This window comes from Kribbella lupini, assembly GCF_039529595.1.
Classification (GTDB): Bacteria; Actinomycetota; Actinomycetes; order Propionibacteriales; family Kribbellaceae; genus Kribbella; species Kribbella lupini.
On the sequence record NZ_BAAANC010000001.1, the window covers coordinates 284,357 to 340,651 of the forward strand.

Below are 56,295 nucleotides of genomic sequence, written 5' to 3' on the forward strand. Positions count from 1 at the left end.
GACGTCGTGGCCCTGGCTGCGGTAGATGTGCACCAGTCCGCTGGTACTGATCGCGAGCCCGCTCATGACAGCTCCTCCTTGATCCGGCTGTAGCCGGCCCGGCGGTTCACACCGGAGCCGAGCAGCACTGTGGTCACGGTCAGGACGACGGTCCCGATCAGCCACAGCACGCCCGCGACGGCCCAGTTGGTGCCCAGGTCCAGCGGGATCGGCGACGGTTCGGCGGTCTCGGCGAACAGCGGGATCAGCGGCAGCGCCACCTTCGCACCGACCACTCCACAGATCGAACCGAGCAGCACCGCCAGTGCGACGGGTCCGGTCTGCTCCCACCGAGCGGCCCGCCCGGTCGTCGAGGCCGGTACGCCGGTGATCCTGAGGCTCGCGTAGTCCTGGGCCCGCGAGCGCCACGAGGTGACGACCATCAGCAGCAGCACGATGATCGCCAGCGACCAGCCGGCCACCCCGATCACCGGCGTCAGCTGCAGCGCGAGCGCACTGGCCGAACGCCCGTACGCCGCCTCGCGGTCGGCGCTGCGGTCGATCAGCTGCGCCTGGAACCCGGCCTTCCGCAGCGCCGCGATCGCGTCGTCGGCCCGGGCCACGCCCTCCTCGTTCAGCCAGACCTCGAACGACATGCTGGGCAGGGCAACGGTCCCGCCCAGCCGGCGCATCGTCTCGAGATCGACCACCGCGGACCGCTCGGGGTAGCGGTTGATCGGTGCCGTGAGCCGATCGACCGGTTTGATCCGGAACGCGATCCCGTCCAGGCCGGGCACCGTCAGGTTGTCCGACCGCGGGTAGCCGCGGGTCACCAACGAGGGCACCAGCGGCGGGACGGAGCCGTGCTGGAGCACGGTCTCCAGCGCGATGCTGGTGACGTGCAGGGTGAGCCCGCCGGCCGGCCCGTCCTTCGCGATGATCGCGCCGGTGTTCTCACTGAGCTGCGGGATCTCCTCCCAGTCGGAAGCCTTGCCGAGTGGGAGGGCCGGCTTCTCGGCGGTGCCGAGCTTGCTGATCGTGACGTCGCCCTCGATGCCGGACTGGTCGTCGAGGCCGCGGGCGATGCCGATCCGCAGCAACTGGCAGCCGCCCCCGCAGGGGATGTCGGTGGTGAGGTCGAGCGTGCGCCCGGGGACCAGCGGCAGCGGCGGGAAGCTGGCGACGTACCGGCCGCCGTCGCGGAGGCTGACCACCGTGGCCTGGAGGATCACCGACTTCGCGGGGTCCTGGTCCGGCGGCGGGGTGCCGTCGATCGTCTCGGGGACGACCGGCTTCATCGGGCCGGTACCGGCCGTGACGCGCAGTTCGTCGCCGCGCAGCTCGACCGGAGCCGGCTCCCGCGGCGCGGTGAGCTGGGCGAAACCCTCCGGGTCCGTCAGCTCGTCACCGCGGAACGCGACCCGGCGGAAGCTGTCCGGCTCGATCATCATGGTGCGCAACGAGTCCGGAGCGGTCGTCGTACCGATGACGACGGGGGAGAGCCACTGCCGGTCGCGGTCCAGGCTGTCGAGGACCTTGGTCAGGTCGCCGAGGCTGCCAGGGCTGACATCCAGTACGCCGGCAGCGCCGGCCTCGTACCCGGCGCGGGTGTCTCGGTTGCCGGCGGCAACGGAGGCGGCCTGACCCGCGAACGACACCAGGGCAGTCGCGACGGCGACGACCGCCACGATGCGGGTCACCGCGGGCCGGCGTGAGACCTGGAGGGCGCCGAGCGCGAGTCCGAGACGCCCGGCACGCAGGGCCTGTCGGCTGATCATGGCGGCGGCCGGGAGCAGCAGGTGAGCGAAGGTCAGGCCGACAGCCAGTGCGAGCAGGGTCGGGGTGAGAACCGGCAGCGGACCGCGGCCGCCTCCGGTCAGCGCACCGACCAGTCCGGCGGTCGCGAGAACGATGATCGCGACGTCCACGGCCGCCACTGTCCTGCCGCGGCGGCGCGGCACCACGCGACGCAGCAGCGTGGAGATCGGCTGGTTGGCGATCGACCGTACGGTCCAGGCCACGACAGCCAGGCCGATCAGCAGGGCCAGTCCCAGGGCGGCCGGGACCGTCCAGTGGAACTCGAGCGGAGACCCGCCGTTGAGCCAGGTCGCCCGGACGGCCAGCAGCAGTCCGAAGCCGGACACCAGGCCCAGCAGCATCCCGATCGCCACTGGTGCGCCGAGCTCTACTGCGAGTGCGCGGCCGGCCCTGCGCGCGCTGGAGCCTCGCAGCCTGGCCACCGCGAGCTCGGGTCGGCGCTGGTCGACCACCGCGGCCAGCGCGAGGGCCAGGACCACCACACCGAACAGCGCGACCTGCACCATCACCAGCGGGATGATCGTCGCCGCCTGCTTGCGTTCGGCATCGATCGAGTCGATCAAGCTGGCCAACGCCGAGGTGTTGGAGGCGTTGGTCTGGAGTTCGCCGGCTGTCGCCTGGATGTCCACGGTGGCGGCCTTGAGCCGGTCCAGGTCGTCCAGACGGGTCAGGCCGGGCAGCGGGCGGGTGTCGACGGTGTTGCGGTGTCCCCACGCGTTCTCATCGAACGTCGCCCGGGCCGTCAGCAGGTAGTCCAGCTTGCCGGGGTCTTCGCCGGTCTGCGGGTACGAGTGCCCGGTCGGCGGGCGGCCGAACCAGTAGATGTCCTTCGCGTCCGTCGGCCGGTACAGACCGACGACGGTGAGTTTGCCGCTGCCGACGTACTGGTCCGGGATGATGTCGAGGCGCTGACCGACCCTGATGTCGTGGTTGTCGACGTCAGCCGACGAGGCCACCACCTCGTTGGCCGCGGTCGCGCAGCGCCCGGCGGTCAGCGTGAGCCGCTCGCAGTACCCGTCGCGCCACACGATCCGGGCGCCCGGCTTCGGGTCGGTGACGTTCGGGCCGGTGATCCACGTGATGTCGACGTGCGAGCCGTAGACCGGCGCGCTGAACAGCGGCCGGACGTCGGCCGGTACGAGGTCCTTCAGCTTCTCCGGCGCGGTCGGCTTGCTGTTGATCCGGCTCGTCGGTGGTGGCAGCGCCTCCAGTTGCCACGCGGCGGCCAGCGGCCGGTTGGTCAGCATCTCGGTCGTCACGGTCTGCTCGACCGACCGCGAGAACCACGGCGCGAAGGTGGCGCACGTGCCGATCAGCAGGCTGACCCCGGCCAGGACGACCGCCTGGGACCACCGGTACCGCAGTGCCCGGCCCAGAAACATCTTTCAGAACCCCCCAGCGCCGCGTGAAACCCTGACGAGAACTTACGGACTGACCGGTGTCACGTCAGGAAGTCGGCGACGACCGATGCGGTTTCGTTGCGCACCCTGTCGACTGCGCGCAACAGTTGTCACCCAGCGATACCTGTCCGTCACCGTGGGTCGATGCGGCTGGGGATTCGACGAGTCAGGGATGCTTGTCCCATGACGGATCCGAAGGTCACGCTGGAGCTGGACAGGCCGCAGGGTGGATCACTCGACGCACTGATGGCGCTGCCCACCGGCGAGGTCCGCGCGTACGCCGTACTGGCGCACCGCTCGCCGGAGTCCGTGGACGTGATCGCCGACGTCCTGACCCGGGCCGGCATCGCCGTGCTCGCCTTCGAGATCGGCGCGGCCGGGGCGGTCGCGGACGTCGTCCTGGCGGCGTACCACCTGCGCGCGAACTTCGAGCCGCCGGAGATCCTGATCGGCCACTCGCTCGGCGGCGTCGCCGTGCTGTCGGCCTCGCACCTGGTCCCGGAGATCCGCGCCGTCGTGACGATCAACGCGCCGGCCGGCGAGATCCCGCCGCCGCGGACCGCGCTGCTGGTGATGCACGCGCCGAACGACCAGCAGGTCGGCATCCAGAACGCCGGCCACCTGTTCGTCGCGGCCCGGCACCCGAAGTCGTTCATCGCGCTCGACGGCGCCGACCACGCGCTGTCCGCGACCGCCGACGCCCTCTACGCCGCGACGATGATCGGCGCCTGGGTCTCGCGGTACCTGACCACACCCGCGCCGCCGGTCCCGTCCGGGCTGACGGCGGGCCACCACGTGCTCGTCCGCGAGAACGGCACGCCGTACGCCCAGACGATCGTCGCCGGCCGCCATAAGTTGACCGCCGACGAACCCGTGCCGCTGGGCCGCGACACCGGGCCCACGCCGTACGACCTGCTGCTCGCGTCGCTCGGCTCCTGCACGTCGATGACGATCCGGATGTACGCCGACCACAAGCAGATCCCGCTCCGCGACGTCTCCGTCGAGCTCCGCCACGCCCGCATCCACGCCAAGGACTGCGAGGACTGCGAAACCACCAACGGCATGCTCGACCGCATCGACCTGCGCATCACCCTCGACGGCGACCTCACCCCGGAACAACGCGAGAAGCTCCTGGCCATCGCCGGCAAGTGCCCGGTCCACCGCACCCTGCACTCCGACATCCAGATCCGCACCGCGATGGCGGACTGAGAACGGGCTGGCGTCGTACCGGCAGGTGGACGGGGTAAGTTCGGACGTATGCGTGAATCCCAGCTCGGAGATCTGACCGTTTCCGCCCTCGGCCTCGGCTGCATGGGGATGTCCCAGTCGTACGGGACCAGCGACGACGCCGAGTCGATCGCGACCGTGCACGCGGCGATCGATGCCGGCTGCACCTTCCTGGACACCGCCGACGTGTACGGCGACGGCGCCAACGAGGAGCTCGTCGGCCGCGCGCTGGCCGGACGCCGCGACCAGGTGGTGCTGGCGACCAAGTTCGGCTTCAGCCGCGCGAACGCCGCCGACCAGATCCCGAACGTCGTCAACGGCACCCCGGCGTACGCCCGGGAAGCCATCGACGCCTCGCTGCGCCGCCTCGGCGTCGACCACGTCGACCTGTGGTACCTGCACCGCCGCGACCCCAACGTCCCGATCGAGGAGACCGTCGGCGCGATGGCCGAGGCCGTCACCGCCGGCAAGGTCCGCTACCTCGGCCTCTCGGAGGTCAACGGCGAGACCGTCCGCGCCGCGCACGCCGTGCACCCGATCAGCGCCGTCCAGAGCGAGTGGTCGCTGTGGACCCGCGACCCCGAGACCGTCGTCCTGCCCACGCTGCGCGAGCTCGGCATCGGGTTCGTCCCGTTCAGCCCGCTCGGCCGCGGCTTCCTGACCGGCCAGATCCAGTCGCCCGCCGACTTCGGCCCCGACGACATGCGCGCCTCGATGCCCCGCTTCACCGGCGACAACTTCCAGAAGAACCTCGACCTGGTCGAGGAGGTCAAGTCCCTCGCCGCCGCCCGCAACGTCACCGCCGGCCAGCTCGCCCTCGCCTGGCTCCTTGCCCAGGGCAACGACATCGCCCCCATCCCCGGCACCAAGCGCCGCAAGTACCTCACCGAGAACCTCGCCGCCGCCGACCTCACCCTCACCGCCGAAGAGCTCACCACCCTCAACAACGCCTTCCCGCCGGACGCCGCCGCCGGCACCCGCTACAACGAAGCCGCCCTGAAGATGGTCGGCAAGTGAGCCCGACGGGCGACGCGGGGTTGATCGCTGTCACGGGCTCCACCGGCAAGCTCGGCTCGAAGGTCGCCCGCCAACTGGCCGACGCCGGCGTCCGCCAGCGCCTGGTGGTGAGAGACCCTGCCCGCGCCCCCGAGCTAGCAGGCGCCGAGGTCGCTCAAGCGGCGTACGGGCAGCACGACGCCCTCATCGACGCCCTCGACGGCGTCCACACCCTCCTCCTGCTCAGCGCCACCGAGTCCGCCGACCGCGTCTCCTTGCACAAGGCAACCATCGACTCGGCCGTCGCCGCCGGCGTCCAGCACATCGTCTACACCTCGTTCGTCGGCGCGGCTCCGAACGCGACGTTCACCTTCGCCCGCGACCACTGGCACACCGAGCAGCACCTCCGCGCGACCGGCATCGGCTTCACCTTCCTGCGCGACAACCTGTACCTCGACTTCGTCCCCGGATTCGTCGGCGAGGACGACGCCATCCGCGGCCCGGCCGGCGACGGCCGCGTCGCCGCCGTACTGCGCGACGATGTCGCCGCGGCCGCCACGCAGGTCCTCCTCGACCCCGCGGCCCACGCCGGTACGACGTACGACCTCACCGGCCCGACGGCGTTCACTCTCACCGCGGCCGCCGCCGTCCTCAGCGAGAAGTACGACCGCAAGATCCGCTACGAGCCGGAGACCCTCGACGAGGCCTACCGTTCCCGCGAACGCTTCGGCGCCCCCGCCTGGGAGGTCGCCGGCTGGGTCACGTCGTACGCCGCGATCGCCAGCGGCGAACTCAGCACCGTCACCGACGCCGTCGAACAGCTCACCGGCCGCAAGCCCACCGGCCTGGCCGAGTACGTCGCGACGCTCTGACTGTCGGACCCGTTTGAGACACTGTCCCCGTGCCGCTCTACCGTGACGAAGCCATCGTGCTCCGAACCCAGAAACTGGGCGAAGCCGACCGCATCGCCACCCTCCTGACCCGCCAGCACGGCAAGATCCGCGCCGTCGCCAAGGGCGTACGCCGTACGACGTCCCGCTGGGGCGCCCGCCTGGAGCCGTTCAGCCACGTCGACCTCCAGCTCGCCACCGGCCGCACCCTGGACGTCGTCACGCAGGCCGTCTCCATCGCGGCGTACGGCGAGGGCATCGTCTCGGACTACGCCCGCTACACCACCGGCACCGTCCTCCTCGAAACAGTCGACCGCCTGGTCGTAGAGGAAAAGGAACCAGCAACCCAACAACACCTCCTCCTCGCCGGAGCCCTCAGAGTCCTCTCCTCAGGAGAACGAGAACCCCGCCTCATCCTCGACTCGTTCCTCCTGCGCTCCCTGGCCATCTCCGGCTACGCCCCCTCCTTCGGCGACTGCGCCAAGTGCGGCGAAGAAGGCCCCCACCGAGCCTTCAACCCCTCCGCCGGCGGCATGGTCTGCACCGCCTGCCGCCCACCCGCCTCCGCCATGCCGGCCCCCGCCACCATCACCCTGCTGGCCGCCCTCCTCACCGGCGACTGGCCCACCGCCGAACGCACCGACCCCAAAACCCGCCGAGAAGCCGACACCCTGGTAGCCGCCTTCGTAGCCTGGCACCTGGACCGCCTCCGCTCCCTCCGCCACCTGGACCTCTCGGCCACCCCCGCCACCCCGCTCCCAGGCACCGAAGCGGTCAACTAACCCAGCAAATCCGCAACAACCTGCAACCCCCGCCACCCCTGTGGACAACCCCAATCCCAGGAACTGGCCGTATGGCAGAGTTATACGGTCAGTAGTCAGCATCGTGTGGAGGCGGTATGCGCAGGCAGGTCATGGCGGTAACGGCTGCGGTGGTGGTCGCCCTGTCGCTCACTGCCTGCAACGGCGGTTCGTCGGGGAGCGCGACGCCGCCCCCGTTCACGCCGTCGTCAGTCCCGCCGGCGTCGAGCACCACTCCGTCGGAGCATCCCGGATCAGACGGAGCGGTCGAGGCCTACCGGCAATTCATCGCTGCGACGGATGCGATGGGACGCAGCGGCGGTGCGGACGTCACCGGGCTGAGGAAGTACTCGAGCGGCACGATGTTGGCCGCCGAGCTGAACCAGGCCGCGACCTTCAAAGGACGCAAGTGGCGGAGCGTCGGCCAGCAGAAGGTCGTCCGAGCGAAAGTTCTGACGACCGGTACGCCGGGGCCGGACGGCGCCGTGAACGAGGTTGTCGTCGAGGCATGTGTCGACTCGTCGCAAGCGATAACTACCGGGCCCGACGGGAAGCCGGTCAGGCCTGCGAACGCCCCGACGCAGCTCGTCGACCAGATGAAGATGGTGCGTGTCGCGGGCGCATGGACGGCGAACTATCCGCACAGCAGGAAGCCCGGCAAATGCTGAGGGGTCGGTTGATCGGCGCTCTGCTCCTGGTGGGAGCGGTCGCCGCGCCGACTCGCGCCTTCGCTACGACAGCAACGGATCCGCTACCGGAGGCGGAACAACCTGGTTGTATCGTCAGTCAGCTCAGCGGCCTGTGCGAGCTGGTAGTGAACGACGAGGTTCATCAACCGGGCGACGAAGGCAAGCCTGGAAAGACGACCAAGGCCAGCAAGACAGGCTGCCGGTTCGAAGGGCAGGAGATTCCCTGCAAGACCGCGGACGGGTTCTGGGACCCGGGTTCAAGGTGCTACCTGACACCACAGCCGCAACAGATGTCGCTGACCGACAACACCAAGTATCCGCCGGGTACCAAGTTCTACCGGTGCTGGTACCTCCTGGGCGTCATCGACGGAAAGCTTGACGGGCTTGCTCGGTTCGAGTCGGAGGTCAGGGAGCCGGGCGAGCAGCAGACCATAGATCCACGGGTGGCGGCTCAGCAGGTGGTGGCGACGATGAACTTCGTTGCACCGCAGCTCGGGTTGTCGCCGTTCGTGCAGAGTGCTCGGCGGGAGGGCGTGGTGAACTCGCCGGTCTGGATGTGGGTGACCGACCCCGGCGAGAGCACCACCGGGCCGTTGTCTGCGCGGGTGACGCTCGGCGGCGTGACGATCGAGGCCACAGGAACGCTGGACCGGATCGAGTGGTCGATGGGCGACGGCGAGACGGTCAGTTGTAAAGGCGCCGGTACGCCGTTCGATCGCTCTGCGATGGAAGGCAAGTCTTTGAAGGAGGTGCCCGCGTCGCCGACCTGCGGGCACAAGTATGTGAAGACCTCCCGCTGCGAGAAGGGCGGCCAGTTCCCGGTCGGTGCCACAGCGTACTGGAACGTCCACTGGACCGGTGGCGGGATGGAGGGCGACATCCCTTTGCAGTTCACTCGCTCAACCACGCTGTCGGTCGTCGACCTCCGCCCGGTCCTCGTGGCACCGGACAGTGCCGGTCATCCCCAGGTCACCTCGCCTGCGCGGTCTTGTTCCTGAACCGTCCGTCCGTGGACTCGTTCGGCGAAACTCCGGTTGAGCTGCGCCGAGAAGGGGGTCATGCTTGCGGGCGGTCCTCGGTGGAGTCCTCCCAGGGGTCCTCCTCGAGGAGTTCCTGGATCCCCTCCGCCCGGGCTGCCCGGCGGTCGTTGTCCCAGGCGATGACCGTGGCGAGATCCACCCAGTCGACCGAGTCCGTTGACCGGAAAGGTACGGCGCCTTCTGCGACGTACGCGCGCAGGTCGTCGCGCGCCATGCCGATCGCGTCTGCTGCCTCGTCGATCGGCAGTTCGGGTCGCAGCGGCGAAACCTTCACCGCCATGCCGGCGCGCATCGCATCGAGCACGTGCTGGACCGCTGCGAACACCAGGGGCGGTAGGTCTTCCCGTACGCCGTCCGGCCGACGACGTACGGACCATCGGAGGAGATCCGTGGTTCGTCGGCGTCCAGGAGATAGATCCGTGCGCTGCTCGTGGGGCCAGGCATGAGCGGAGTTTAGTCAGTGGTGAGTCTTGTCCTGGTTCATCGAGGGCCAGGGATCCGTTGCACTTGGTGCTCTTCGGAAGCAGCCGCGCAGGCTCAGCAACCCGCTGTGCTGGGCGCGGCAGGAGCGTGAGCGTTGCTGTCGGGATCTACCAGTACTGGCACTGCTTCGCCGATCCGGATCTGAGTTCCTGCTGACTGGGTCATGGGGATCTGGCCGGTGTCGCCCAAGGTGCTTTGCCAGGTGATGTCCCAGTGGGTGGTTGCCGTGACGTCGTACTGGCAGGTCGGTTGGCCTTGGGACGTCTTCAAGTAGCGGTGGCCGCAGTCGGGGGAGTCCTTGATGCCGAACGTCGTCTTGTACGGCGTGCCGGCGGTCTCGCAGCGGAGGGTCTTGCCGTCGCCGAGGGACCAGTTGACGGCTTTGACCTGGGCTTTCACGTCTACGGTGAGGCCGGGGACGCTGGCTGAGCGGGTGATCGGGCCCCAGGTGTTCTCGGACTTGGTGACCCAGAGCCAGACGGGCATGTTGACGAGACCGATCTGCCCGGGGCCTGGGGTGGTTTGGAGTTGGGGTTTGGCGAGCTTCATCTCGGCGATGGCGCGGTATACGAGGGTCAGCGGGTCGACGATGACGGTGTCTGGTTCGCCCTGGATCCAGATGAAGCGGGTGACCAGATGGCGCCCCTCGTCGTAGCCCTGTTCGCGCACGCAGGCCCAGACTCCGCCCTTGGTCAGATCCTTTCCCGTCCAGATCGGGCTGTTGTACGGCGGGGGAGGATCCATGCGCTGCAGGTAGCACTGGTGGGTGTTGGACCAGTTGCCGAGCTCGGAGGTACAGGCCTGCGCTGCTCCGCCGAAGTTGCAGAGGCGCTTCTTGATCTGTTGAGCCTTTCCTGGCTTTTGCTCCGATTCCTTCTTCCCGTCATCGGCAACCTCCGACTTCAGTTGGAAGTAGCAGGTGTGCATGGCCTGCACGCAGACCTCTTCGTAGCCGGGAGGAGGGTTGCCTTTGGCCACTGCGCTCGGCGTTGCCCAGAAGCTCGACAGCAGGCCGAGCGACAGGGCGAAGGCTGCGGCGGCTCTCAACAATTGGTCGCACCTTCCTCCTCGACCAGGTACCAGGCCTTCGACTGGCTGGCGGATGTCGGCGCGAACACGAGCTTCGCCTGAGCCTTCTTCCGCTTACCGTCGTCGCCGGCGGAGGTCACCGGTTTGCCGGTCTTCCTGATGATGGTGGTCGTCTTCGAGCTGTCGATGCAGGAGGTCAGGCGCACCTCCGGCCGCTCGCCGCCGAGTTTGACCGACTGGACGACCACCGAGCTCACGACCACGTCGCCTTTCTGGTACCACCCCTGGTCTTCGAAGAACTTCAGATCGCCGATGACCGAGATCAGCCAGGGATCGCCGTTGCCGGCCTTCAGGAGCTTGTCGCGGGTGGCCGCGCGGGGGTCTTGGAATGCCTGGTTGATCGCGGTCCGCGCGGACAGGTAGCGGGCTTGGGCGGCGCTGATCGCCTGCTGCTCCTCCGCAGTCCACGCCGGAGTCGACGGGTGCGACGGTGAAGGTGTCGAGGAGGTCGATGGCGACGTGTCCGGGCGGCCCGCTTCTGGGGAGGCGTTGGTGCAGGACGCCATGAGCACGGCCAGGCACACGGCGGCTGCGGGGGTGAGGCGGCGGGTCATGCGGGGACGGCTCCTGGGGCAGCGGGGTTGCGGACGGTGCAAGAGTTTCATACAGGGCGTGGTCGACGCGTCGGGTTGTCCACAGGCTGCAGGTTGTTGCAGGACCAGGAACTGGCGGGAAGTTGCCTGTTCAAGTACGAGGGCAAGGGTTGGTGAGCGGCGGCGCGCAGGCATGAGGGAAAATCGTCGGCATGTCGCCACTGGGTCGTCGTCGGGTTGTCGAGAGCGGGCGTCGGGGAGAGGTGGTGGCCCCGGAGCCGCATCCTTCGGGGGCTCGGCCGCCGGCGGTGCCGGGGGACCTGGTGCCCAGGCACGTCGCGATCGTGATGGACGGGAACGGGCGGTGGGCCAAGCAGCGGGGGCTGGCGCGGACCGAGGGGCACAAGGCGGGGGAGGCCTCGCTGCTGGACGTGATCAAGGGCGGGATCGAGATCGGGGTGAAGTACATCTCGGCGTACGCGTTCTCGACCGAGAACTGGGCCCGGTCGCCCGAAGAGGTGCGGTTCCTGATGGGGTTCAACCGCGACGTGATCCACCGGCGGCGTGACGAGCTGGACGCGATGGGCGTGCGGGTGGTGTGGTCGGGGCGCCGGCCGCGGTTGTGGAAGAGCGTGATCGACGAGCTCGAGTACGCGCAGGAGCGGACCAAGCACAACGACACGATCACGCTGCAGTTCTGCGTGAACTACGGCGGGCAGGCCGAGATCGCCGACGCGATGAAGTCGATCGCGCACGAGGTTGCCTCGGGCAAGCTTCGACCGGACCGGATCACCGAGAAGACGATCGCCCGGCACCTCTACCACCCGGAGGTTCCGGAGGTCGACCTGTTCGTGCGGTCGTCGGGGGAGCAGCGGACGTCGAACTTCCTGGTCTGGCAGCTGGCGTACGCCGAGATGGTGTTCCTGGACACGCTCTGGCCCGACTTCGACCGGCGCGACCTGTGGCGGGCGATCGAGCTCTACGCCCAGCGGGACCGCCGGTACGGCGGCGCGGTGCCCAACGAGGTCACCCGGTAGATCTCGCCCGACAGCTCGTCGGCCCGGCAATCACCGGTTCCGGGGCGAAGGCAACAACCCGCGCTCGATCGCGACCGTGACCGCGTGGGTCCGGTCGTCGACGTCCAGCTTCGTGAAGAGCCGCTGCAGATGTGTCTTCACCGTCGCCTCGCCGATGAACAGCTCGCGCCCGATCTCCGCGTTGCTCAACCCCCGGGCCACCGCGGCCAGCACCTGCAACTCCCGCGGCGAAGGCTGGACGGCGGCCGTCGGCGCCGGCGTACGGAGTCTCGACATCAACCGCGCCGCGACCGGCGGCGCCAGCACGGTTTCGCCGCGCGAAGCCGCCCGGATCCCGTCCAGCAGCTCGGCATGCGGGGTGTCCTTCAGCAGGTACCCCGCGGCGCCGGCCTCGACGGCGTGCAGGATGTCGCTGTCCGTGTCGTACGTCGTCAGCACCAGCACCTTCGTCGCCGGATAGCCCGACACGATCGCGCCCGTCGCCGACACCCCGTCGCGTCGCGGCATCCGCAGGTCCATCAGTACGACGTCCGGCCGGGTCGCCTCGACGAGCGCGAGGGCCTCCTCGCCGTCGCCGGCTTCGCCGACCACCTCGATGTCGTCGGTGACGGCGAGCATGCCGCTCAGCCCGGAGCGCACGATGGGGTGGTCGTCGACCACGAGGACCCGCACGGTCACGATGTCTCCTCCCGACCGGTCGAAGGAAGAACGCGAGCTCTCCCGACCCATCGACGAACGACCTGCACGGTCACGAGTTCTCCTGACTGGTCGAAGGAATGAGGACCTGGATCCGGGTTCCGCGCCCCGGCGCGCTCTCCACCTGCACGCTTCCGCCGGACTCCTCGACCCGCCCGCGCATCGCGGCCAGGCCGTAGCCAGAGCCAGCCGCCGACGGCTCGAACCCGGTCCCGTCGTCCGACACCGAGATCCCGACCCCGTCGGCCGACATCGTCAGCGTGATCAGGACCGTCGTCGCGCCGGCGTGCTTCCGTACGTTCGCCAACGCTTCCTGCGCCGCCCGCAGCAGCACCACCTGCTGACCCTGCGGCAGCCCGGCAACCTCTTCGTCGGGCATGTCCAGCGACACCTGTACGTCGACGCCCGTCTCCGCCGCGAACCGTTCCGCCTGCCGCCGCAGTACTTCGGTCAACGTTGCCTCCGACAACGCGACCGGCGTGAACGCGGCCACCAGCGCCCGCGCCTCGGCGAGGTTCTCCCGTGCCGTGTCCTCGATCGCGCTCAGGCGGCCGGCGACCGCATCGGCACCGCCGCGCGAAAGCTCCGTCGACCCGGTCTGCGCGCGTGAGAGCTCGGCCGACGCGGTCTGCGCGAGCATCACGATGCTGGTCATCCCCTGCGCGAGCGTGTCGTGGATCTCCCGCGCCATCCGCTCCCGCTCGGCCATCACGCCCGCCGAGTGGTGCGCCGCGGCGAGCTCGTCGCGCGTCGACTCCAGCTCCTCGATCAGGTCGGCCCGTTGCTGGCTCTGTGCGATCACCCGGTCGATCCAGATCCCCATCACCGAGCTCACGACCAGGCTGATGAGCATCCACGGGAGGATCGACCAGAAGGCGTCCGTGGTCCACCCGGCGGCCCACAACTGGGCAGTGCCGACGGCAGTCAGCAGGACCAGCGTCAGCACGATCGCGTCGACCGTGCGCCGGCTCAGCAGCCAGATCTGCGGCGAGACGATGAACAGGACGAACACCGACTGCGTGTAGATCGCAATCGCGCCGGCGATGCAGGCGATCATCAGCAGCCGGTACACGTTCGACAGCACGACGTTCCGCGAGACCATCGCCGGCATCGCGACGAACCAGTACGCCAGCGCCACCACCGCCAGCAGGACCAGGTAGGCGAGCTTCTTGCCGGAACCGAGGTCGGACGACGTCGCCGCGGCGATCGCGACCACGACCAGCAGCGCGTAGAACACGACGTGCCAGCCGATCAGCGTCCGGATCCAGACCGGTTGCTCGACCCGAGAAGAAGCCTTCATGGCCCCTATCTTCCGCCACAGCCGGCGCGGGCGATCCTCGGCCACGCGACGTACGGAAGGGCGGCCGACCATCAGCCGGCGTCCCGGCGGGTCCAGCGGAAGGACCGCTGAGCGACGAGCAGGCCGGCGACGAGCCAGATCGAGAGCACGATCGCGCCGGTGCCGAGCTGCCAGGAACCGCCGGGCTCGGACGCCTCGAACCCGTCCGGCAGGAACACCGACCGCATGCCCTGGGCCAGCCACTTCAGCGGGAAGATCTCCGACACCGTCCGCATCCAGGCCGGCAGGCTGCTGTAGACGAAGTACACGCCGGAGATGAACTGCAGCAGCAGGACGACGGGCGTCACCACGGCCGAGGCGGCCTTGCCGGACTTCGGTACGACGCTGAACGCGATCCCCAGCACCGAGCCCGACGCCGTACCGAGCACGAAGATCCACATGAAGTGCAGCCACTTCGACGGCTCCGACGGGATGTCGACGCCGAGCAGCAGCCCAGCGATCGCCAGCAGCAGCCCGAACTGGGCGATCGAGGTGAACAGGACCAGCCCGATCTTGCCGATGAAGTACGACTGCGGCGACATCGGCGTACCGCGCAGGCGTTTGAGCAGGTCCTCGTCGCGTTCCATCGCGATCGTCATCGCCAGCGACTGGAAGCTGGTCAGGAAGATGCCCGAGGCGATCATCCCCGGCGTGAAGTACGTCGCGGCGTCGACGCCATCGGCGAAGGAGGTACCGCTGAAGACGGCCGAGAAGATGCCGAGGAAGATGATCGGGAAGAAGAACGTGAACAGCAGTTGCTCCTTCTCGCGGAAGAACTGCTTCACCTCCAGCGCGATCCGGGACAGTCCGACCTGTACGGCGGACGGCAGCGGGCGGGTCGGGGCGGTCGTGCTCATCGGGTTGCTCCTTCGAGGGCGGCCGGCTGAACGGCGCCGATCAGGTCCAGGTAGATGTCTTCGAGGCTCGGCCGGCGCACCTGCAGCTCGGGCACCTCACCGCCGAACCGGGTCATCAGCCGCGCGACCTCCGCGGTCGGCTCGTCGGTCCGTACTTCGTGCGCGCCGTCGGCGTCCAGCCAGGACACCCGCGCGGTCCGGGCGCCGCGGCCGCCGAGCGTGTCCGGCGTCGCGACCTCGAGCATCCGCCCGTCGGCGATCACGCCGACCCGGTCGGCCAGGTGCTCGGCCTCGTCCAGGTAGTGGGTGGTGAGCAAGATCGTCGTACCGCCGGTGCGCAGGTTCTCGATCAGGGTCCAGAACTGGCGGCGCGCCTCCGGGTCGAAGCCGGTGGTCGGCTCGTCGAGGAACAGCAGCTCCGGGTTGCCGATCACGCCGAGTGCGACGTCGAGCCGGCGCCGCTGGCCGCCCGACAGCTTCCGGGTCCGGGTCCTGGCCTTCTCCTCCAGCCCGACCGACGCGATCACCTCGGCGGGGTCGCGCGGGTTGGGGTAGTAGCCGGCGAAGTGCTGGACCAGCTCGGCGACCGACAGCTCGGCCTCGTCACGGGACGACTGCGCCACGATGCCGACGCGAGCCCGCCAGTGCCGGTCGGCGCGCGCGGGATCGACACCGAGGACCTGTACGTCGCCCTCGTCGGCCCGGCGGTACCCCTCCAGGATCTCCGTGGTCGTGGTCTTGCCGGCGCCGTTCGGGCCGAGCAGTGCGAACACCTCACCGTGCCGGATGTCCAGGTCGACGCCGTCGACGGCGACCTTGTCCGGGTACCGCTTCACGAGTCCGCGGACCCGCACTGCCAAGTCGTTGTCGGTCATGGGTCAACCTTCGCGGCTGTACGCCGTACGCCGGGAGCACCGGACGGCGTACCGGCTGTCCCCCGACCGGGGGACACCGAGGCGTCCACCGGTCCGGCGTACCGGGGAAAATCCCCGGCCCGACGCGCGGACGGGGGCTGACGCGAGTGGGTCGCGTTGGCTAGCGTCGGGCGCATGAGTCAGACAGTGCGTGGAGTCGTAGCCCTGAGCAAAGGTGCCCCGGTCACGATCGAGCAGATCACGATCCCCGATCCCGGTCCGGGTGAGGCGGTGGTGCAGGTTCAGGCCTGCGGCGTCTGCCACACCGACCTGCACTACCGGGAGGGCGGGATCAACGACGAGTTCCCGTTCCTGCTGGGCCACGAGGCGGCCGGGATCGTGGAGAGCGTCGGCGAGGGTGTCACCGACGTCGCGCCGGGCGACTTCGTCGTACTGAACTGGCGTGCGGTCTGCGGCAACTGCCGGGCCTGCCTGCGCGGCCGCCCGTGGTACTGCTTCAACACCCACAACGCCAAGCAGAAGATGACGCTGGCCGACGGTACCGAGCTGTCGCCCGCGCTCGGCATCGGCGCGTTCGCCGAGAAGACGCTGGTCGCGGCCGGTCAGTGCACCAAGGTCGACCCGGCGGCCAAGCCCGAGGTCGCCGGCCTGCTCGGCTGCGGCGTGATGGCCGGCCTCGGCGCGGCCGTCAACACCGGCAACGTCGGCCGCGGCGACACGGTCGCCGTGATCGGCTGCGGCGGCGTCGGTACGGCGGCCGTCGTCGGCGCCCGGCTCGCCGGCGCGGCCCGGATCATTGCGCTCGACATCGACCAGCGCAAGCTCGACGTCGCCCAGGAGCTCGGTGCGACGCACACGATCAACTCGAAGGGGCTCGACCACGACGGCGTCGTCGAGGCGGTCCAGGAACTGACCGGCGGCTTCGGCGCGGACGTCGTGATCGACGCGGTCGGTCGTCCGGAGACCTGGAAGCAGGCGTTCTACGCCCGCGACCTGGCCGGGACGGTCGTGCTGGTCGGCGTACCGACGCCCGACATGCAGCTGGAGATGCCGCTGCTCGACTTCTTCGGCCGGGGCGGATCGCTCAAGTCCAGCTGGTACGGCGACTGCCTGCCGAGCCGCGACTTCCCGATGCTGATCGACCTGCACCTGCAGGGCCGGCTGCCGCTCGACCGGTTCGTGTCGGAGACGATCGCGCTCGACGAGGTCGAGGCGGCGTTCGCCAAGATGCACCACGGCGACGTGCTGCGCTCGGTGGTGGTCTTCTGATGGTCGCCCGGATCGAACGGCTCGTCACGTCCGGAACGTTCAGCCTGGACGGCGGGACCTGGGACGTCGACAACAACATCTGGCTGGTCGGCGACGACCACGAGGTGCTGGTGATCGACGCGGCCCACGACGCCGAGCGGATCGTGCAAGCTGTTGGGGACCGGCGCGTCGTCGGGCTGATCGCCACACACGGGCACAACGACCACATCAACGCCGTCGGCGGCGTCCAGGCGGTGCTCAAGCGCCCGGTCTGGATCAACTCGGCCGACCAGATGCTGTGGTCCGCCTTGTACGACGAACTGCCGGATCACGACCTCAAGGACGGGGCTGAGTTCACGGTCGCCGGGACGACGCTGAAGGCCGTCCACACCCCGGGCCACAGCCCGGGCTCGACCTGCCTGTACGCCGCCGAGCTGGATGCCGTCTTCACCGGTGACACGTTGTTCCACGGCGGTCCCGGCGCGACGGGCCGGTCGTACAGCGACAAGCCGACGATCCTGAAGTCGATCCGCGAGCGACTGCTCACGCTGCCCGAGGGCACGGTCGTGCACACGGGGCACGGCGACACCACGACGATCGCCGCGGAGCTGGGGAACATCGAGTAGCGCTGAGGTGTTCGGCGGGGTCGGCCGCAGACCGCACCGGCTCTCGCCGCCACCGACGACACGTCGTCGCACCGCTCCTGGAGGGCGCGGAATCCGGCTGGGCCCTGCAGGAGCCTCCGAGGGCACCCGCAACGCCCAGCGCCGCCCGAGCAGGGCGAACGCTGCCATGATCGGTCAGCGGGTCAGCCGGTCAGCCGGTCTGCCGGTCAGCGGGTCAGCCGGTCAGCCGGTCAGCGAACCGCGGACCGGTCGCCTCGGGACCGGCGTACCAGTCGCTGACCGCCGTGCTGACTTTCGCGTACGCCGTGGTCATGCTTGCTTCATTGCCTCGGCAACTGACTGCGGGACGTGAAGCGCTCGGCGTCTGCCTGTGGGTGCGTGGGCTGTCGCCTCGGCATTTGCTGGTGGCCCGTGAAGCGCGCTCGGGGTCCACCTGCGGGTGTGTGGGCTGTCTCCCCGGCACCTGCTCGTGGACGCTCGAAATCCGGTCGCACGCGTCGCGGGCCGGCTGGGATCATGACAGCTGAGCAGCTGAGCAGCTGAGCGGGCTGAGCGGCTGAGCGGGCTGAGCGGCTGAGCGGCCGAGGGATCGAGGGATCGAGGGATCGAGCGGCCGGGGATCGAGCGGCCGGGGACCGAGCGGCCGGGGACCGAGCGGCCGGGGATCGAGCGGCCGGGGATCGAGCGGCTGAGCGGCTGTGGTTCCGAGCGGCTGGGCGACGGCTTCGAGAGTTGGAGAGGCGAGCGTGGTGGGTGAGTTGATCGATCGGGTGCCGGAGCAGTTTCGCGGGGTGGCGGGCGGCGTGGTGGCTGCCGCTGCTCGTGACCGACGGTTTCTGGCCGTGCTCGTCAACGGTTCGGTCGCGAACGGGCAGCCGGACGAGTGGTCCGACCTCGACCTGGTGATCGTGTGCGCGGATTCGTACCGGCACGAGACAGTTGCCCAGGCCAAGGACTTCGCCGCGGCGGTCGGGCCGTTGCTGGTGGCTTTCACCGGCGAGCACGTGGGCGAACCGCGGTTGCTGATCGCTCTGTACGGCCCGCCGGTGATCCACGTCGACCTCAAGTTCATCGGCCTCAGCGATCTCGACGAGCGGGTCGAGGACGGGCTGGTGCTGTGGCAGCGCGACGACAGCGTCCAGCGGCGGCTCGACGCGACGCAGGCCGCCTGGCCGCAGCCGGACGCGCAGTGGGTCGAGGACCGGTTCTGGGTGTGGATCCACTACGTCGCGGCGAAGGTCGGCCGGGGCGAACTGTTCGAGGCGGTCGACGGGCTGGGATTGATCCGCAGCGCGGCGCTGGTTCCGTCGATCGTTGCCACCCGCACCGATCGGCCGGCCGGCGTACGGCGTGTTGAGCAGCTGGCACCTTCGCTGGTTCCCGCGCTGGCGCGGACTGTCGCCCTGCCCGATCGCGCCGACTGCCTGCGCGCGCTCCGAGCCGCGGTCGAGCTGTACCTCGAGGTCCGCGACAGCGGCGTCATACGGCGTAACGAGGCCAGGAAGGCCGTGGTCGCGTACCTCGACGGTCTGGCCTGAGCTGGGTCAGCCCGGCGAGCGCCGCGGGAGTGGCGCTGGCGGCGCTGTGGGGCAGCGTTGTGAGCGCGGCGGGCGTGGGGGCTGGCGGCGTCGTGGGTCAGCGTGGTGAACGCAGCGGGAGTCGGCGCTGCCGGCGACCTGGGTCAGCGGGTCGTGGTGGCGCTGGCCTGGTCCCAGGAGACCGGGGTGGTGTAGAGGACGAAGCGGTAGTCGCGGGTCTTGCTGTAGCGGTAGGACATGGTCGCGACGCCGGCCGAGTTGGTGGTGACCGCCTTGAGGCCCTTCCAGGTCGTCGTACCGCGCTCCTTGAACTGGAACGCGCCCTGGGCCGACCGCTTGAAGTAGCTGTCGCTCCCGGTCGAGTACAGCAATGAGGTGCCGGTGAGCGTCACCACGTCACTCGTCCGCTTGCTGGAGATCCAGGCCGCGGTCGCCAGGCGGATGTCGGACTGCGGGGCGTTCTGCGTCAGTGGGTTACTCGCGCCGTCGAAGGCACCCGAGGGCCGCCACGTGTGCAGACCGATGGTGTGGAAGTCGTAGACGTCCCAGCTTTCCTGGGCGCTCCCGCCGAAGAAGTACGCACCGCCCTGGCTGCCTTGGCTCGGGTGAATGAGATCCCAGCCGGACGAACCGCCGTTCAGCGAGCAGACGCTCGAGGCGTACAGCTTGAACTCCTTGTACGGCTGACCGATGACGACCCGGTACGGCGCGGTCAGGTTGCAAGTCGCGGTGGTCTCGGCGTTCGCCGACGGTGCGGCGAAGGCCGCCGCCGCAAGCATCAGCACGGCGGCGGTCACGGCTGCGGTGGTCTTCGTACGCAAGGTCAATCCCCAGGTTGTCGGTCTCCTGCCATGGATCCTTGACGGGATCAGGTGCGTTGGCAACCCCGCCCGCGTCGTCCCCAGGGCGGTGGGCTTCGACGACGTCGGCTGCTTGGTGCGCTGGGGTGCGCGCGTGAGCGGGGTGAGCGGTCGTACATGATCGCGAGAGTCAGGTTCTGGGGCTGCGCCGAAGCCTGTGCGGTTGCTCGTGCTGAGGTTGGCTCGTTCGCGGGCTGGGTGGTCAGGGTGCAGTCCTTGCCGGTAGACGTCGGGCACCGCCGCGGGCTCCGCCCACACCCGTCCACGCCTCGCACCACCGCGACCCCGTCCGTGCCTCGTACCGCCGCGGGCTCCGCGCACACCCCGTCCACGCCTCGCACCGCCGCGTGCCGCCGCGGGCTCCGCGCACACCCCCCGTCCACGCCTCGGCACCGTCTCGTGCCGCCGCGGGCTCCGGGCACATCGCGTCCACGTCTCGTGCCGCCGCGGGCTCCGGGCACACCCGGTCCACGTCGCGTGCCGCCGCGGGCTCCGTGCACACCCGGTCCACGTCGCGTGCCGCCGCGGGCTCCGTGCACACCCCTGACCACGCCTGGCACCGCCGCGCACACCCCGTCCCCCGCCTCGCACCGCCGGGGGCTCCGCGCACAGCCCGCTCACGCCTCTCGCAGCACCGCGCGCTCCGCGCATCGCTGGGCCACATCAGGTTGACCGGCAGCGCGGACTTCGTCCGGTGAAGCGCATCGAGGTGCCCAGGCGGCTCACCATCGCCGGTCCCTGGCCGACGCCGATGCACAGCGTCGCCAGGCCGTAGCCGCCGCCGCGCCGGTGCAGCTCGTGCGTGCTTGAAAGCAGCGCGTGCGGCATCGCCGGCGGGGGTGGTGTGGGTAGCCGTAGTCGACATCGATTCGAGGACGGCTACGGCCAGGCTCCGGCCGGTGTTGGCGCCCGCTCACACCTGCTAAGTGGCGGGCTGGGAACGGGGCGGCGGTGGGCGCGGTGGGGTTGACGACGTCCCGGATGGGCGGTGTGGGGCGGGGGTTGTTGAGAGTGGGCGGTGCGGCGCGGGGGTTGTCGAGAGTGAGCGGTGCGGTGCGGGGGTTGTCCAGGGTGGGAGGGTTGTCGTGGGGCGGCCGGTGTGGGTGGTCAGGGTCCAATGGCCTTGGTGGACGTCGATGTGGTGGCGTTTGCAGAGGAGGGCGAGGTTGGTGAGGCTGGTTTCGCCGCCATCGACCCAGTGGGTGAGGTGGTGGGCGTCGCACATGGCGGGTGGGGCGCTGCAGACGATGCAGCCCTGGTCGCGGACGTTCAGGGCGTGGCGGATTGCTGGGGTGACGAAGCGGTGTTCGGTGCCTACGTCGAGGGGTTCGGAGTTGGTGCCGAGGATCATCGGGATGACGCCGGCGTCGCAGGCGATGCGGCGGACGGTGGCTGCTGAGAGGGTGGCGCCGGAGGCCAGGGAACCCGTGCCGGTGCCGGTCGTGAGGGCGTCCAAACCGATGGTGACGGTGACATGGGGCTTGATGCCGCCGTGGGGTGGTGCGGCGGTGCCGGTTGCGGCGGCGGTGGTGAGTACGGCGACGAGGGCGTCGGCTTGGCGGCGGCCTCGGCTGCGGGGGTCTCGTCGGCCGTCGTGGGTCTTGTGGGGTTTGGCGCCGGCGAAGACCAGGGTCTGCACCAGTTCGGCGTGTTCGCCGGCCAGGTAGCCGCCGAACTCGACGCCGAGGTCGCCGCGCTTCAGCCAGAGGTTCTCGGACGCCAGGGCTCGGGCCTCGTTGGGCTCGATGCCGTCGGTGTCGAGGGTGTCGCGGACGCGCTTGCCCAGCAGGCGAAGCTCGGCCGGGCACAGTACTTCGGCGGCTGTGACGAGCGCCCGCTCGGCGACGACCAGGTCGTCGACTGGGACTTGGGCTGAGCTGGGGATCCGTTCCAGGGCGGTGACGATGGCGTCGGCCTGACCGGGATTGATGCGCGCACGAGGCACAGGCCCGCCCTGATGGCTGTGAACGCACGCAGGATCATCCGGCGTGCTCTGGTCGGGAGGGACGCACGCGGGATCGTCGGGCGTGCTGTCGGGATCAAGCTGTGCTGAGTCCTCCGGCTCGTTCAGAGCGGCGTGGACCTCCTTGTACTTGGGCAGGGCGAGGGCCAGGCGGAGGTCGCGGCGTACGGCGGTGTGGTCGAGGCGGTGGCGGGTTGAGATCAGCTGGACGGTGTCGCGGGCGCCTATCTCCGTGGCGTGGCCGTTGGAGTCGATCGCGGCGAGCAGTTCGAGGCGGTACGTGCGGAGGCGGTCGAGCTGGGCCTGCACGTCGTCGAGAGCGGTCAGCATTTCGCTGCCGCTCATCGACCACGCCGGTCGTTGCTCGAACTGTTCCATGCCGACCAGTCTGCCGTACGCCGCGGACAGTTTTCGGCCGAGAAGGCCTTGTACACAAGGGATCTGGGGATTGGCCGGAAGCGGTCACGATCGGGCGGCTGTGGATATCTCGATGCGGGGTGGCGGTTGTTCTCGTACGATCGCCGGCATGGAGAGCGCCGAAGTCGTTGCCCGGAATCGCCGGTACTGGGAGGCGTTGGCGCCGCACAGACTGGGGGAGTCCATCGAGTTCTTCGAAGCGGGCGGCAGTGCGCTCAACTCGGACGAGCTGGATGCGGTCGGCGATGTACGGGGACGGCGGGTGCTGCAGTTGGCTTGCTCGGTGGGCGATGAGGCGCTGACTTTCGCCCGCCTGGGCGCTGAGGTCGTGGCAGTCGATTTGGCGCCTGGTCACCTGGCGACCGGCCGTGCCAAGGCAGAAGCGCTCGGCCTCGCGGTCGACTTTCGCGAGCAGGACATGATGGCGCTGGCGCCCGAGCTGACTGGGTTCGACCTGATCTTCATCTCGTGGGGCGGTATCTGCTGGGTGCCTGACCTGACCCGCTGGGCCGCTGACCTCGCGTCGCGGCTCGCGCCAGGCGGCGTACTGGTGATCTCCGAGCACCACCCGCTGTGGGAGGTCCTCACCGTCACCGCACCGATGAGAGTCACCGGCAACTACTTCGCGCCCGCCCGCGACGGCTACTCCGATCCGCTCAAAGCACCACAGATCACCCGCGAGCTCGGCGACGACATCCCCAGCCGCAGCTACGTCTGGAGCCTTGGAGCCGTCGTCACCGCCGTACTGAACGCCGGCCTGACCCTGCGCTCACTGCAGGAGTTCGCCGAGCCGGACATGTACGCCGACCTCGGCGACCAGGCGGGGCACTTGCCCGCGACCTACCTGCTCACCGCGGTCCGCTGAGGTGCGCCGGTTCGTCGTACTGGATGCCATGGGCGTGCTCTACCGACACGGCAACGTCGTCGCCGGGTTGCTCATCCCGTACCTGCGCGCCCACGGCTGCACCGCCACCGAACCGGAGATCCGCGAGACCTACCGCAGATGCACCCTCGGCGAGATCTCGACTCACCAGCTGTGGAGCAGCCTCGGCGTCGCAGCCACCGCCAACGACGCCGGCTATTGCGCCCAGCACCAGCTCAACCCCGGCGCCCGAGAAGCCCTCGAGCAACTCCACCAAGCCGGCATCACTCCGCTGGTCCTCACCAACGATGCCGCCGCGTGGTCCCGGATTCTCCGCACGCGGTTCGACTTGTACGCCGAACGCTGGTACGTCAGCTCCGAGATCGGCGCGCGCAAACCATCCCCTGAAGCCTTCCGGGCCGTGCGGTCTCACCCCGGTCTGGACCCTGCTGAGACCGTCCTCGTCGACGACCGGCCGACCAACCTGATCGCGGCCAGGCGGCCGGTTTCCGTCCGCTGGTTTTCCCCAGCGAGGACACCGCCGTCAACCAGGTCGAGGGGTTCAGCCCGCCGTCAGTCCGCAGTATGCGGGAGCTGGCAGCTCAGCTCCTCTGACCAGGAAGCTCAGGTTTTCTGGCAGTCGGCGCAGGTGCCGAAGATCTCCAGGGTGTGGCTGATGTCGGCGTAGCCGTGCTCGGCGGCGACCTTGTCGGCCCAGCGTTCGACGGCGGGGCCTTCGACCTCGACGGTGCGGCCGCAGTTGCGGCAGACCAGGTGGTGGTGGTGGCCCTTCGAGCAGCGGCGGTAGGCGGTTTCGCCGTCGGCGGTGCGCAGGACGTCGACCTCGCGGGAGTCGGCCAGGGCCTGCAGGGTGCGGTAGACCGTGGTCAGGCCGACAGCCTCACCGGAGGTCCGGAGCTCCTGGTGGATCTCCTGGGCTGTCCGGAAGTCGTCCAGGTTGTCCAGCACCGACGCCACCGCCGCGCGCTGGCGGGTGGACCTCGTTCCGATCGCCACCGTTCCTCCTGTCATCAGACCACCGATTCTGCCCGGCAGCTCGCCATTCTCGCAGACGCTCCCAACTCGGTCCTCGCCAAGCCAGTCACCGCCAAGCCGGTCACCGCCGGCTCCGTCCCAGCCATGTCAGTGCTCGTCCCAGTGGTCACCGTGCGCCGCGTGCAGGTGCCCGTCGTGCACGTAGTCGACGTGGTCGCCGTGCTCGACCTTCGGGTGCCCGCACTTCTGGCCGTGAGCGTGCGCGTGCTCGTCGGTGACCACGTGCGGCTCGGGACCCGGTACCCCGACCTCGGGCTCTTCATCAGGCAGCGGCGCCTGGACGGCACGCCGCCGGCGAACCAACGCCCCGGCAGCAGCCGCAACGACGAAGCACGCGAGGGCCAGTACGACGATCGTCGCGCCCGGCGCCACGTTCGCGTTGTACGACGTGATGATGCCCGCGAGACACACCAGTACGCCGATCCCGCAGGCCGTCACGAACGTCGACCGGAACGACCGCGTGATCTGCTGAGCGGTCGCCACCGGCACCACCATCAGCGCACTGACCAGCAGCAGCCCGACGGTCCGCATCGCGACCGTCACGGTCACCGCGGCCATCACCGCGATCAGCAGGTTGAGCACCTGCACGCGCAGCCCGGTGACCCGCGCGAACTCCTCGTCCTGGCAGACCGCGAACAGCTGCGGCCCGAGGCCGATCGCGACGACCAGTACGACGACCGCCAGCCCGACCACGTAGTACAGGTCGGACGGGGAGACGGTCGTCAGCGAGCCGAACAGGTACGTGTTCAGCGTCGCGGCGCCCTGACCGGCCAGGCCGATCAGCAGCACACCACCCGCGATCCCGCCGTAGAAGAGCAACGACAGCGCGACGTCCCCGCTGGTCTTCCCGCGCGCCCGGATCAGCTCGATCGCGCTCGCGCCGACCACCGCGACCAGGATCGCGGTCAGCACCGGCGCGGTCCCGGTGAGCAGCCCGAGCGCGACGCCGGTGATCGCGATGTGCCCGATCCCGTCGCCCATCAGCGCCAGCCGGCGCTGCACCAGGTACGTCCCGATCGCCGGTGCGGACAGGCCGGTCAGCAGCCCGGCGATCAGCGCCCGCTGCATGAATTCCAGCTGGAAGAGGGTCACGACAACCATCCGGGCTCGGAGTCCACGACGTGCGGGTGGACGTGGGCGTGCGTTTGTGAGGCGTGCGGCGGGCCGTCGTACACGACGCGGCCGCGGCGGAGCACGATCGAGCGGTCGATCAGCGCGTCCATCGGGCCGAGCTCGTGGCTGACCATCACCACGGTCGTGCCGCGGGCGACGCGTTCGCGGATCGCCTCGGCGAAGATGTCCTGGCTGGCCAGGTCGACACCGGCGGTCGGCTCGTCGAGCACGAGCAGCTCCGGGTCGGTCACCAGCGCGCGGGCGATCAGCACTCGTTGCTGCTGGCCCCCGGACAGCTCGGCGACGGCGTCCTTGCGCCGGTCGGCCATGTCGACCAGCTCGAGCGACTCGTCCACGGCGGCCTTCTGCGCGGCCGACAACGGCCGGAAGAACCGCCGCTTCGACAGCAGCCCGGACGACACGACCTCGTGCACGGTCGCCGGTACGCCGCCGGCCGCGGTGATCCGCTGCGGCACGTACCCGATCCGGCTCCACTGGCGGAACCGCGGTACCGGCGTACCGAACAGCCGGACCTCGCCGCGGGCGGCCGGGAGCAGTCCGACCATCGTGCGGACCAGCGTGGACTTGCCGGAGCCGTTGGTGCCCAGTACGGCGACGACCTCGCCCGGGCGGACCTGCAGGTCGATCCCGCGCAGCACGAGACGACCGCCCAGGTCGACCGAGAGATCGGCGACCTGGACGGCCTTCGGGGTTTCAGGTGCGGAGGCTGTCACGCGCAGCTGTTCGCCTTCCGGAGCTCCTGCAGGTTCTCCCGCATCAGCGAGAGGTAGGTCTCCTGAGAGTTCGCGTCCGACAGCCCCTCGATCGGGCTGAGGACCGCGGTCTTGACGTGGACGTCGCGGGCGATCGACTCGGCCACCTTCGGGCTGACGAGCTCCTCGTAGAAGATCGTGGTGACGTGCCGGCTGCGCACGATGTCCTGGACCTCCCTGATCCGCTGGGGGGTCGGCTCGGCATCCGGGGTGAATCCGGCGATTCCGACCATCTGCAGACCGTACCGCTTCGCCAGGTACGCGAACGCCTCGTGGCTGGTCACGAACGTCTTGAGCTTGCAGGACTCCAGCCCCGTCTTGAAGTCGGAGTCGAGCTTGTTCACCTCGCCGAGCAGCGTCTTGGCGCGCTCCTGGTACCCGTCGGCGTGGGCCGCGTCGACCTCGACGAGCTTGTCGGTGACCGCCTGGACGACGCCCGCGTAGCGGACCGGGTCGAGCCAGAAGTGCGGGTCGAGCGCGTCCTCGGTGAACGCCGCCGGCTTGACGGTCCCGTTCGGGGTGGCGGCGCCGCCCTCCTCGTGCTCCTCGAAGTTCGCGCCGGTGGCCTCCAGCTGCGCGGCCGGGGCGACGTCGAAGCCGGAGCTCTTGGCGTTCTGCTCGACGGCCTCGTCGACGGCGGGCTGCAGGCCCTTCTCGTAGACGACCAGCTTCGCCTCGGCGATCGTGCCGACCTGCTTCGGCGTGAGCTCCAGGTCGTGCGGCTCGACGCCCGGCGCGGTCAGCGTGGTCACGTTCACCGCGTCGCCCCCCACCGACTTGGCGATGAACTCGAGCGGGTAGAACGATGTGACCACGTCGAGTTTGTCCCCGCTGCCGCCGGAGCCGTCGGCAGCGTTGCCGCCGCAGCCTGCGAGAGTGAGCAGGGTCAGGGCGGCGAGGCCGGCGATCACAGGACGACGACTAGATCTCATGACAATCATTTTCATTTAATCGGAACTGGTTGTCAAAACAGGGAGTGGACGGATGGCCAGGCGGACGGTCGGGCGCAGGCGGGCCGGCAACAAACCCAACCGGCGCCGCCGGATCGAAATTCCCCGTGGTTCCGGCCATGGGCACGGTCATGGGCACGGTCACGGCGGCGGGTGGGGCGACGAGCACGTGGTCGACACCACGGTCGTGGACCGGGATGCGGTGGTGGCCCGCCGGGTCCGCGTGGTGGTCGCGGCGCTGCTGATCCCGCTGATCGCGGCGGCGATCATCGCGATGGTGGTGATGTGGCCGGGCGGCGACGTGGTGGTCGAGTCGGCCAAGTCCAGCGGTGCCGGCGGCACGGTCGTCAAGCTCGTGCCGTGCCCGGAGAGCCCGGCCGACTGCGACCAGGCGACGGTCCGGATCGACTCGGGCAAGACCGACGTCGGCGCCGAGGCGCCGATCGAGGTCCCGAAGGGCGCGCAGACGACGATCCCGGTCAAGGTCGGCGACAAGGTCCTGCTCGGCGTCAACGGCAAAGCCCCGCTCGCCGAGCGGTACGAGTACGTCGACCACGACCGCGGCCGTCCGCTGCTGATCCTGGCGGTGATCTTCGCCGTCGCGGTCGTCGTCCTGTCGCGCTGGCGCGGCCTCGCGGCGCTCGGTGCGCTCGGCGTCACGGCGGTCACGCTGACCCAGTTCATCCTGCCCGCCATCCTCAAGGGGTCGAACCCGCTGCTCGTGGCGGTGGTCGGCGGCTCGGTGATCATGGTGATCGCCCTCTACCTGACGCACGGCATCAACGCGCAGTCGTCGGTCGCCCTGGCCGGCACGATCGCGGCGCTCGGCCTGACGGCGTTCCTGGGCTGGGCGTTCGTGAAGTTCTGCGACCTGTCGGGGATCGCGTCCGACGGCGCGTCGGCGCTCAAGGCGTACGTGCCGGACATCGACCTGGCCGGGTTGCTCGTGGCCGGGATCGTGATCGGCGCGCTCGGTGTGCTGGATGACGTGACGGTCACCCAGGCGAGCGCGGTCTGGGAGTTGTCGGCGGCCAATCCCGCGGCGGGTCGCGCCGCCTTGTTCGGCGCTGGGCTGCGGATCGGCCGGGCGCACGTCGCCTCGGTGGTGAACACGCTCGTCCTCGCGTATGCCGGGGCTGCGCTGCCGATCCTGATGGTGTTCGCGATCAGCGGGACGCAGTCGAACTACCTGATCTCGACCGAGCAGGTGGCGATCGAAGTCGTCCGAGGTCTGGTCGGCAGCCTGGGAATCATCGCGGCCGTCCCGTTGACCACCGCGCTGGCCGCGATGGCCGTTGCCGACCGGTCGCGGGATCTGGTCGCGACCGAGGTCGAGCACCTCGGGCCAGAGCCGGAGGGCGCTGGTTCTGAGCGTGACGGCGGGGGTTCCCGGGCCGGGTTCTGACGTCGGACATGCCGGTCGAGTGGCGGATCTGACGGAGTCGTGTTCTTGCTCTGATCGCGGCCTGATCTTTCGGAATTCCGTCCGGCAGTCTCTTCCGTCGCGCGCGATGCCGATCTAGAGTTCCGATCTGTCACGGACTGTCCGCCCAAGACTACCTTCCGTGGCAGCGAGCCTGAGGAGCCGCGGATGCATCGACGCGTGGGTGTGTGGTTGTTCGGGGCAAGGGGTTCGGTCGCGACCACGACCGTCGCCGGAGCGGCCGCACTGGCCCACGGCGCCCCGCCCGCCGGAGTCGTCACCGAGCAGCCGGCCTTCGCCGGCGCCGGGCTGACCCCGATCGATCGGCTGGTGTTCGGCGGGCACGACCCGTCCGAGACGCCGCTGAGCAAACAGGTGGAGCGGCTCGTTGCCGGAGGCGTCCTTCCACCCGGGCTGGACGGCCTGATCGCCGCGGAGCTGGCCGAGACCGAGCGGAACCTGGTGGTCCTCCCGGTCGCCGACACGCAGGACGAGCTGGTCCGCCGGATGGCCGAGGACATCCGCGCCTTCCGGCTGCGCAACGACCTGGAGCACGTCGTCGCGATCAACGTCGCGTCGACCGAGCCGCCTGCCAACGTCGGGTACGCCAACCTCGCGGAACTGCGGGAGGCGCTGAAAGCCAGCCGGGTCCGCAGCGGGCAGGCGAGCCGGGAGGTGAGCGGGCAGGCGGGACCGCAGGGGAGCGGCGGGGCGGGGCCGGAGGGGAGCGGCGGGGCGGGGCCGGAGGGGAGCGGCGGGGCACTGCCGGCGAGCTCGCTGGCGGCGCTGGCTGCGTTCGAGGCCGGCGCGGCGTACGTGGACTTCACGCCGTCGACGTCGATCCGGCCGCAGGTGGTGCGGGACTGGGCGGTCGAGCGGGGACTGCCGTACGGCGGGCAGGACGCGAAGACGGGGGAGACCCTGGTGAAGAGCGTGCTCGCGCCGATGTTCACCGCTCGCGCGCTGCCGGTGCACGCCTGGTCGGGCACGAACCTGCTCGGCGGCGGTGACGGCGCGACGCTGGCCGACCCGCGCGCGGCCGAGTCGAAGAGCGTGTCCAAGGAGCGCGTACTGACCGAGCTGCTCGGCGGTGAGGTGCCTGGCGAGGTGCACATCGACTACGTGGATCCGCTCGGCGACTGGAAGACCGCCTGGGACCACGTGATGTTCTCCGGGTTCCTCGGCGTACGGATGACGCTGCAGTTCACCTGGCAGGGCTGTGACTCGGCTCTGGCCGCTCCGCTCGTGCTCGACCTGGCCCGGCTTTCCGCACTGGCGCTGGAGCGTGGCCATGTCGGGGCGATGCCGTTCCTGGGCTTCTACTTCAAGGACCCGATCGAGTCGACCGAGCACGCGCTCACCAGGCAGTACGACGAGCTGGTGCGTTGGGTGCAGGAATGCTGAAGGACCTGGTGGAACTCGTCCGAGCTCCTGCCGCGCTGACCGTACCGGGCGACGTACTGGCTGGTGCTGTGGCTGCCGGGGACCTGAGGCCGGGCCGGATGGCCGGACTGTCAGCTGCGTCGGTGTGCATCTACTGGGCCGGCATGGCGCTCAACGACTGGGCCGACCGGGAGGTCGACGCTGTCGAGCGCCCTGAGCGACCCATCCCGTCCGGCCGGGTGCCCGCCGGTACGGCGCTCGGCCTGGCGGCAGGACTCACCGCGGCCGGGCTGGCGCTGGCCGGCCGAGCCGGAGGTCGCTCCGCCCTCGCGACCTCGGCTGTGCTGGCCGCTACCGCGTGGAGCTACGACCTGAAGGCCAAGAACACGCCGGCCGGTCCGGTGTTCATGGCAGCGGCCCGCGCGCTCGACGTACTGGTCGGTGCCGGAGACCAGCGCAGGCGTGCGTGGGCTCCGGCGCTGGCTGTCGGGACGCACATCCTCGGAGTGACGGCGATGTCGCGGGGCGAGGTGCACGGCAGTACGCCGTTGCCGGCCCGCGGTGCGCTGGCCGCGACCTCGGCAATCACCGCGGCGACGCTGGGCGGACCGGTACGTCGGGCTGCGGCCTCGCCGACGGGCGCGTGGGCGCCTGCCGGCCTCGCCGCGACGGCTGTGTTGACCGGACTGTTCGCGCAGGCCGTCGGCCCGGCGCAGGTAGCTGCTGCTCAGGAGCCGTCAGGGCCGAAGCTGCGGCAGGCGGTTGGGGCGGGTATCCACGGACTGGTCCCGCTGCAGGCAGCCTGGTGCGCCCGGGCCGGCGCACCCAAGCTCGGGGCCGCACTGGCCGTGGCATTGCCGCTCGCCAAGGCGCTCGCGCGGAAGGTGTCCCCGACATGAGGCTCGGCTACGGCACCAACGGGTTCGCCAACCATCGGCTGCCCGAGGCGCTCACGGTCATCGCCGACCTCGGGTACGAAGGCGTCGCGCTGACGCTCGACCACAACCACCTCGACCCGTTCGGCCCGGACCTGAAGGAGCGGACGGCCGAGGTCGGCCGGCTGCTGCAACGCGCCGGGCTCGCGGTGGTGATCGAGACCGGCGCCCGCTACGTGCTCGATCCGTACCGCAAGCACGAGCCGACGCTGCTGCACACCGACGGCGCCGAGTGGCGGTTGGCGCTGCTGGAACGCGCGGTGGACGTCGCGGCGGATCTCGGCGCGGAGGCGGTGTCGTTCTGGTCCGGCGTACTGCCTGCCGACGTGCCGGCCGAGGTGGGCTGGGAGCGGCTGGTCAACAGTTGCCGGCAGCTCGCCGCGTACGCCGCCGATCGAGGCGTCGCGCTCGGCATGGAGCCGGAACCCGGGATGCTGCTCGACGATCTCGCCGGGTTTCTCAAGCTGCGGGCGGAGGTCAGCACGCTCGGGCTGACGCTCGACATCGGCCACCTGGTCTGCAACGAGCCGAAACCACCGGACGAGTGCATCCGGCTCGGCGCGCCGTACCTGGTGAACGTGCAGATCGACGACATGCGCCGGGGCGTGCACGAGCACCTGGAGTTCGGTACCGGCGAGGTGGACTTTGCCCAGGTCTTCAAGGCGCTGAAGGAAGTCGAGTACGCCGGGCTGGTGGCCGTCGAGCTGCCGAGGCACTCGCACGCGGCCCCGAAGATTGCCGCCGAGTCGATCGCCTTCCTCCGGAAGGCGGCAAGGTGAAGCCCGGCGAGGTGCAGCGGCCGGGGACGACCGCGGCGCTGGGCGTCGACGTGTCGGCGTTCGCCGGCCGGCCGCTGGCCGAAGTCTTCCCCGCGATCACCCGGACCGTCGGTAAAGGGGCCCTGGGCAACGGGTGGTCGGCCGACGAGGCGGCCCGCGCAAAACTCCTCGCGCAGGCGTCGGCGGCCGAGATCGCGGAGCTTTATCGCTACGGCGACACGACCGAGAAGCTCGCAATCCTCAAGGCCCTCGAGCTGGAGGACGTCGAGCAGGCGGTCGGCGCGCAGGGAACAGCCCTGCTCGAGGACGCGATCCGGACCAACGACCAGCGGCTGCTCGCGACCGCGCTCGGACCGTACGCGACCCGGCACCTGAACACCGAGGCGTTCCGGCAGGCCGTCCTCAAGTGCGTGTTCGCCGGCGTACCGCTGGCGGCCGTGCACGGGCTGCCGGCGCGTGCCGACGACGAACTGCGACGGATGATGGCCGACTTCGCGGCCGAGCGGCGCGCGGCCGGCCGGTCCGTCCCGCTGGATCTTCAGCCCTATCTGGAGGGGTGACATGCGCATCTTCGACCCGCACATCCACATGACCTCGCGCACCACCGACGACTACGCGGCGATGGCCGCGCACGGCGTCCGGGCGCTGGTGGAACCGGCGTTCTGGCTCGGTCAGCCGCGGACCAGCGTCGGCTCGTTCGTCGACTACTTCGACGCGCTGATCGGCTGGGAGCCGTTCCGCGCGTCGCAGTTCGGCATCCGGCACCACTGCACGATCGCCCTGAACCCCAAGGAGGCCAACGATCCGCGCTGCCGCGAGGTCCTCGACGTGCTGCCGCGGTACCTGGCCAAGGACGGTGTCGTCGCGGTCGGCGAGGTCGGCTACGACTCGATGACGCCGGAGGAGGACGAGGTCTTCGCCGCCCAGCTCGAGCTGGCGAAACGATTCGAGCTCCCGGTCCTCGTGCACACCCCGCACCGCGACAAGGCCGCCGGTACGACGCGAACGCTCGACGTCGTCCGCGAGTCCGGCGTACCGGCCGAGCTGGTCGTCGTCGACCACCTGAACGAGGTGACGGTCAAGGAGGTCGCCGACTCGGGCTGCTGGATGGGTTTCTCGATCTACCCCGACACGAAGATGGACCCGGACCGGATGGTCGTCATCCTGCAGCAGTTCGGCACCGAGCGGATCCTGGTGAACTCCGCCGCCGACTGGGGCACGTCCGATCCGCTGCGCACGTACGCGACCGGGCAGGCGATGCTCGCGGCCGGCTTCACCGAGGACGACGTCGACCAGGTGCTCTGGCGCAACCCGGTCGCGTTCTACGGCCAGTCCGGGCGGCTCGACCTGAGCGACGCCGCGGCCGAGGACACGTTCGCCGGCAACTCGATCCTGAGGGGAGCCCGGTCATGAGGTTCCGGCACGCCGACGGCTCACTCGTCCACCTCGCGTACTGCACGAACGTCCACCCGGCCGAGGATCTGGAAGGCGTGATCGCCCAGCTCGACGGCTGCTCGTCGCTGGTCCGCAAGGAGCTCGACGTCCGGGTCCTCGGCGTCGGCCTCTGGCTCGCGCACTCGCTCGCCGACCGGCTCGCCAAGTCCACGGTCGCTCTCAACCGCCTCCGGCGTGCCCTCGACCGCAACGGGCTCGAAGTCGTGACGCTGAACGGCTTCCCGTACGCCGGGTTCCACGACCGCGTCGTCGGCAAGAAGGTCTACACGCCCGACTGGACCGAGCCCGAGCGGCTGCGCTACACCCTCGACCTGATCGACGTGCTGGCCAAGCTGATGCCGCGCGACGCGGCGTACGGGTCGATCTCGACGCTGCCGCTGGCCTGGCGCACCCCGTGGTCGAAGGAGCGGGACGCGGCCGCGCGCCAGGCGTTCGACCGGATCCAGGTCCGGCTCGCGCAGGTCGAGACGAACACCGGGCGGCGCATCCGCGTCGCCGTCGAACCCGAACCGGGCTGCATCCTCGAGATGGTCCCGCAGGCGACCCACTGGCTCACCCCGTACGCCGGTCCGGCGCGGATCGGGCTCTGCCTCGACACCTGCCACCTGGCGGTCCAGTTCGAGGACCCGGCTGATTCGTTCGCGACGATGGCCGCGGCGGGAGTCGAGGTGGTGAAGAGTCAGGTGTCGGCGGCGCTGCATGTTCCCGATCCCGGGGACGCGGAGGCGCGACGGTTGCTCGAGGAGTTCGCCGAGCCGAAGTTCCTGCACCAGACGCGCGAGTGGGGTGGTCCGGGAGTCGACAACCTCGACGAAGTCGACCAGCTGTCCGGACGTGCGGCGTGGCGGGTCCACTTCCACGTCCCGGTGCACGCCCAGCCACGGCCGCCCCTGACCAGTACGACCGGCGTACTGGAGGACTGTCTCCAGCATCTCGTCGGCGGTGAGCATCCGCTGACGCAGCACCTGGAGTCGGAGACGTACACCTGGTCGGTGCTGCCCGACGGACCGACGAACCAGCAGGAGCTGGCCGAAGGCATCGCCGCCGAGCTCGCCTGGTTGCGCGACCGCATCACCGGACTCGGGTTGGAGGAGGTCAAATGACCAAGCAGGTGGTCGTTCTGGACGTGGTCGGCCTGACACCTCGGCTGCTGCGCAAGATGCCGCGGCTGCGGTCGTTGCCGTTGGCCAAGACTCTGGAAACCGTCCTGCCGGCCGTGACGTGCTCCGCGCAGGCGACGTTCCTGACGGGGGAGATGCCTTCAGAACATGGTGTGGTCGGCAACGGTTGGTACTTCCGGGAGCTCGGCGAGGTGTTCCTCTGGCGGCAGCACAACCGGCTGGTGCAGGGGGACAAGGTCTGGGACGTGGCGCGGCGCAGCAACCCGGCGTACAAGGTCGCGAACGTCTGCTGGTGGTACGCGATGGGCGCGGAGACCGACCTGCTGGTCGCGCCGCGGCCGATCTACTACGCCGACGGGCGGAAGGCGCCGGACTGCTACACGCGGCCGGTCGAGCTGCACGACCGGCTGACGGCGAAGCTCGGTGACTTCCCGTTGTTCAACTACTGGGGCCCGACCGCCGGGATCAAGTCGAGCCGGTGGATCGTTGCCGCATCGCGGCAGATCCTTGCCGAGGACAACCCGGACCTGCTGCTGACCTACGTGCCGCACCTGGACTACGACTTGCAGCGGTACGGCGCGTCGTCGGTGCAGGCGACCCGGGCCGCGATCGAGCTGGACGCCGTCCTGGCGCCGCTGCTGGACGACGCCGAGGCGCGGGGTGCGACGGTGATCGTGCTGTCGGAGTACGGGATCACGGACGTCGCGCGACCGGTGGACGTCAACCGGGTCCTGCGGGCCGAGGGGCTGCTGGAGGTGCACACGCAAGACGGGATGGAGTACCTGGATCCGTGGACCTCGCGGGCGTTCGCGGTGGCGGATCACCAGGTGGCGCACGTGTACGTGAAGGACCCGGCCGACGTCGATGCTGTCGGCAAGCTGCTCGCCGGGGTGAACGGCGTCGCCGATGTGCTGGATGCCGAGGGCAAGAAGCGGTACGGGCTGGACCACGAGCGAGCTGGTGAACTGGTGATCGTCGCCGAGCCGGATGCGTGGTTCACGTACTACTACTGGCTGGACGACGCGCGGGCGCCGGACTTCGCGCGCGGGGTGGAGATCCATCGCAAACCCGGCTACGACCCGGCCGAGTTGTTCTTCGATCCGGCGGATCGGTTCGTGAAGCCGCGGGCGGCGTCGTACCTGGTGAAGAAGAAGCTCGGGTTCAGGTACGCGATGCAGGTGGTGCCGCTGGATCCGTCGATCGTGCGTGGTTCGCACGGGCGGCTGCCGGCGTCGCCCGAGGACGGGCCGGTGTTCCTGAGCAGCGATCCGACGCTGGTGGAAGGCGAGGGCCCGATCCCGGCGACCGCCGTACGCGACCTGCTGTTGAGGGCGGCAGCTCTAGGCTGACTCGCGGACCACGATCTCGGTCGGCAGGGTGACCGAGTCGGCGCTGCCGTGGGCGATCAGGTCGAGCAGGAGGCGCGTGGTCTGCGCCGCCTGCTCACCCATCGGGCTGCGCACGGTGGTCAGCGCTGGTGCGGTGTAGAGCGCGGCCTCGATGTCGTCGAAACCGATCACCGCGACGTCTTCGGGCACCCGCCGGCCGGCCTCGCGCAACGTGCGCAGGGCACCGATCGCCATCAGGTCGTTGGCCGCGAAGACCGCGTCCAGCTGCGGATCGTCGGCCAGCAGCTGCCGCATCGCGTCGGCTCCGGAGATCCGCGTGAAGTCGCCGAGGGCAACGATCGAGCGCCGCCCGGTGTCCTTCAAGGTCTCCCGGTACGCCGTCAAGCGATCCTGCGCCGCGGTCATGTCCAGCGGCCCGGAGATAGTCGCGATCCGCTGCCGACCCTGGTCGAGCAGGTGCTGGACGGCCTTGGTCGCGCCGCCGAGATTGTCGTTGTCGACCCACGGCATCAGTCCCGGCGTCGCCAGCCGACCGTGCGACACGATCGGCAGCCCGGTCCGCGCGAGTACGGCGGGCAGCGGGTCAGCGCCGTCCATCGACACCAGCATCGCGCCGTCGACGTGCCCGGCGGCCAGGTACTGCTCGACCCGCCGGCGGCTCTCGTCGGACCCGGCCAGGACGAGCGAGACCTGCTTGCCCGCGGCCTCCAGAGCGCGGCTCGCGGCCCGGACGACCATCGCGAACATCGGGTCGTCGGAGGCCAGGCCCTCGGGCGGATCGGAGACGATGATCGCGATCGTGTTCGTCTTCTGGGTGACCAGGTTGCGGGCGGCGCCGTTCGGCACGTAGCCGAGCTCGGTGACCGCGGCCATCACGATCTGCCGGATCTCCGGCGCGACGGTCGGCTCGCCGTTGATCACCCGGGACACGCTCGACTTGGACACGCCGGCCCGGGCCGCGACCGCGTGCAGCGTCGGTCGTCTCACGGGCACCCCCTCGGCAACGGGGAACGTTCCCCGAGACGAGCATCCCGGTGCTTCCAGAACGTTGTCAAGCAAAACGCGACTGCGCAAAGGTCATGGGGCCTCCCGGTCTGGACTGAGGAGGGAGGGAGCGCAGCGACTGACCGACGAGGGAAGACCGGGAGACCAAGCCCCATGACCACGCGGCGCCGGAGGCGACGCCAAATAGCACCGAAGTCTTGACACCGTTCCCTGAGCAGGCAACTCTCAGACTCGGGGAACGTTCCCCGACCTCCTGCCCGCCCCTGGAGATGCCCATGCGTTTGTCCCGTAGATCGTCGCGTCCCAAAGCCGTCAGAGCCGCTGCCGTGGTCGCCGTCGCGGCCGGCTTCGTCGCCGCTCTGCTGGTCGCACCGCCCGCCGAGGCCGCCGACCCGCTGCTGTCCCAAGGCAAGACCGCCACCGCGTCGTCCTCAGAGAACGTCGCCTTCCCCGCCTCCGCCGCCGTCGACGGCGATCCCGGTACCCGCTGGTCGAGCGCGTTCGGCGACCCGCAGTGGCTCCAGGTCGACCTCGGCCAGACCGCCACCATCAGCCAGGTCGCGCTCAGCTGGGAGGCGGCGTACTCGACCGGCTTCCGGCTGGAGACCTCGACCGACGGCACCAACTGGTCGTCGATCTACAGCACCACGACCGGTGCCGGAGGCAACCAAACCCTGAACGTCAGCGGCAGCGGCCGCTACGTCCGGCTGCTCAGCACGGCCCGCGCCACCCAGTGGGGTGTGTCGCTGTGGGAGTTCAAGGTGTTCGGGACCACTGGTGGTGGTCCCGGCCCCGGTCCGGGCAGCAAGCTGCTGTCGTACGGCAAGACCGGTGCGGCCTCGACCCAGCAGCACGACGCGAACTGCTGGGAGTGCACGCCGGCCCGCGCGTTCGACCTCGACCCGGCCAGCCGCTGGGCCACCGCGACCGACTCCGGCTGGGTCGACCCGGGCTGGATCTCGGTCGACCTCGGCGCCACCGCGCAGATCGACAAGGTGATCCTGCAGTGGGATCCCGCCTCCGCCAAGGCCTACCAGATCCAGGTCTCGAACGACGGGAACAGCTGGACGCCGATCTACACCACGGCCGCCGGTCCCGGCTTCAAGGAGACGCTGAACATCACCGGCACCGGCCGCTACGTCCGGATGTACGGCACGCAGCGCAACACGCCGTACGGGTACTCGCTGTGGGAGTTCCAGGTCTACGGCACCGGCGGCGCACCGAACACGCCGCCGGCCCCGCCGGCCGACCCGGCGAACCCGCCGCAGCTGATCTGGTCCGACGAGTTCAACGGCGCCGCCGGCAGCAAGCCGGACGCCGCCAAGTGGACGATCGATCCCGGCACCGGCCCGAACAACGAGCTCGAGTACTACACGAACAACAACAACGCCTCGATGGACGGCAACGGCAACCTGGTGATGGAGGCCCGCAAGGAGGCCACCGCGGGCTCCAGCTGCCCGATCGACCCGCTGACCGGTAGCGGCACCTGCCAGTACACGTCGCACCGGATGAACACCGGTGGGAAGTTCACGACGACGTACGGCAAGATCGAGGCCCGCGTGAAGATCCCGAAGGGCGCGGGCCTGTGGCCGGCGTTCTGGATGATGGGTGCGGACTTCCTGACCGGCAGGCCCTGGCCGTACAACGGCGAGATCGACATCCTCGAGGTGCTCGGCAAGGACGTGAAGACGGCGTACTCGACCGTGCACGCGCCGGCCTACAACGGCGGCGGCGGGATCGGCGGTTCGTACGGGCTGCCGAACGGCGCCGACTTCTCCGACGACTTCCACACCTGGGCCGCCAGCTGGGACAGCAAGGGCATCGTCTACACGCTCGACGGGCGGACGGTCTTCACGCTCGACAAGGCCCAGGTCGAGGCGACCCGCGGGCCGTGGATCTTCGACCACCCGTTCTACATCATCCTCAACCTCGCCGTCGGCGGTGACTGGCCCGGTCCGCCGAACGCCAGTACGCCGTTCCCGGCGCGGATGCTGGTCGACTACGTGCGGGTGTACAAGTGATCGCCCGGCGCGGTCTCCGGCTCGGCCTGGTCGCTGTCGGGCTGCTGGCGCTGCTCGGTGCGTACTTGGTCTCGACGAGTCGTCCCGCCTCAGCCGCGGAAACGCTGCTGTCGCAGGGCCGGCCGGTCGTCGCGTCCTCGGTGGAGAGCGGCGCCTTCCCGGCCGCTGCCGCCGTCGACGGTGACGGCGGGACGCGCTGGGCGTCGAGCTTCGCGGACAACCAGTGGCTGTACGTCGACCTCGGGTCGAGCCAGACCTTCAACCGGGTCGTGCTGAAGTGGGAGGCGGCGTACGCGCGCGGCTTCGTCGTACAGACGTCTGGTGATGCCGCTTCTTGGGCGACGGTGCACACGACGACCGCTGGGACCGGCGGCGAGCAGAACCTGACCGTGACCGGCACCGGCCGGTACGTGCGGGTGCTGATCACCCAGCGGGCCACCCAGTGGGGTGCGTCGCTGTTCGAGTTCCAGGTGTACGGCGGGACGCCGGCCGGCGGTCCGATCGTGCGGGTCGCCGAGTTCCTCGCGGACTGCCCGTACACGCACCGGCTGCCCGACGACCCGATCGTGTTCCCGAACATGCCCGGGGCGTCGCACATGCACAGCTTCTTCGGTGCGACCGTGACGAACGCGAACACGACCGTGGACGACCTGGTGAACTCGCCGACGTCGTGCAACCCGGCCGAGGACAAGTCGTCGTACTGGGTGCCGACGCTGTACGTCAACAACCAGCCGGTCGAACCGACCGGGACGACGTTCTACTACCTGGGCGAGGGGGTCCGGGACGACGTGATCGCGCGGACCCAGCCGCTGCCGTTCGGGCTGCGGATCGTGGCCGGCAACGCGAAGGCGACCGGGCCCGGTGACAACACGATCTCGCGCTGGTCCTGCCTGCACGCCGGTGACGCCGGCGCGGGGCACGACTTCATCAACTGCCCGGCCGGGTCGATGCTGGAGTCGTACCTGGACTTCCCGCAGTGCTGGAACGGGCGCGACCTCGACTCACCGGACCACAAGAGCCACATGTCGTACCCGGTGAACGGCGACTGCCCGGCGACCCACCCGGTGCCGGTGCCGAAGCTGCGGCAGGTGCTGCGGTACCCGGTCAACGGTCCGACGGCCGGCTTCCGGCTGGCGTCCGGTGGTGGGTTCACGATGCACGGCGACTTCTTCAACGCCTGGCCGGTGGCGGAGATGGCGCGGCGCGTCAACGACTGCATCCGGCCGATCATCAAGTGCGGGGCCAACGGGCACCCGTAACCCTTCGACTGCCGGGCGGGTCTCCCCGTCCCAGGGACCCGCCCGGCCGCTTTCCGCAAGGAACTTTCCTTACCCTCTGTACGTCGACTGTCGCCGTCTGTACCCTCACCACAACCGCCCCGCTGTTCCCCAGGAGCTCTCCATGAAGGCTCTCGCCTGCGTCGCCCTGCTCGCCGCTCTGACCGGTTGTGGATCGTCCGTCGCCGCGTCACCGCCTGGGCCTTCTGCCGGTACGCCGTCGGCGACCGAGACGGTGTGGAAGATCGACCCGTCCTTCAACTCCACGGACCTGGCCTGGATCGAACTGATGATCCCGATGGACGACCAGTTGCTCCGAGTCCTCGACCTAGGCCAGAAGCAGGCCTCGACGCCCGCCCTCCGCGCCTTCGCCGCGCAACTGTCGACCGGTCACCGCGCGGAGGTCACCCGCTTGACCGCCCTCCGTACGACGTCCGGCCTCCCGGTCCGCAATCCCCACGAGGGCCACGACATGCCCGGCATGATGACCGAGCCGGAGATCGAAACCCTCACCCAGTCGACCGGCGGCTCGTTCGACCAGTCCTTCAAGAAGAACCTGAAGGAGCACCTGGACCAGACCATCATCCTGGCCCGCAGCAGCACCAGCGCCGGCAAGTCCCCGGAAACGAAAAAGCTCGCCGCAAGCATCCAAACCAGCCGCGCTGCTCAGCTCAAACAGCTGGCCGCGATCAGCTGAGGAACATCCCACGCGCGGCCCTCCGCTCGCTATCGCTCGCTGCGTGCCGTGCTCCCGCCCACCCGTTGCGAACGTGTGCGGGCTATCGCCGCCGGTGCGCGTGCTGTCGCCCGCTTCAAGCGAAAGCAGGTGGATGTGGGGAGCAAGCGGTCGGATGCCTGCAGGTGTTCAGCCGGACACCGCTCGAGTCCTCTCGCGCTCCTCGGATTGAAGGCAGGCGGGACCAAGCGGCCCCGGTCTCATGCTCGCTCGGGCCAACCTGTTCCGCCCGGTGAGCCGATCAATCGCCCGATCGCAGGCGTAGGCCCCGGTGCTCTCGCCTGCCTCGGCGTCCCCCGCAACGGACGAGAAGTAGCCAGCGGGCGCTGCCCGGCCCAGGCGTGAGCGATCGCGCGCTTGGTGTCCAGCTCGGACTGGCGCTGCGACTGGTTACCGCCGTCACCCGGCGCGCGGTCGCCGAACCGGTTCAAGCCGGGCTGCCGATCTGCCGGGTGGCGGCGCAGCCGGGCGCACACATGCTCGTACACGTTGCCGGGCCCCTGGCGGGGTTTGACGGCCAGCAACTCCCGCCGAGGCGTTCCGCCCGGCTGCGCAGGCCCAATCTCACGGAACACCAGCCGATGCGTCGCCTTCTCCTGCGGATCCGCACGCACGTATGCGGTGACGCAGTCCCGCAGATCCCCCTTGCCCGGTTCGAAGCCGAGTGGGTGATGACCGTCGCTCTCCCCCTCACGGAGTTGGTCGACCGTCCGCACGACTTCACGTCGCAGCCTCGCCAGGCGACCGCTCGGGTCGCGCCGGGCCGCCGCACTCAACCGCTGCAGATCGACTCTGAAGCTCTGCCCCAGAACCACCTCGTACGACGCAGAGCCGGAACGAGACGGGATCAGCCGCTCGACCTGGTCGTCCACGACTCAGGTCCGGCCGCCGAGCGCACCGCAGCACACCCTCACGACTGCTCCCGCTCGCGCCGGATCTGCGCGAGATCCTCGACCGCTTCGGGCCCCATGAGCTCGGCGATCTCGTCCATGGTCATCGGCACGCTGCCGGGCAACGGCTCAGTCGCGTACGTGCGCTGCGTCGGATCGTCCACGACCCCGGCCGGCGGCTCGTCGTCTCCGCGCAGCTTGCGGTAGTCGGCCGTCGACACAAGGACAGCCTCCGGTTCGCCGTGGTCGCCCCAGACGACCGGTGCTGCCGACCCCGCGCGCAGTTCAGCGATCAGACCGGGCAGTCGCGCGGCAAGGGCGCCCGGCTCGACGACCTCGTCGCCGACGGAGAACTTCGCCTCGCCGCCGAGGTCCTCGAACTCGTCGTACGTCAGCACGACCGCCTCCGGTACGCCGTCGCCGACGCTGAAGGCACGGGTCTGGCCGCCGCGGAACCTGGCCAGGACGGCGGACAGGTCGGTGGCGAAGCTTGGCACGGGAAGCAGGTCGGTCATGCAAGAAAAGGTATCCGGGACCGCTGGAGTGGGGGCTGAGTTTTCCACAGGAGTGGGGAGTACTGGAACAATGGGGAAATGAGTTCCTCCAGCAGTCAGCCGGTGAGTTCCCTTCGGCAGCGGGTGACGAAGGCCAGCTACCCGTTCGTCGCGAAGCTGCACGCGATGCCGAAGCTGACGCTGCCTGCCATCACCTTGGTGCTGGCACTCGTCGGAGTCTTCGCTCCGGTCGCGGCGGCCGTGCCCGCGCTGATCCTGCTGGCGCTGCTGCTGAGCTGGCTCGGGTTCCTGTCCTGGCCGGTGGTGACGACCGGCCAGCGCGCGATCCGGGTGTTCTCGGTGCTGGTGATCCTGCTGTTCGCAGTTTCCCGCGTAGCCGGTAGCTGATCGGGAAGTGGACGCTTCGCCGCGGCGGAGCCTCCAATGGCCGCCGAGCGCCGGCGAGCGGAGGGCCGTACGTGGGGGAACAGCTCCAGCCCGCTTAAGGTGACCAGGTGTTTGTCGTGATCAGGTTCCGGGTGGCCGAGAGTGCTCAACGAGAGTTCAGTGAGCGGCTGGCGGCCGCGGTGGAGGTGTTGTCGCGGCAGAAGGGGTTCGTGGCGGCCCGGACCGGGCGGAATGTGGACGATCCGGAGCTGCTGGCGTTGAGCATGGAGTGGGTGAACGTCGGGAGCTACCGGCGTGCGCTGTCGCCGTACGAGGTGAAGATGGTGGCGGTGCCGTTGCTGTCGCAGGCGATCGACGAGCCGTCGGCGTACGAGGTGCTCGACGACGGCTCCGGCGGGGCGGACCTGCTGCCGTAGCAGGTACCTTGCGGATGCGACGCGGAGGACCCCGGCCCGTTAGCCTGGACCCTTCCGTTCCACCACCTGTGTCTTTACTGGAGTCGAAAAGTGCCCGTGGATACCGTCGATGCCGTCGTCAGCCTCAGCAAGCGGAGGGGCTTCGTCTACCCGTGCGGCGAGATCTACGGCGGTACCCGGTCGGCGTGGGACTACGGACCGCTCGGTGTCGAGCTGAAGAACAACGTCCGCAACCAGTGGTGGCGGGCGATGGTGACGAGCCGCGACGACGTCGTCGGCCTGGACTCCTCGGTGATCCTGCCGACCAAGGTCTGGGAGGCCTCCGGCCACCTGTCCGAGTTCGTCGACCCGCTGACCGAGTGCCAGTCCTGCCACAAGCGCTACCGCGACGACCACCTGCGGGAGGACTTCGCGCGGCGCAAGAACAAGAACGCCGACGAGGTCAAGCTCGACGAGATCGCCTGCCCGAACTGCGGCAACAAGGGCACGTTCACCGAGCCGCGGATGTTCAACGGGCTGCTGAAGACCTACCTCGGCCCGGTCGAGTCCGAGGAAGGGCTGCACTACCTGCGCCCGGAGACCGCCCAGGGCATCTTCGTCAACTTCGCCAACGTGATGGGCACGGCGCGCAAGAAGCCGCCGTTCGGCATCGCGCAGGTCGGCAAGAGCTTCCGCAACGAGATCACCCCGGGCAACTTCATCTTCCGGACCCGGGAGTTCGAGCAGATGGAGATGGAGTTCTTCGTCGCGCCGGGCTCGGACGAGGACTGGCACGAGTACTGGCTGAAGGCCCGCTGGGACTGGTACATCGGCCTCGGCCTGAACCCGGACAACATGCGCTTCTACGAGCACCCGAAGGAAAAGCTCAGCCACTACAGCAAGCGCACGGTCGACATCGAGTACAAGTTCAACTTCGGCGGCAAGGACTTCGACGAGCTCGAGGGCATCGCGAACCGGACCGACTTCGACCTGTCCACGCACAGCAAGCACTCCGGCGCCGACCTGTCGTACTTCGACCAGGAGAAGGGCGAGCGCTGGACGCCGTACGTGATCGAGCCGGCCGCCGGCCTGACCCGCAACGTGCTCGCGTTCCTGCTCGACGCCTACACCGAGGACGAGGCGCCGAACGCCAAGGGCGGGGTCGACAAGCGGACCGTGCTGCGGTTCGACCCGCGGCTCGCGCCGGTCAAGGCCGCCGTGCTGCCGCTGTCGCGCAACGCGGACCTGTCCCCGAAGGCCAAGGACCTGGCCGCCGAGCTGCGCCAGGCCTGGAACGTCGACTTCGACGACGCCGGCGCGATCGGCCGCCGCTACCGCCGCCAGGACGAGATCGGTACGCCGTACTGCATCACCGTCGACTTCGACACCCTCGAGGACCACGCGGTGACGATCCGCGAGCGCGACTCGATGAAGCAGGAGCGGGTCGCCCTGACCGAGGTCACCGGGTATCTCGCCCAGCGCCTGGTGGGTTGCTGAGCATGCGGGTCCGTAGGACGGGTGCCGCGACCTCGGCCCGCGCGATCGCGGTCGGCGCGGCCGCCGTGCTGCTGCTCGCCGGTTGCTCCGACGACCCCACACCCGAAGCGGGCGGTACGCCGTCGCCGTCCGCTCCGGCCGGATCGTCCAGCGCGCCGATCCCCACCCCCTCGACTCCGTCGCTGACCCCGTTGCCGACGCCGTCGAAGCCGTGGCCGACGCCGAAGGTGATCGGTACGCCGGACGCCGACGCCCCGCTGGCGAGCCGGATCCGCTTCGCGATCGCCAAGCAGGTCCAGGTCGCGGCCGGCCGCGCCGCGAGCACCAAGGTGACCTGCCCGGGCATCGACGACGCCGAGAAGCCGGGGTCCCACACGCTCACCTGCACGGTGAACTACGCGGGCAAGACGTTCACCGGTCAGCTCACCGTCGAGGCCAAGCAGTACAGCGCGACGTACAAGTTCACCTCGCAGTCCGTGGCGATCGTGAAGCCGAAGGTCGTCGACGCCGTGCAGCGGGCGGCGTCGGGCGCCGCGAAGGTGACCTGCACAATGGATGACGTGACCGTCGTCAAGCACACCGCGCAGGGCATCGCCTGCGACGTGACCACCGTGGAGAACGCTGTCCAGCCGTACCGCGCGCAGATCTCGGGCAACGGCCAGGTCCTGGTGGCCAAGGCGTAAGTGATGCTCAAGCTCGGCAACCTCACCATCGACACCCCCGTCGTGCTCGCGCCGATGGCCGGGATCACCAACGCGGCGTACCGGCGGCTCTGCGCGGAGCAGGGCGCCGGGCTGTACGTGTGCGAGATGATCACCTCCCGCGGCATCGTCGAGGGGGACCAGAAGTCGCTCGACATGCTGACCTTCGACGAGCGCGAGACCGTGCGGTCGGTGCAGCTGTACGGCGTCGACCCGGTGTACGTCGGGCGCGCGGTCGAGCTGCTGTGCTCGGAGTACGGCGTCGCGCACGTCGACCTGAACTTCGGCTGCCCGGTGCCGAAGGTGACCCGCAAGGGCGGCGGCGCCGCGCTGCCGTGGAAGCGGAACCTGCTCGGCGCGATCCTGCAGTCCGCGGTGAAGGCGGCCACGCCGTACGACGTGCCGGTGACGATGAAGACCCGGATCGGGATCGACTCCGGGCACCAGACCTACCTGGACGCCGGGCGGATCGCCGAGGAGTCCGGCGCGGCCGCGATCGGGCTGCACGGGCGGACCGCGGCGCAGGCGTACTCGGGGCAGGCCGACTGGACCAAGATCGCCGAGCTGGTCGAGCACGTGAACATCCCCGTGCTCGGCAACGGCGACATCTGGGAGGCGTCCGACGCGCTGCGGATGGTCGATGAGACCGGGTGCGCCGGCGTCATCGTGGGCCGTGGGTGTCTCGGCCGGCCGTGGCTGTTCCGGGACCTCGCTGTCGCGTTCGCCGGCGGCGAGGCCCTCAACCTGCCGACGCTCGGCGAGGTCGCCACGGTGATGCGCCGCCACGGCGAGCTGCTGGCCGGGCTGATGGGGGAGCAGCGCGGGCTGCGCGACTTCCGCAAGCACGTCCCGTGGTACCTGAAGGGCTTCCCGGCCGGCGGCGAGCTCCGTGCCGCCCTCGGCATGGTCGACTCACTGGCCCGCCTGGACGAGCTCCTCACCCAGCTCGACCCGTCGGCGCCGTTCCCGGTCGCCGAGCTGGGCGCCCCCCGAGGCCGCCAGGGCTCGCCCCGGGATCACGTCGTCCTGCCGCACGGCTGGCTGGACGACACCGACGGCCTGAACACCGACCTGGCCGACGCCGAGATCGGCGTCTCCGGCGGCTGACCGCCCCTTGTCGCCAAGCCGAGCGGTCCGCCGGTCGCTCGGCGTTCCCCGCTGACTGCCTCAGCCGAAGCAGTCCTGGTTGGTGGTGGCGAGGGCGAGTTCGCCGACCTTCTTGGCGTCGTCGGTGGGGACGATCGAGTAGTACGCCGACTTGTTGCCGGGGACGGCGATCTGCAGGCCGTTGGGGCCGGCTTCGGCCTTCGGGAAGACCGACCGAACGTGCTTCATCGTCGTTCCGAGCTTGATGCCGTGGGGCGTGATCATCGTGTCCTGGGCGAAGATCGCGACCAGGCCGTGCTGCTTCGAGAAGTACAGTCCGACCGAGTTGGCCGGCGTGGGGTGCGCGGCCAGGTCGTACCCGTCGCAGCTGTCGGCGAACTTCTTCTGGCCGAGCAATCCGGTCGACTTGGCCTGCGCAACGGTCATGCCGAGCTTCAGCTTGCCGTAGCCGTTCGGTCGAGGACGACCGCCGCGGTGGCCGCCTGCGTGGTGGCCGCGACGGGCTTCGCCGGGTCGCTGCCGCCGCCGGTCGACGGCTTGCTGACCGGCGCCGACGCGCCGCCGACCGGCACCGGCGCTCCGCCCGCCGCGTTCGGCTGCGACCCGCACGCCGCGAGACCGAGCAGCGCGAGCATCGCGCCGGTGACGACCGCGGCGGACTTGAGGCGACGTGCGGAGGTGCTGACCATGACGATTTCTCCCCGTAGGTAAAGGCGTTTCGGTTGATGGTGCTGACTTCGACGCCGGTCTGCGAGAGAAGGTTGGTCGCGGCTGCGTAACAGTTGCGTGTCGGGGCCTAAGGCAACAAACTAGGAGCCCTGGGCTCGCAGCTGCTCGAGGACCAGGGGATCGAGCTGACCGTCGACGAGCCGCTCCTCGAAGTTCTCCGTACCGGCCCAGGCGTCGAGAGTGCTGTAACCGAGGCGGGCGAGTAGGGCGGTGACCTCCTCGGCCAGAGCGCCCTCCAGGGGGAGCAGAGTGGCCGGATCGGGCTTGCCGAAGTACAGGTTGTGAAGGCTGAGCAGGCGGCCGAGATCCTCGACGGGAGCGCGGTGGTCGTCGCTGCGGAGATCGATGGCAATGTCGAGCTGACCGCCGTACGCCGCTCCGGCGCGCCAGACGCGCAGCGCGGCGCTCTGGCGACCCCGGCTGTCGCCGCCGGCCTGGTCGCCCGCCGCCAACGCCCCGAGCAGACGCCGGTCGAACGGTTCGTCGGCCCCTTCACGCCACGCCTCCGCCATCGCGGGGACGACACCCGGTCCGGCCAAGATGTTGCCCTGTACCGCGAACCCGTCCCCGGCCAGCCCGCCGGCCCAGTCCATGCACTCCGGCCCGGTGTACGTCGCGCCTCGCCCGGCGGCGTCGACCACGCCGACCTGCCGACTGTCCCGCCCGCCATCTGCCGCGATCAGCCGCTCGACCACCTCATCGGCTGACAACCCCTCGCTCAGCAGGTCGAGCCCGTCCGGCCCGTACGACAGGTTCGCCGACGCCTGAGTGGCCACCGCTCCGGCGCCTGCCCGTCCCCACGGCACCACGGCCCCCACCGCGAGGAACTTCGAGGCCACCGCAACACCCCACGACGCCGACTCCACGTCGTACGCCACGATCGAGAACGTCATTCCTCGGTTCCTTCCAGGTCTGAATGGGCCGCGAGCAGTTTAGGCTCGGCAGATGGCGAGCACACCGGACGAGACGCGGGACGGGGTCGAGCTGACCAACCTCGATCAGCCGTTGTTCGACGGCGCGGAGGCGACGAAGCGGGACTTGGTCGACTACCTCGACGCGGTGCACGCGCGGATGCTGCCGGAACTGCGGGAGCGGCCGCTGACGGTGAAGCGGGTGCGGCCGCGGCAGCAGCCGTTCATGCAGAAGAACGTGCCCAAGTACACGCCCGAGTGGGTGAAGACGGTGACGATCTGGGCCGAGGCGTCCAAGCGCGAGGTGTCGTACGCGCTCTGCGACGACCGGCGCACGCTGCTGTGGTTCGCGAACCAGCGGGCCGTCGAGTACCACCCGACGCTGATGCGCGCCGACCGCTGGGACCGGGTGACGCACCTGGTGCTGGACCTCGATCCGCCGGAGGGCGACGAGACCTTCGGGCTCGCGGTCCAGGCCGCGCACCTGGTCCGGCAGGCGCTGACCGATTCCGGGCTGCAGGGCGCGGTGAAGACCAGCGGCGCGAAGGGCGTGCACGTGTACGTCCCGATCGACGACCAGATCTCGATCGAGGACGCCGCCGCGGCAACCCGCGCGCTGGCGGCGCGTGCGGAGCGGATCGACCCGGCCGTGGCCACCACGGCGTACATCAAGGAGGACCGCGGCGGGAAGGTCTTCGTCGACTCGACCCGCGCCGGCGGCGCGACGGTCGTCGCGGCGTACAGCCCGCGGATCCGTCCCGGGACACCGGTGTCGTTCCCGGTCGGCTGGGACGACCTCGACAACGTCTCGCCGCGCGACTTCACCGTCCGGACCGCGCCCGGCCTGCTCGCGTCGGCCGACCACTGGGCGGCGGAGCTGCCCGCGCCGCAGTCGCTTCCCGAGGACCTGCTCGAAGAGGGACGCGCGATCCCGATCGCGCGCGTCGTTGCCATGCACGAAGGCAAACGCCGGGCCAAGGCCCGTCGCGACGCGGAGGAGGACAGCTAGGGGCTCAGACCTGGGACAGGGCGTAGAGCAGGCTGCGCAGCGGCTCGGACTCATCCGGCGTCTCACGCCACAGGAGCCGTAGCTGCAGAGGTGGCGTGGCGGTGTCGACGGCCCCGAGGCGGCCCGCCTCCAGATCACCCCGTACGACGAAGTCCGGCAGCACCGCCACACCGCGTCCCGCCGCAACCCACTCGCGGACCTGCGCGAGCCCACCCACCGAGATCAGGTCGACCTCAGGCCCGAGCCACCGCTGCGTCGCCAGCCAGAACGAGCACCGGCTCTCTTGCCCGACCAGCGTCGCGCCGTCCCGGATCTCGGCGGCCGCGACCGGCCGCCCCAGCAACGGGTGCCCGGCGCTCGCGACGGTCACCATCGGCACCTCGCGCACATCGACGAACGCCGTCGGGACCTCAGGCTCGGCATAGCCGAGTTCGCCGATCCGGGAGCCGGTGTCGAGCAGCAGCGCCGCGTCGAGTTCGCCGCGTTCGAGTGCTGAGAGCAGCTTGGCGCGGTCCGGCTCCGGCCGGAGCTGCGCGACGAGTTCCGGGCGCCGCCGCCGGAGATCATCCAGTACGCCGGGCAGCAGCGCGTCCGCGATCGACGCCTGCGCGCCGACCACGACGACCGAGTCGGCGCTGGTCAGCTGCTCCGCCGCCGCGTCGAGCGCCTCCAGGGCGGAACCTGCGGCAGCCAGGTAGGCGCGCCCGGCAACGGTCGGGCGCATCCCGGAGCGGTCGCGGGTGAAGAGCGGCGCCCCGAGGTCGGCCTCCAGGCGGCGGACCCGGTCCGACACCGACGACGCGGCCAGGCCCTGGACGGCGGCGGTGCGGTTCACCGTGCCGTGCTGGACGAGCGCGATCGCCGTGCGCAGGTGGTCGACGTTCACGCGGGCAGTGTAGGCAACCGGCGATGGCAGGGGCATTCGGATTTCCCGAATGCCCTTTCGGCGACGCCGGTCGAGATCAAGGGCCGCCCCGACGAGTCTGTGCTGAGCCGCACCGAGGTCGCCTCGCGCGACCCGCCATCACCTCGCGTCGGGGAAACCCCCGGTGCTCCGCCACCATCTCGCGCCAGGCCGACCCCTGGTGCTCCGTCGACAGATTGGCGCTCATGTCCGGTAGTTCGACCATCCCACGCTCGACCACCACCCGTCCCGTGCTGCTCGGGATCTCGCTGGCCTACTTCATGGTGCTGCTCGACACCACCGTGCTGGCCGTGGCCGGCCCCGACCTGATCGCGGCGCTGCCCACGGACGTGATCGGCGTCGGCTGGGCGACCACGGCGTACACGATGGCGCTCGCCGCGGCGCTGGTGCTCGGCGGCAGCCTCGCCGACCGACTCGGCGCGGACCGGGTCTTCCGGGTCGCCAGCGCCGGCTTCGGGATCGTCTCGCTGGCCTGCGCGGTCGCGCCGAATCTCGGGACGCTGCTGCTGGGGCGGGCAGTTCTCGGGCTGTTCGCGGCGGGCGTCGTACCGAGCTCGATGGCTCTGCTCGCGGCTCTGTACGCGAAGCCGGACGACCGGACCCGGGCGATCAGTTGGTGGGCCGCGATCAGCGGCGCGGCGATGGCCGTCGGGCCGGTGCTCGGCGGCTGGCTCGTCGAGCTGTCTGGCTGGCGAGCGGTCTTCGTGATCAATGCGCCGCTGGCGGTCGTCGTGCTGCTGCTGTGCCGGAAGCGGCTCGGCGTGGCCAGACATCCTCGGGTCATTTCGCCGATACCTCACCTCGGACTGGCGGCGACGCTGGCCGCGCTGACCTTGGCCATCACCGAAGCCGGTCAGTTGCACTGGGCGACAGCCTTCGGAGCCGGCTGCGCAACGCTGGTGCTGGCGGCCGTCACCGTCCGCGCCGACCGGCGATCCGTTGCTCCGCTGGTACCGGACGTGCTGCGGCGGAACCGGCCGGTCTGGAGCGCTTTCGCGTGGGGGACCCTGGTCAACTACGCGCTGACCACCGTGCTGTTCGCCGTACCGCTGGTCGTTGCCGAGGGCTCCTTGTCGGTCGGGATCACGTTGCTGCCGATGACCGTGCTGGTGGCGGTGAATCCACTGCTCACCGGGCGGCTGGTCCGGCGGTTCGGGCCCTTAGTGCCGATCCGGCTGGGATTCGCCGCGTTCGCGATCGGGCTGTCGGCGGTTGCCGTCGCACTAATGGGGGATCAGCGTCCCGTCGTACTGGCTGCCGGTCTGCTCGGCTGTGGGCTCGGAGTTTCGTGGACCCTTCCGCCGCTGGTCGGCTTCGCGGTGAGCAACGCGCCCGCCGGCGCGACCGGTGCGGTCGGCGGCATCCTCAACGCGATGCGTCAGGTCGGCGCGACGGTCGGTGCCGCGACGGCGGGTGCGGTGCTCACCGTGCAGGCCGGTGGTGTGGTGGTGTTCGTGGTGGCCGCCGGGCTATGCGTGGTCGGGTTGCTGCTGACGGTGCGCGTCAGTTCTCCGGGCTCGTCATGAGCTCCAGGGCGCGCTCGCGGACGTCCGGGTCGTGGTGGTTGCGTAGGGCAACGAGGAGGGCGCGCCAGGTGGAGTTCCAGCCGGTCCGCGGGCCGGCGGCGGAGATCAGGGCGTGGGTGAGGAGGCCGTCGGTGAGCGCCGGGCTGGTGACCAGTTGGGCGGCGACCGGGTAGAGGTCGTCGGGGGTCCAGTGGGCTTCGATGCGGCCCAGGTGGTTGGCCAGAAGATCGGCTGCCTTGGCCGCGGCGAGTGGGCGGTCGGTGCGGAGGAGGGCCAGGTCCTCGGCCAGATGAGCTGGGTGCAGGGCGGCCGTGAGGAGCTTGTGGCGGAGCTGCAGGTACGGCGTGGCGGTGAGCTCGTCGGCGATCGGGCGCAGGACCTGGCGCGTGTCGATCGATCGGTGCGACAGGGTCCTGACCAGGTTGTCGACGACTCTGGTCAGGCGCTGGCGGGCGGGGTGGTCGCGGTCGGGAAGCGCGTCGGGGACCAGGGGGTTGTTCTCGAGGCGGACGAGGAGGCGCACCGAGCCGATGAGTTCGTCGAGGCCGCGGTCCGGGCTGGTCGCGACGATGCCGACGAGCGCGGTCGCGGCGCTGGTCCAGGTGCGGGAGCTGAGGTCGGTGATGAACGCAGCGATGACGGGCGGGACGGCGTTGTTCCAGTTCGCCCAAGGCTGCAGGGCGAGGACGGCGGCGCGGGCAACCTCGGGCTCGGGGCGGTTCGTGACGGCAATGAGCAGGTCGGCGTACCGAGAGCGGTACGTGGTAGCGAGCCCGTACGGCGTGCGCTGCGTGAGGACCGTCGCGGTGGCGGCGCTGTCGTGGACGGCCTGCTGGAGCAGGGCCCAGCTGGCGGGCTCGTGCAGCAGGTACTGCGAGGCGGCGCTGGTGATCGCGGCCCGGACGTCGCGGTGGGCGTTGCCCCAGGCATCGGTCAGTACGGCGGCGGCTCCGGGGGCGCGGAGTTCGCCCAGAAGGCGGGCGGCTTCCTTGCGGGAGGTCACCTTGATGCCTTCGCCGGTCAGGACCGGGTGCAGCAGACCGGGGAGCGTGCTCGGGCGGACGAAGCGGGCGACTCGGGTCGCGGCGTAGACGGCTACCCGGGCGCGGTCGGTGCCGGCGTACTGGAGGAGCTGGGGGAGCGCGAGCTGGGGCTGGTCGGACCAGGAGAGTGCGCGGAGCGCGGCTTCTTGGAGGAGGACACTGTCGTTGGCGAGGTACGGCTCCACGGCGGCGGGGCCGATCGTCGGGAGCTGGCCGAGCATGAGGATGGCTTCGGCGCGGGTCCACTCGGCGAGCCGGGCGTCGTCGGCGACGGTGGCCACCACCTCGGCGTACCGGCGGTGCTGGCGGGGGAGCCAGTGACGGAGCGTCGAGCCTCCGACTCGCCAGGGGGCGTGGCTCTTGGTGAAGAGTTCGCTGCGGGCGGGGTCGGCCAGGACGACGTCCAGCAGGTCGGTGCGGACCTGCGTGACGGCCGACCAGACGGCGTCCCACTGGACCATGCCGGGGTCGCGGGCGATGATGCGGCCGACGCGTTCGGCGCGGGTCGCCGGCGGGCTGAGCCAGTGCGCGGCGGCGGTGCCGACGGTGAACTCCTGGTTGGACCAGAGTGCGACCTCGAGCAGGCCTTGCAGGTGGTCGTTGTCCCAGCCCCGGCGGTCGAACGCGCTGGACACGGCGAAGAGAAGCTTGAACTCGGTCCGTTCGGCAGCGCTCTCCAGGTACGGGCGTAGCGCGTCGTAGACCGCGGCCTCGCGGCCGCGCGGCAGGCCGTCGAGGAGGCCGTCGAGGTCGACGGCACCGCGGTTCTGCGTGAGCGCGGCGTGCGCGTCGAGGCCCCAGGCGAGGAGGTCGGACTGGTTGCGCTGGGCCCCTTGATGGACGGCGTGGCGGGCGAGTTCGGTCAGCGCGGCGCGGCTCGGCCAGGAGGTGTCGCGGGCTTCGAGGGCGTCGGTGAGCAGCGTCTGGAGGGGCGCCACGAGTTGGTCGTCGAGTACGGACGGCGGGAGGGCAGCGGCGGCTTCGAGCACGGACTGACGTACTGGGTCGCGGTCGTTGCGTACGCGGGTTGCCCAGGAGAGCGCGTGCTGGACCGACTCCAGCTGCCGGGATCGCCCGGCGGCGTGGACGACGGCGCGGTAGACGGCGGCGCGGTCTGCTGCCTCGGCGCGGGTGATCTCGGGTTCGAGCAGGGCGAAGGCTTCGTCGTACGGGAGGTACGCCGTGATTTCCCATCGGCGATGCGGCTCTTCGGCGATGTCGGGCAGGGTGAGCATGCGGCGCGCCTGCTCGGTGCGGGTGGCTCGCGGCAGCACGTCCAGGAGTGCGGCGGGGAGCTCGCGGAGTTCGAGGTCAGCGGTGACCGAGGCGAAGACGCGTGCGCGGCGCGACGGCGGGAGATCGCTGAGCAGTCCGCTGAGGTTGGGCCAGAGCAGGCGGCCGAGGGCGGACAGGTCGTCGTCGGAGTACCGGTGAAGGCGGCGGCGGACTGCTGGGGTGAGGGCTCTGGACAGGCTGTTCGCTCGGTCGGGTGCCAGGAGCAGGGCGAGTACGCCGGCAGGGTCGAGATCGATCAGCCGGCCGAGGACCTTGACGATTGCCCAGGGGAGGGCGTCGGGGGCGATCGCTTCCTTGATCAGCGCGAACGCCCGGGGTGCGTCGTGGTCGAGAGCCGCGGTGACGCCGTACCCGACGCCCTGCCACCACTCGTCGCGGTCGGAGCCGGTCGGCAAGGTCGCGGTCGCGTGGTCGAGGACGACCTGCGGGTGGCGGCGGGTCAGGCGTTCCCACTGGCCGGAGGAGAAGCAGTATGCGAGTTCGGGGAGGAGCCGGCGGACGGTTGCGTCGTCGGTGCTGTCGAGCAGCGCCGCGGCGTACTGGTCGCCCCAGCGGTCGCGCTGCTCGTCGATCAGCCGGGCGGCTAGCAGTTGGCGGCCGGTACGGCGGATGACCTGCAACAGGCGCGGGCGGAGTGCGGCCGGTGCGTCGTCGTGGAGAATCCGCAGCTCGTCGTCGGAGACCGTCGCCGCGTCCGTCTCGGTGGAGTCGGCCGTGCTGGTTGACGAGGCGCGGCGGCTCCAGCGGCCGACGGCCGCGAGGGCCTGGGCCTGGACGGTGGGCTCGGGGTCGTGGAGCAAGCGGGTGACGTAGGCGGCGTCGCCGGTGATCTGGGCGATGCGGAGGCCGATGACGCGGTGGTCGGCGGGGCCGGTGGAGAGGTCGGTGAGGAGTTCGTCCAGGGCCGGGGTGCCGCGCAGGCGCAGGGCCTGGTCGGCGATCGCGCGCACGCGTTCGCCGTACGGGAGGGCATCGATCGACCGGAGCAGGTCAGCGGCACGCATGCGCACATCCTGCCGACCCGGGGTGTCAGGTCGGCCAGGGGTCGCCGAAGTCGGTGTCGCGGGCGGCGCGGTAGAGGGGGCCCTGGCGTTTGGAGACGAGCTCCTCGCGGAGTTCGCCGGTGCCGGCGCAGAGGCGCAGCGAGACCAGGCCCTTGCGCTGCTGGGGATGGCGGAGGACGCGGTTCGCGGCGTGGGCGCGCAGGGTCGGGCTGGTGACGACGTACGAGAACTTCTCGTCCTCGAAGCCGAGCTCGGCGCCTTTGGTCCGGCGGTGGACGGCGCTGCGGTTGACGCGGCTGGTGAAGTGGCACCAGTCGCGGCCGCGCGGAATCGGGCAGGCGAGGTCGTGCGGGCAGGGCGCGATCACGCTGTGGCCGGCGGCGATGAGCTGGTCCCGGGCGGCGACGATGCGTTCGTAGCCGCCGGGGGTGCCGGGCTCGATCAGGGCGACCAGGCCTTGCTGGGTGGCGAGTTGGGCGACGAGCTTCTGTTGCTGTTCGGTGGAGAGTTCGCTGAGGACGTACGAGACGGTGACGAGGTCGGCGGACTCGAAGGTGGACTGGTCGAGGCGGCCGGTGGTCCAGCTGGTCGCGCGGACGGCTGGGGACTCGGCGTTCGCGGCGAGTTTCTTGCCTAGGGCAATGGCTTCGGTGACCTGCTCGAGCACGGTCACGCTCGCCAGCGACGGCCAGACGTCGGTCGCGGCCCAGACCGCGGAGCCGGTGCCGCCGCCGATGTCGAGCTGCTGGGCCGGCTCGAAGTCGGGGAGTTGCAGCGTGGCTTGTTCGAGCGTCGACCGGACGGCGGCGAAGGTCGCCGGCATCCGGTACGCCGAGTAGGTGAGTACGTCGGCGGGCGACGCCATGATCGGTGAGGTCGCCGCTTGCTCCTCGCGGTACCGAGTGCTGAGCCGCTGGAAAGCGCTCGTGAGCTGCGCCGCCGGGACGCTGCTCACCGCTGCCTCGAGCGCACCGCGCAGATCCTGTGGCAGCTCAGCCATCTTCCGTCCTTCGTCAGCCCTACGAACCCGCAGATCCTAGTCGGCGGGCAGCGAAACCTGCATCAGGAGCACCGCTGCCTCCCGCGCTCGCCGGGCGGGCTGGGCCGAACCTGAAATCGCCGACGTGGTGATCGCGCCCTCGCTGAGCAAGATCAAGTGGTCGGCCAACTGCTGTGGATCAGCCGCGTTGGCAGCCGCAGCCAGTTCCGTGAGGGCCTGCCGGAAGCCCGCCTTGTGCTGCTGGGCCAGCTCGGCGACCCGCGGCGACACCGCGCCCAGCTCGCCGAACGAGTTGATGAACGCGCACCCGCGGAAGTCCTTCTGCGTGAACCACGTGTGCAGGAACTCGAACACCGCCAGGATCCGCTCCCGCGGGTCGGTCGCGGCGTCGACGTGCTCGGCGAGCATGTCCTTCCACTGCTGGTCGCGCTGGTGCAGGTACGCCTCGATCAGCGCGTCCTTCGACGGGAACAGCTGGTAGAGCCGCTTCAGCGAGACCCCGGACGCGGTCCGGATCGCGTCCATCCCGACGGACTGGACCCCGCGCTCGTAGAACAGCGCGTCCGCCGCCTCCAGCACCTGCCGCTGCGCGGTCGCCGTGTCGATCGCCATCGTCCTGCCTCCAGTGTGATCCCAGGCACCCCGCTTGCGCGGAGAACCATCGTTCTCCTAGAGTACACACCACCGAGGAGAACGCCCGTTCTCACATCTGGAGGAGAGTC

53 protein-coding genes (1 of these 53 running past the window's edge) are annotated in these 56,295 nt (G+C 70.2%); 29 read left to right on the forward strand and 24 right to left on the reverse strand.

What is annotated here, in order from left to right:
* Window positions 1–66, reverse strand: partial view of an ABC transporter ATP-binding protein gene (locus tag ABD235_RS01370; RefSeq protein WP_344168007.1) — the beginning only. The gene continues 774 nt to the left of window position 1, outside the view; the window shows 66 of its 840 coding nt (coding positions 1–66); it begins with the start codon at window positions 64–66; its stop codon lies off the left edge, out of view.
* Window positions 63–3,179: an FtsX-like permease family protein gene (locus tag ABD235_RS01375; protein WP_344168009.1), complete on the reverse strand. Its 3,117-nt coding sequence runs from the start codon at window positions 3,177–3,179 to the stop codon at window positions 63–65. The genes ABD235_RS01370 and ABD235_RS01375 overlap by 4 nt, the downstream gene beginning before the upstream one ends.
* Window positions 3,180–3,380: 201 nt before the next feature.
* On the opposite strand from ABD235_RS01375, the gene ABD235_RS01380 reads away from it, so the two are divergent.
* From ABD235_RS01380 to ABD235_RS01400, 5 genes are all read left to right on the forward strand, one after another.
* A complete protein-coding gene (locus ABD235_RS01380; protein WP_344168012.1) occupies window positions 3,381–4,406 on the forward strand; it encodes a bifunctional alpha/beta hydrolase/OsmC family protein in 1,026 nt (341 codons plus the stop codon).
* A 48-nt stretch (window positions 4,407–4,454) separates the two neighbouring features.
* On the forward strand, window positions 4,455–5,441 hold the full coding sequence (locus tag ABD235_RS01385) for an aldo/keto reductase (protein WP_344168015.1): 987 nt from the start codon (window positions 4,455–4,457) through the stop codon (window positions 5,439–5,441).
* Complete coding sequence (locus ABD235_RS01390; RefSeq protein WP_344168018.1) at window positions 5,438–6,292, forward strand: SDR family oxidoreductase; 855 nt, start codon at window positions 5,438–5,440, stop codon at window positions 6,290–6,292. The genes ABD235_RS01385 and ABD235_RS01390 overlap by 4 nt, the downstream gene beginning before the upstream one ends.
* A 29-nt stretch (window positions 6,293–6,321) precedes the next feature.
* Entirely contained in the window at window positions 6,322–7,092 is a 771-nt protein-coding gene (gene recO / locus ABD235_RS01395) for a DNA repair protein RecO (protein ID WP_344168021.1), read from the forward strand.
* Window positions 7,093–7,618: 526 nt separating this feature from the next.
* Window positions 7,619–8,797 (forward strand): hypothetical protein, encoded by a 1,179-nt coding sequence (locus ABD235_RS01400; RefSeq protein WP_344168024.1) that lies wholly within the window; start codon window positions 7,619–7,621, stop codon window positions 8,795–8,797.
* 58 nt (window positions 8,798–8,855) lie between these two features.
* Here the strand turns inward: ABD235_RS01400 and ABD235_RS01405 are convergent, their stop codons facing one another.
* From ABD235_RS01405 to ABD235_RS01415, 3 genes are all read right to left on the reverse strand, one after another.
* On the reverse strand, window positions 8,856–9,164 hold the full coding sequence (locus ABD235_RS01405; protein WP_344168027.1) for a hypothetical protein: 309 nt from the start codon (window positions 9,162–9,164) through the stop codon (window positions 8,856–8,858).
* Window positions 9,165–9,376: 212 nt separating this feature from the next.
* Window positions 9,377–10,372, reverse strand: a complete 996-nt coding sequence (locus ABD235_RS01410) for a hypothetical protein (protein ID WP_344168030.1) — start codon at window positions 10,370–10,372, stop codon at window positions 9,377–9,379.
* A complete protein-coding gene (locus ABD235_RS01415) occupies window positions 10,366–11,139 on the reverse strand; it encodes a hypothetical protein (RefSeq protein WP_344168033.1) in 774 nt (257 codons plus the stop codon). The genes ABD235_RS01410 and ABD235_RS01415 overlap by 7 nt, the downstream gene beginning before the upstream one ends.
* Window positions 11,140–11,156: 17 nt before the next feature.
* On the opposite strand from ABD235_RS01415, the gene ABD235_RS01420 reads away from it, so the two are divergent.
* Window positions 11,157–11,981, forward strand: a complete 825-nt coding sequence (locus ABD235_RS01420; protein ID WP_344168036.1) for an isoprenyl transferase — start codon at window positions 11,157–11,159, stop codon at window positions 11,979–11,981.
* Between the two features lie 30 nt (window positions 11,982–12,011).
* On the opposite strand, the gene ABD235_RS01425 is transcribed toward ABD235_RS01420, so the two are convergent.
* The 4 genes from ABD235_RS01425 to ABD235_RS01440 form a co-directional block, all read right to left on the reverse strand.
* Window positions 12,012–12,710 carry a response regulator transcription factor gene (locus tag ABD235_RS01425; protein WP_344168039.1) on the reverse strand — a complete coding sequence of 233 codons (699 nt, stop codon included), beginning with the start codon at window positions 12,708–12,710 and terminating at the stop codon, window positions 12,012–12,014.
* Window positions 12,711–12,729: 19 nt separating this feature from the next.
* Complete coding sequence (locus tag ABD235_RS01430) at window positions 12,730–13,977, reverse strand: sensor histidine kinase (RefSeq protein WP_344168042.1); 1,248 nt, start codon at window positions 13,975–13,977, stop codon at window positions 12,730–12,732.
* Between the two features lie 71 nt (window positions 13,978–14,048).
* Complete coding sequence (locus ABD235_RS01435) at window positions 14,049–14,873, reverse strand: ABC transporter permease (protein WP_344168045.1); 825 nt, start codon at window positions 14,871–14,873, stop codon at window positions 14,049–14,051.
* Complete coding sequence (locus ABD235_RS01440) at window positions 14,870–15,748, reverse strand: ABC transporter ATP-binding protein (protein WP_344168048.1); 879 nt, start codon at window positions 15,746–15,748, stop codon at window positions 14,870–14,872. The genes ABD235_RS01435 and ABD235_RS01440 overlap by 4 nt, the downstream gene beginning before the upstream one ends.
* 174 nt (window positions 15,749–15,922) lie before the next feature.
* Here ABD235_RS01440 and ABD235_RS01445 point away from each other — a divergent pair, with 174 nt between their 5' ends.
* The 3 genes from ABD235_RS01445 to ABD235_RS01455 all read left to right on the forward strand — a co-directional run bounded on the left by ABD235_RS01445 (window position 15,923) and on the right by ABD235_RS01455 (window position 19,160).
* Window positions 15,923–17,017: an S-(hydroxymethyl)mycothiol dehydrogenase gene (locus tag ABD235_RS01445; protein ID WP_344168051.1), complete on the forward strand. Its 1,095-nt coding sequence runs from the start codon at window positions 15,923–15,925 to the stop codon at window positions 17,015–17,017.
* Window positions 17,017–17,622, forward strand: a complete 606-nt coding sequence (locus tag ABD235_RS01450) for an MBL fold metallo-hydrolase (RefSeq protein WP_344168054.1) — start codon at window positions 17,017–17,019, stop codon at window positions 17,620–17,622. Before ABD235_RS01445 ends, ABD235_RS01450 begins: the two co-directional genes overlap by 1 nt.
* 749 nt (window positions 17,623–18,371) lie before the next feature.
* Window positions 18,372–19,160 (forward strand): aminoglycoside 6-adenylyltransferase, encoded by a 789-nt coding sequence (locus tag ABD235_RS01455; RefSeq protein WP_344168057.1) that lies wholly within the window; start codon window positions 18,372–18,374, stop codon window positions 19,158–19,160.
* A 143-nt stretch (window positions 19,161–19,303) separates the two neighbouring features.
* On the opposite strand, the gene ABD235_RS01460 is transcribed toward ABD235_RS01455, so the two are convergent.
* Together ABD235_RS01460 and ABD235_RS01465 are read right to left on the reverse strand one after the other, a co-directional pair.
* Window positions 19,304–19,981 (reverse strand): hypothetical protein, encoded by a 678-nt coding sequence (locus ABD235_RS01460; RefSeq protein WP_344168060.1) that lies wholly within the window; start codon window positions 19,979–19,981, stop codon window positions 19,304–19,306.
* A 961-nt stretch (window positions 19,982–20,942) separates the two neighbouring features.
* A complete protein-coding gene (locus tag ABD235_RS01465; protein ID WP_344168062.1) occupies window positions 20,943–22,361 on the reverse strand; it encodes an HNH endonuclease signature motif containing protein in 1,419 nt (472 codons plus the stop codon).
* Between the two features lie 148 nt (window positions 22,362–22,509).
* Here ABD235_RS01465 and ABD235_RS01470 point away from each other — a divergent pair, with 148 nt between their 5' ends.
* Both ABD235_RS01470 and ABD235_RS01475 read left to right on the forward strand, forming a co-directional pair.
* Window positions 22,510–23,265, forward strand: a complete 756-nt coding sequence (locus tag ABD235_RS01470) for a class I SAM-dependent methyltransferase (protein WP_344168065.1) — start codon at window positions 22,510–22,512, stop codon at window positions 23,263–23,265.
* A 1-nt stretch (window position 23,266) separates the two neighbouring features.
* Complete coding sequence (locus tag ABD235_RS01475) at window positions 23,267–23,950, forward strand: HAD family hydrolase (RefSeq protein ID WP_344168068.1); 684 nt, start codon at window positions 23,267–23,269, stop codon at window positions 23,948–23,950.
* On the opposite strand, the gene ABD235_RS01480 is transcribed toward ABD235_RS01475, so the two are convergent.
* From ABD235_RS01480 to ABD235_RS01495, 4 genes are all read right to left on the reverse strand, one after another.
* Complete coding sequence (locus ABD235_RS01480; protein ID WP_344168071.1) at window positions 23,887–24,279, reverse strand: Fur family transcriptional regulator; 393 nt, start codon at window positions 24,277–24,279, stop codon at window positions 23,887–23,889. The genes ABD235_RS01475 and ABD235_RS01480 overlap by 64 nt on opposite strands.
* 126 nt (window positions 24,280–24,405) lie before the next feature.
* Window positions 24,406–25,419, reverse strand: a complete 1,014-nt coding sequence (locus tag ABD235_RS01485) for a metal ABC transporter permease (RefSeq protein WP_344168074.1) — start codon at window positions 25,417–25,419, stop codon at window positions 24,406–24,408.
* Window positions 25,407–26,165, reverse strand: a complete 759-nt coding sequence (locus ABD235_RS01490) for a metal ABC transporter ATP-binding protein (protein ID WP_344168077.1) — start codon at window positions 26,163–26,165, stop codon at window positions 25,407–25,409. Before ABD235_RS01490 ends, ABD235_RS01485 begins: the two co-directional genes overlap by 13 nt.
* A complete protein-coding gene (locus ABD235_RS01495; protein ID WP_344168080.1) occupies window positions 26,162–27,136 on the reverse strand; it encodes a metal ABC transporter substrate-binding protein in 975 nt (324 codons plus the stop codon). The genes ABD235_RS01490 and ABD235_RS01495 overlap by 4 nt, the downstream gene beginning before the upstream one ends.
* A gap of 52 nt (window positions 27,137–27,188) precedes the next feature.
* Between ABD235_RS01495 and ABD235_RS01500 the strand changes: the two genes are divergently transcribed.
* From ABD235_RS01500 to ABD235_RS01535, 8 genes are all read left to right on the forward strand, one after another.
* A complete protein-coding gene (locus ABD235_RS01500) occupies window positions 27,189–28,559 on the forward strand; it encodes a YibE/F family protein (protein WP_344168082.1) in 1,371 nt (456 codons plus the stop codon).
* A gap of 186 nt (window positions 28,560–28,745) precedes the next feature.
* A complete protein-coding gene (locus ABD235_RS01505) occupies window positions 28,746–29,981 on the forward strand; it encodes an inositol-3-phosphate synthase (protein WP_344168085.1) in 1,236 nt (411 codons plus the stop codon).
* On the forward strand, window positions 29,975–30,859 hold the full coding sequence (locus tag ABD235_RS01510; RefSeq protein WP_344168088.1) for an SCO3242 family prenyltransferase: 885 nt from the start codon (window positions 29,975–29,977) through the stop codon (window positions 30,857–30,859). Before ABD235_RS01505 ends, ABD235_RS01510 begins: the two co-directional genes overlap by 7 nt.
* Window positions 30,856–31,674: a sugar phosphate isomerase/epimerase family protein gene (locus tag ABD235_RS01515; protein WP_344168091.1), complete on the forward strand. Its 819-nt coding sequence runs from the start codon at window positions 30,856–30,858 to the stop codon at window positions 31,672–31,674. Before ABD235_RS01510 ends, ABD235_RS01515 begins: the two co-directional genes overlap by 4 nt.
* Window positions 31,671–32,234, forward strand: a complete 564-nt coding sequence (locus ABD235_RS01520) for an EboA domain-containing protein (RefSeq protein ID WP_344168094.1) — start codon at window positions 31,671–31,673, stop codon at window positions 32,232–32,234. The genes ABD235_RS01515 and ABD235_RS01520 overlap by 4 nt, the downstream gene beginning before the upstream one ends.
* A gap of 1 nt (window position 32,235) precedes the next feature.
* Window positions 32,236–33,087, forward strand: coding sequence for a TatD family hydrolase (locus tag ABD235_RS01525; RefSeq protein WP_344168097.1), 852 nt, complete (start codon window positions 32,236–32,238; stop codon window positions 33,085–33,087).
* Window positions 33,084–34,232, forward strand: a complete 1,149-nt coding sequence (gene eboE, locus ABD235_RS01530) for a metabolite traffic protein EboE (RefSeq protein WP_344168100.1) — start codon at window positions 33,084–33,086, stop codon at window positions 34,230–34,232. The genes ABD235_RS01525 and eboE overlap by 4 nt, the downstream gene beginning before the upstream one ends.
* Window positions 34,229–35,599 carry an alkaline phosphatase family protein gene (locus ABD235_RS01535; protein ID WP_344168103.1) on the forward strand — a complete coding sequence of 457 codons (1,371 nt, stop codon included), beginning with the start codon at window positions 34,229–34,231 and terminating at the stop codon, window positions 35,597–35,599. Before eboE ends, ABD235_RS01535 begins: the two co-directional genes overlap by 4 nt.
* Here the strand turns inward: ABD235_RS01535 and ABD235_RS01540 are convergent.
* Entirely contained in the window at window positions 35,591–36,586 is a 996-nt protein-coding gene (locus tag ABD235_RS01540) for a LacI family DNA-binding transcriptional regulator (protein ID WP_344168106.1), read from the reverse strand. The genes ABD235_RS01535 and ABD235_RS01540 overlap by 9 nt on opposite strands.
* A gap of 293 nt (window positions 36,587–36,879) precedes the next feature.
* Between ABD235_RS01540 and ABD235_RS01545 the strand changes: the two genes are divergently transcribed.
* The 3 genes from ABD235_RS01545 (at window position 36,880) to ABD235_RS01555 (ending at window position 40,599) form a co-directional block, all read left to right on the forward strand.
* On the forward strand, window positions 36,880–38,625 hold the full coding sequence (locus ABD235_RS01545) for a discoidin domain-containing protein (RefSeq protein WP_344168109.1): 1,746 nt from the start codon (window positions 36,880–36,882) through the stop codon (window positions 38,623–38,625).
* Window positions 38,622–39,884, forward strand: a complete 1,263-nt coding sequence (locus ABD235_RS01550) for a DUF1996 domain-containing protein (RefSeq protein ID WP_344168112.1) — start codon at window positions 38,622–38,624, stop codon at window positions 39,882–39,884. Before ABD235_RS01545 ends, ABD235_RS01550 begins: the two co-directional genes overlap by 4 nt.
* Before the next feature lie 142 nt (window positions 39,885–40,026).
* Window positions 40,027–40,599, forward strand: coding sequence for a DUF305 domain-containing protein (locus tag ABD235_RS01555; protein ID WP_344168115.1), 573 nt, complete (start codon window positions 40,027–40,029; stop codon window positions 40,597–40,599).
* A 949-nt stretch (window positions 40,600–41,548) separates the two neighbouring features.
* Here the strand turns inward: ABD235_RS01555 and ABD235_RS01560 are convergent.
* Complete coding sequence (locus tag ABD235_RS01560; protein WP_344168118.1) at window positions 41,549–42,043, reverse strand: hypothetical protein; 495 nt, start codon at window positions 42,041–42,043, stop codon at window positions 41,549–41,551.
* Between the two features lie 78 nt (window positions 42,044–42,121).
* On the opposite strand from ABD235_RS01560, the gene ABD235_RS01565 reads away from it, so the two are divergent.
* From ABD235_RS01565 to dusB, 5 genes are all read left to right on the forward strand, one after another.
* A complete protein-coding gene (locus ABD235_RS01565) occupies window positions 42,122–42,430 on the forward strand; it encodes a DUF6703 family protein (protein WP_344168121.1) in 309 nt (102 codons plus the stop codon).
* 107 nt (window positions 42,431–42,537) lie between these two features.
* On the forward strand, window positions 42,538–42,846 hold the full coding sequence (locus ABD235_RS01570; RefSeq protein WP_344168124.1) for an antibiotic biosynthesis monooxygenase family protein: 309 nt from the start codon (window positions 42,538–42,540) through the stop codon (window positions 42,844–42,846).
* Between the two features lie 90 nt (window positions 42,847–42,936).
* Window positions 42,937–44,322 (forward strand): glycine--tRNA ligase, encoded by a 1,386-nt coding sequence (locus ABD235_RS01575; protein WP_344168127.1) that lies wholly within the window; start codon window positions 42,937–42,939, stop codon window positions 44,320–44,322.
* Between the two features lie 2 nt (window positions 44,323–44,324).
* Window positions 44,325–45,005 carry a hypothetical protein gene (locus ABD235_RS01580; RefSeq protein ID WP_344168130.1) on the forward strand — a complete coding sequence of 227 codons (681 nt, stop codon included), beginning with the start codon at window positions 44,325–44,327 and terminating at the stop codon, window positions 45,003–45,005.
* 3 nt (window positions 45,006–45,008) lie between these two features.
* A complete protein-coding gene (gene dusB, locus ABD235_RS01585; RefSeq protein WP_344168133.1) occupies window positions 45,009–46,130 on the forward strand; it encodes a tRNA dihydrouridine synthase DusB in 1,122 nt (373 codons plus the stop codon).
* Between the two features lie 60 nt (window positions 46,131–46,190).
* Here the strand turns inward: dusB and ABD235_RS01590 are convergent, their stop codons facing one another.
* From ABD235_RS01590 to ABD235_RS01600, 3 genes are all read right to left on the reverse strand, one after another.
* Window positions 46,191–46,556 carry a hypothetical protein gene (locus tag ABD235_RS01590; protein ID WP_344168136.1) on the reverse strand — a complete coding sequence of 122 codons (366 nt, stop codon included), beginning with the start codon at window positions 46,554–46,556 and terminating at the stop codon, window positions 46,191–46,193.
* 8 nt (window positions 46,557–46,564) lie between these two features.
* Entirely contained in the window at window positions 46,565–46,819 is a 255-nt protein-coding gene (locus tag ABD235_RS01595; RefSeq protein WP_344168139.1) for a hypothetical protein, read from the reverse strand.
* A 120-nt stretch (window positions 46,820–46,939) separates the two neighbouring features.
* A complete protein-coding gene (locus ABD235_RS01600; protein WP_344168142.1) occupies window positions 46,940–47,752 on the reverse strand; it encodes a DUF1028 domain-containing protein in 813 nt (270 codons plus the stop codon).
* 52 nt (window positions 47,753–47,804) lie between these two features.
* Here ABD235_RS01600 and ligD point away from each other — a divergent pair, with 52 nt between their 5' ends.
* Window positions 47,805–48,779 (forward strand): non-homologous end-joining DNA ligase, encoded by a 975-nt coding sequence (ligD, locus tag ABD235_RS01605; RefSeq protein WP_344168145.1) that lies wholly within the window; start codon window positions 47,805–47,807, stop codon window positions 48,777–48,779.
* Window positions 48,780–48,783: 4 nt separating this feature from the next.
* Here ligD and ABD235_RS01610 read toward each other — a convergent pair whose 3' ends face one another.
* Complete coding sequence (locus tag ABD235_RS01610; RefSeq protein WP_344168148.1) at window positions 48,784–49,665, reverse strand: LysR family transcriptional regulator; 882 nt, start codon at window positions 49,663–49,665, stop codon at window positions 48,784–48,786.
* Window positions 49,666–49,889: 224 nt separating this feature from the next.
* Between ABD235_RS01610 and ABD235_RS01615 the strand changes: the two genes are divergently transcribed.
* On the forward strand, window positions 49,890–51,230 hold the full coding sequence (locus ABD235_RS01615; RefSeq protein WP_344168151.1) for an MFS transporter: 1,341 nt from the start codon (window positions 49,890–49,892) through the stop codon (window positions 51,228–51,230).
* Here ABD235_RS01615 and ABD235_RS01620 read toward each other — a convergent pair.
* From ABD235_RS01620 to ABD235_RS01630, 3 genes are read right to left on the reverse strand one after another with little or no spacing between them, the layout of a single operon-like run.
* A complete protein-coding gene (locus tag ABD235_RS01620; RefSeq protein WP_344168154.1) occupies window positions 51,208–54,573 on the reverse strand; it encodes a hypothetical protein in 3,366 nt (1,121 codons plus the stop codon). The genes ABD235_RS01615 and ABD235_RS01620 overlap by 23 nt on opposite strands.
* A 25-nt stretch (window positions 54,574–54,598) precedes the next feature.
* Complete coding sequence (locus ABD235_RS01625; protein WP_344168157.1) at window positions 54,599–55,573, reverse strand: small ribosomal subunit Rsm22 family protein; 975 nt, start codon at window positions 55,571–55,573, stop codon at window positions 54,599–54,601.
* A gap of 36 nt (window positions 55,574–55,609) precedes the next feature.
* Complete coding sequence (locus ABD235_RS01630) at window positions 55,610–56,185, reverse strand: TetR/AcrR family transcriptional regulator (RefSeq protein ID WP_344168160.1); 576 nt, start codon at window positions 56,183–56,185, stop codon at window positions 55,610–55,612.
* Window positions 56,186–56,295 lie beyond the last annotated feature (110 nt).

Bases quoted from the DNA above. Each gene is read 5' to 3' on its own strand.
- ABD235_RS01580 (WP_344168130.1), top strand. From the start codon at position 44,325: ATGCGGGTCCGTAGGACGGGTGCCGCGACCTCGGCCCGCGCGATCGCG.
- ABD235_RS01565 (WP_344168121.1), top strand. From the start codon at position 42,122: ATGAGTTCCTCCAGCAGTCAGCCGGTGAGTTCCCTTCGGCAGCGGGTG.
- ABD235_RS01615 (WP_344168151.1), top strand. From the start codon at position 49,890: ATGTCCGGTAGTTCGACCATCCCACGCTCGACCACCACCCGTCCCGTG.
- ABD235_RS01380 (WP_344168012.1), top strand. From the start codon at position 3,381: ATGACGGATCCGAAGGTCACGCTGGAGCTGGACAGGCCGCAGGGTGGA.
- ABD235_RS01630 (WP_344168160.1), bottom strand. From the start codon at position 56,185: ATGGCGATCGACACGGCGACCGCGCAGCGGCAGGTGCTGGAGGCGGCG.
- ABD235_RS01495 (WP_344168080.1), bottom strand. From the start codon at position 27,136: ATGAGATCTAGTCGTCGTCCTGTGATCGCCGGCCTCGCCGCCCTGACC.
- ABD235_RS01595 (WP_344168139.1), bottom strand. From the start codon at position 46,819: ATGGTCAGCACCTCCGCACGTCGCCTCAAGTCCGCCGCGGTCGTCACC.
- ABD235_RS01385 (WP_344168015.1), top strand. From the start codon at position 4,455: ATGCGTGAATCCCAGCTCGGAGATCTGACCGTTTCCGCCCTCGGCCTC.
- ABD235_RS01465 (WP_344168062.1), bottom strand. From the start codon at position 22,361: ATGGAACAGTTCGAGCAACGACCGGCGTGGTCGATGAGCGGCAGCGAA.
- ABD235_RS01625 (WP_344168157.1), bottom strand. From the start codon at position 55,573: ATGGCTGAGCTGCCACAGGATCTGCGCGGTGCGCTCGAGGCAGCGGTG.
- ABD235_RS01435 (WP_344168045.1), bottom strand. From the start codon at position 14,873: ATGAGCACGACCGCCCCGACCCGCCCGCTGCCGTCCGCCGTACAGGTC.
- ABD235_RS01440 (WP_344168048.1), bottom strand. From the start codon at position 15,748: ATGACCGACAACGACTTGGCAGTGCGGGTCCGCGGACTCGTGAAGCGG.
- ABD235_RS01445 (WP_344168051.1), top strand. From the start codon at position 15,923: ATGAGTCAGACAGTGCGTGGAGTCGTAGCCCTGAGCAAAGGTGCCCCG.
- ABD235_RS01375 (WP_344168009.1), bottom strand. From the start codon at position 3,179: ATGTTTCTGGGCCGGGCACTGCGGTACCGGTGGTCCCAGGCGGTCGTC.
- ABD235_RS01420 (WP_344168036.1), top strand. From the start codon at position 11,157: ATGTCGCCACTGGGTCGTCGTCGGGTTGTCGAGAGCGGGCGTCGGGGA.
- ABD235_RS01505 (WP_344168085.1), top strand. From the start codon at position 28,746: ATGCATCGACGCGTGGGTGTGTGGTTGTTCGGGGCAAGGGGTTCGGTC.
- ABD235_RS01400 (WP_344168024.1), top strand. From the start codon at position 7,619: ATGTGTCGACTCGTCGCAAGCGATAACTACCGGGCCCGACGGGAAGCC.
- ABD235_RS01425 (WP_344168039.1), bottom strand. From the start codon at position 12,710: ATGGGTCGGGAGAGCTCGCGTTCTTCCTTCGACCGGTCGGGAGGAGAC.
- ABD235_RS01560 (WP_344168118.1), bottom strand. From the start codon at position 42,043: ATGACCGACCTGCTTCCCGTGCCAAGCTTCGCCACCGACCTGTCCGCC.
- ABD235_RS01525 (WP_344168097.1), top strand. From the start codon at position 32,236: ATGCGCATCTTCGACCCGCACATCCACATGACCTCGCGCACCACCGAC.
- ABD235_RS01430 (WP_344168042.1), bottom strand. From the start codon at position 13,977: ATGAAGGCTTCTTCTCGGGTCGAGCAACCGGTCTGGATCCGGACGCTG.
- ABD235_RS01555 (WP_344168115.1), top strand. From the start codon at position 40,027: ATGAAGGCTCTCGCCTGCGTCGCCCTGCTCGCCGCTCTGACCGGTTGT.
- ABD235_RS01535 (WP_344168103.1), top strand. From the start codon at position 34,229: ATGACCAAGCAGGTGGTCGTTCTGGACGTGGTCGGCCTGACACCTCGG.
- ABD235_RS01450 (WP_344168054.1), top strand. From the start codon at position 17,017: ATGGTCGCCCGGATCGAACGGCTCGTCACGTCCGGAACGTTCAGCCTG.
- ABD235_RS01500 (WP_344168082.1), top strand. From the start codon at position 27,189: ATGGCCAGGCGGACGGTCGGGCGCAGGCGGGCCGGCAACAAACCCAAC.
- ABD235_RS01590 (WP_344168136.1), bottom strand. From the start codon at position 46,556: ATGACCGTTGCGCAGGCCAAGTCGACCGGATTGCTCGGCCAGAAGAAG.
- ABD235_RS01600 (WP_344168142.1), bottom strand. From the start codon at position 47,752: ATGACGTTCTCGATCGTGGCGTACGACGTGGAGTCGGCGTCGTGGGGT.
- ABD235_RS01515 (WP_344168091.1), top strand. From the start codon at position 30,856: ATGAGGCTCGGCTACGGCACCAACGGGTTCGCCAACCATCGGCTGCCC.
- ABD235_RS01545 (WP_344168109.1), top strand. From the start codon at position 36,880: ATGCGTTTGTCCCGTAGATCGTCGCGTCCCAAAGCCGTCAGAGCCGCT.
- ABD235_RS01620 (WP_344168154.1), bottom strand. From the start codon at position 54,573: ATGCGTGCCGCTGACCTGCTCCGGTCGATCGATGCCCTCCCGTACGGC.
- ABD235_RS01415 (WP_344168033.1), bottom strand. From the start codon at position 11,139: ATGCCTGCGCGCCGCCGCTCACCAACCCTTGCCCTCGTACTTGAACAG.
- ABD235_RS01485 (WP_344168074.1), bottom strand. From the start codon at position 25,419: ATGGTTGTCGTGACCCTCTTCCAGCTGGAATTCATGCAGCGGGCGCTG.
- eboE (WP_344168100.1), top strand. From the start codon at position 33,084: ATGAGGTTCCGGCACGCCGACGGCTCACTCGTCCACCTCGCGTACTGC.
- dusB (WP_344168133.1), top strand. From the start codon at position 45,009: ATGCTCAAGCTCGGCAACCTCACCATCGACACCCCCGTCGTGCTCGCG.
- ABD235_RS01510 (WP_344168088.1), top strand. From the start codon at position 29,975: ATGCTGAAGGACCTGGTGGAACTCGTCCGAGCTCCTGCCGCGCTGACC.
- ligD (WP_344168145.1), top strand. From the start codon at position 47,805: ATGGCGAGCACACCGGACGAGACGCGGGACGGGGTCGAGCTGACCAAC.
- ABD235_RS01470 (WP_344168065.1), top strand. From the start codon at position 22,510: ATGGAGAGCGCCGAAGTCGTTGCCCGGAATCGCCGGTACTGGGAGGCG.